Here is a 57671-nt window from a genome sequence, read left to right as displayed (position 1 = left end):
ATCATAGATGGCATCTCTTGCAGAATCCGGGGTGTAATACATCTGCACCTGCTCCGCATCTTTGATGGTAGCTTCTGCAGGAACAAGACTTTTGCCCCATTCTTCCCCTCCTGCCGCGCGGAGATAGATCTCACGGATCTCTCCCTTCGTGCTGTTGGTAAGATAAACAAATTTTGCAGTACTGGTCTTTACACCGATCAGCTTCGGTGCAGGTGTAGATGTGGGAAGCGGTGTGGATGTAGCCGGTGCAGCCGTAGGTGCGGCTGTAGGAACCGGTGTTGGTGTCACCTCTGCTGTTTCCTTTGATGATTTTCCACAGCCGGCAATACCAAGCGCCGTCACTGCTGTCAGTACGATCAAAAGCTTCTTATATTTCATAATGATTACCTCCAGATTGCAGTTTTATGCTAAAAATGTTTTTCCAACGAAGTATCCGAGCACCAGGATACCAAGAATGATCCTGTACCAGCCGAATACTTTAAAATCGTGTTTCTTGATATATCCCATCAGGAATTTGATGGCAAGAATAGATACCACAAAAGATACCACAACACCTACGATCAGGATGATCAGCTCTGTGGAGCTGAAGGCAAAACCGAATTTCACCAGTTTCAGAAGACTTGCTCCGAACATAACCGGAATTGCCAGGAAAAAGGTAAATTCCGCTGCAACTGTACGGGATGTTCCTGCAAGGATTCCTCCGATAATGGTAGATCCGGAACGGGATGTTCCCGGAATCACGGAAAGCACCTGGAAGCAGCCGATGATCAGCGCTGTCTTAAAGGAAAGCTCATCCAGTCTGGTGCAGGTTGGTCTGCGGCGTTTGTTGTAGTTCTCGATAACGATAAAAAGCACACCATAAACGATCAGCATGATGGCAACGACCACATAGTTATAAAATTTCTTTTCAATAATGTCATTAAAAGGAAGAGCGATGATGATCGTCGGCAGACATGCTACCAGGATCTTAAACCAGAGGATCCACTTATCCTTATCACAGTATTTTTCTACAAAAGTAAGGACAGTTCTGGGTACTGCCGGCTGTTTACGCAGTGCCATCTGTGTTTTCTTCGGGATTTTTCTTATGTAAAAAGGCCACAACTTGTTCCAGTACAGTACAACAACTGCCAGGATCGCGCCAAGCTGGATCACCACCAGGAAAAATTCCATAAATGCCTCGGATACATTCAGCTTGATAAACTCATCCACAAGGATCATATGTCCGGTACTGCTGATCGGAAGCCACTCGGTGATTCCCTCCACAATACCGAGAAGGATAACCTTCAGTAATTCTATAAAAATCATGTTAACTCCTTTCTAAAAGCAAGATAAGGACAGGGCCGGTATGTGAACGACGGCCCCGTCCTTATCAGTATATTACATATTTGACAATTCGTAAACTTTTAATTTTTTATTTCACAAAATTTACAATTTTTTATCGATTGTCGATGGTGGCGATATCTACCAGAGTCAGGTGGTTCAGGTCTGTATTCTCAAGACTTGTGACCAGAGCCTCTGCAGTATCAAGGCTTGTAAGTACGTTAACACCTGTCTCAATTGCATTACGACGGATCACGAAACCATCTTTCTGATGCTCAACACCCTGTGGCGGTGTATCGATGACAACATCGATCTTGTGGCCAAGGATCAGGTCCATCAGGTTCGGAGACGGCTGCTCCAGTTTATTGGTGCGTGTTACCTTGATTCCGTTCTCAGTCAGGACATTTGCTGTACCTCTTGTTGCGAAGATACGGTATCCCTGAGCCTCGAAGCGTTTTGCGATCGGGATGATATCCTCTTTATCCTCATCCTTAACAGTGATGATCATCTGTTTGTGTTTCGGAAGACGGATTCCGGCTCCGATGAAGGCTTTGTAAAGAGCCTCGTTGAAGGTCTTAGCAATACCAAGGCACTCACCTGTGGATTTCATCTCCGGTCCAAGGCTGATATCTGCGCCTCTGATCTTCTCGAAGGAGAATACCGGCATCTTGATTGCGAAGTACTCTGCTTCTTTCTGAAGTCCCGGTGTGTAACCAAGCTCTTTGATCTTATGTCCAAGGATAACTCTTGTTGCAAGCGGAACGATCGGGATTCCTGTTACCTTGCTGATGTACGGTACTGTACGGCTGGAACGCGGGTTAACCTCGATGACATATACATCCTCGCCTACAACGATGAACTGAATATTGATCATACCGATAACATGAAGTGCCTGTGCAAGACGACGTGTGTATTCGGCGATGGTATCTTTTGCTTTCTGGCTGATGGTCTGTGCCGGATATACAGAAATACTGTCTCCGGAGTGGATACCTGCACGCTCGATGTGCTCCATGATTCCAGGGATCAGGATGTCCTCACCGTCGCATACTGCATCGACCTCGATTTCTTTACCCATCAGGTACTTATCAACAAGGATCGGATGCTCCTGTGCGATCTGGTTGATGATTCCGATGTACTCTTCCACGTCCTCATCGCTGACAGCGATACGCATTCCCTGTCCTCCAAGTACATAGGACGGGCGGACAAGTACCGGATATCCCAGCTCGTTGGCAGCTTTTTTCGCCTCTTCTGCTGTGAATACAGTGTGTCCCTTCGGTCTCGGGATCTGGCATTTCTCAAGAATGGCATCAAAGAGCTCTCTGTCCTCTGCGGCATCTACGTTCTCAGCAGATGTTCCAAGGATCTTAACACCCATCTTGATCAGTGCCTCTGTAAGCTTGATGGCTGTCTGTCCACCGAACTGAACCACAGCTCCGTCCGGTTTCTCGATATTTACAACATTCTCAACATCTTCCGGTGTCAGCGGCTCAAAATACAGCTTATCTGCAATATCGAAGTCTGTACTTACTGTCTCCGGGTTATTGTTGATGATGATCGTCTCATATCCTTCTTTCGCAAATGCCCATGTACAGTGTACAGAGCAGAAGTCGAACTCGATACCCTGACCGATACGGATCGGGCCGGAACCAAGTACCAGGATCTTTTTCTTATCTTTTGTTTCTACAGCTTCATTCGCTGTCTGCTCATCGCCGTATACAGAATAGTAATATGGTGTCGCTGCCGCAAACTCTGCTGCACAGGTATCAACCATCTTGTATGCTGCACGGATGCCGTACTCTTTACGCAGGTCTTTGATCTCAGCTTCTGTCTTTCCTGTCAGGTCTGCGATGATGTAGTCCGGGAACTCCAGACGTTTTGCTTCCAGAAGAAGGTCTTTGTCCAGCTTCTGAGTTTTCAGAACCTGCTCCATCTCAACAAGGATAGCCAGCTTATCGATGAACCAGATGTCGATCTTTGTGATATCATGAAGCTTCTCCTGGGAAACATTTCGTCTCAGGGCTTCTGCGATCTTCCAGATACGGCGGTCATCCACAATGTCCAGCTCGTCCATCAGTTCTTCATCAGAAAGATGTGAGAAATCATAGGACATCAGACTGTCTACATGCTGCTCCAGGGAACGGATAGCCTTCATTAAAGCACCCTCAAAGTTATGGCAGATACTCATAACCTCACCGGTAGCCTTCATCTGTGTAGTCAGTGTACGTTTTGCTGTGATGAATTTGTCAAATGGCAGACGCGGGATCTTAACAACACAGTAATCCAGCATCGGCTCGAAGCTTGCGTATGTTTTGCCTGTGATGGCGTTCGGGATCTCATCCAGTGTGTAACCCAGTGCGATCTTGGCTGCAACCTTGGCGATCGGATAACCGGTAGCCTTACTTGCAAGTGCGGAGGAACGGCTTACACGAGGGTTAACCTCGATAACGCAGTACTCAAAGCTCTCCGGATGAAGAGCGTACTGTACGTTACATCCACCTGTAATACCAAGCTCTGTGATGATGTTAAGAGCAGATGTACGAAGCATCTGATACTCTTTATCACCAAGGGTCTGGGAAGGAGCAACTACGATGGAGTCACCGGTATGGACACCAACCGGGTCAATGTTCTCCATGTTGCAGACTGTGATGCAGTTTCCTGCGCTGTCTCGCATTACCTCATACTCGATCTCTTTCCATCCGGCGATACATCTCTCTACAAGAACCTCACCTACACGGGAAAGACGAAGACCGTTCTCAAGGATCTCACGAAGCTCCGGCTCATTATGCGCAATACCGCCGCCGCTTCCGCCAAGTGTATATGCAGGACGGAGAACAACCGGATAACCGATAGTCTGAGTAAACGCAACACCGTCCTCTACAGTTGTTACGACCTTGGATGCTGCAACCGGCTCGCCGATCTTTTCCATTGTATCCTTAAATTCCTGACGGTCCTCAGCTTTACGGATCGTTGCTGCTGTAGTACCGATGAGACGTACATTGTGCTCTTTCAGGAATCCTTTCTCCTCAAGCTCCATGGCAAGGTTCAGTCCTGCCTGGCCGCCCAGTGTAGGAAGTACACTGTCCGGTTTCTCTTTGAGGATCAGCTGCTCTACGACCTCAACAGTCAGAGGCTCGATGTAAACTCTGTCTGCGATGTCTTTATCTGTCATGATGGTAGCAGGATTGGAGTTTAAAAGTACAACCTCCATGCCCTCTTCCTTCAGGGAGCGGCATGCCTGGGTTCCTGCATAGTCAAACTCTGCTGCCTGGCCGATTATGATCGGGCCTGAGCCGATTACAAGTACTTTTTTTATGTCCTTATTCCTTGGCATTATTTCTCTCCTCCCATCATCTTCATGAATCTGTCAAAAAGGTAACTGGAATCCTGGGGTCCCGGGCATGCTTCCGGATGGAACTGTACAGTAAAGATGTTCTTTCCGTTATATGCCATACCCTCGTTTGTTCCGTCGTTGACGTTTACAAATGCAGGATGTGCGATATTTTTCTCCTCAAGTCCCTCTGCGTCTACAACGTAGCCATGGTTCTGGGAGGAAATATATACTCTTCCTGTCTCAAGGTCTTTAACCGGATGATTTCCGCCTCTGTGACCGTATTTCATCTTATGGGTGTCTCCGCCTGTTGCAAGAGCCATAAGCTGATGTCCAAGACAGATGGCAAAGATCGGTACATCAGAGTCGTAAAGTTTTTTGATCTCTTTAATAATAGAAGTACATTCCTTCGGATCTCCAGGTCCGTTGCTGAGCATGATGCCGTCCGGATTGTCTCCAAGGATCTCTTCTGCAGATGTCAGAGCCGGGTAAATAGTAACCTGGCATCCTCTCTCATTCAGTGAGCGTGCAATGTTTTTCTTGGCGCCCAGATCAAGAAGGGCAACCTTCGGTCCGTTCCCCTTAAGCACTTCCTTTTCGCGGCAGGAAACCTTCTCTACCACTTTTCCTGTTGTATATGCTTTTAATCTGGGGATGATTGTATCCAGGTCATAGTTCTCGTCAACTGTGATCATTCCGTTCATGGTTCCCTTCTCACGAAGGATCTTAGTCAGTGCTCTGGTATCAATTCCTGCGATTCCCGGAATGTCGTTTTTGCTCAGAAAATGCTGAATGGTGTCTACGCTTCTGAAGTTGCTGGGAACTCGTGATAATTCGCGTACAATAAATCCGTCAATCCACGGCTTCCTTGATTCCTGGTCATCATAACAGATTCCGTAGTTTCCGATCAGCGGATATGTCATACACACCGCCTGTCCTGCGTAAGAAGGATCTGTCATTACTTCCAGATAACCGGTCATGGAAGTGTTAAAGACAATTTCACTGATGACTTCCCTTGCAGAACCAATGCTGGTTCCTGTAAATACATGGCCATCTTCCAATATCAGAAATGCTTTCATACAATCTCCCTTTCTTTGTTCTCTTATTTTATCCTAAATCTTCAAGATTGTATCACAGGAATCGTCATTTTTCAACACCATATGCAAAAAAAATGTATAAAACTAACTCAAAATATTTTTTTTGAATTTTTTTAATTTTTTTGAATTTTTCTATTGACATTATCCAATTCCTGAGTTATTATAAGTGAGCAGTCGACGAGCGGAGCAAACAAAGCAAAGCAAGCCGGTTGAAAAAATGCAGGAATGGCGGAATTGGCAGACGCGCAGGCTTCAGGTGCCTGTGGTCGCAAGATCGTGTGGGTTCAAGTCCCATTTCCTGCATTCTTTTTTATTTTATCCAAAATCAAAAAAACAGAAGCGCCCAACACCGGCACTTCTGTTTTTTTATTTATTTTTCTTTTTCAGAAAAGATCTCGCTCCCGCCCCAGAGAAGCGCACCTGTAAATATGAAAAGATCCGAAATATTAAATACGACCTTCTTAAGCTTCGGATTTTCCACATTCAGGCTCACATAATCCGTGACGTATCCCTTTCTGCGACGTTCCGTATAATTATTCAGACCGCCGCCCAGGATCATGGAAAGCCCAAGCTTGGATATGCGTGTGCCTTTTTCTCCGGAAGTACGTATATACTCCCAGATCGCACCGCCCAGCACCATAGATGCAAGATCTCTCAGGAATTCTTTATCTTTGTTTTTTAATATTCCAAGCATCATCCCGTGATTATGGCAGTTTCTTACGATCAGCCTGCCTCCCAGGCACTTTTCCTTCAGATCTTTCTTTTCCGATGTGTTGATTTTCTTCTTTATATAATAGTCCGTACCAAAGATCCCCGCCGTCAGTAAATTCCACAACATTATTCCCTCTCCTTATTTCTGTGGTCTACATAATACTCAGGCAGGCTCCCACTGGGGAAAGCCTGCCTTATATGCTTATGGTTATTCTGTTTTTTCTTCTGTTGTTTCTGTATTTTCCGGATCAGCCGCAGGCTCCTCTGTTTCTGCAGATCCCACTTCCGTTCTTTTCTCTTCCAATTCCGGATCTGATCCTGATGTTTCTGTTTCTGACGCTTCTGCGGTTTCTGCTGTTTCTACTACTTCTGACGCTTCTACTGTCTCTTCCGGATCTGCTGCCACTTCTGTAGCTTCTGCGTTTTCTTCCGCTTCTGTCTCCGGTACTTCTGTCACCTCTGCCTCAGCAGCCTCTTCAAGCTCCTCATCTGCCTGCTCGATCACATCAGCAGCTTTCTCTTCCAGCTCCGCTGTAGGACACGCCGCTCCGCAATACGGACAGAAGCTGGCCTCCCGCATCACCGCCTTATGGCAGGCCGGGCAAAACTTCTCCCCTTTACTGGCAGCGATCGCATCTCTGTAGTGATCCGCCTCCAGCATGTGCTGGCTGATTTCCTCGCAGATAGCTCCCGTCTCACCGTCAACGGCTTCTCCCTGCTCATAACGTGTATAGATCATCTTTCCGATATCCATCATCAGCTTTTCGGTCATACGCTCCTGTGCAGAGAGCTTGTTACGGATCTTCTGGATCTCATAGAGATTCTCTGCTCTGGAACTTAAGCCCTTTGCCTTTCTTGTCAGTGTGTTTCCCAGATCATCCCAAAAACTGCTTTTTGCCATATCTGTCACGCTCCTTTATATATTAAAGAATCTTCTTGTTTCTTATCCTTCCAGTGCCGGGATCTCCTGTCCACGCATAAGGATCTTCGGACCTCCGTTGCCCTGAATGTATCCCTCTGTGATCACGACCTCACCGATATTGTCATCCTTCGGGATCTCATACATGATATCCAGCATATATTCCTCCAGGATAGCCCGGAGAGCTCTGGCTCCTGTATGGCGTTCCAATGCCTTACGGGCAATGGCATGTAAGGCACCGTCCTCAAACTCCAGTTTTACTTCATCCAGTGCCAGAAGCTTCTTGTACTGTTTCAGAATAGCATTCTTCGGCTCCTTGAGGATCTTCACAAGCATATCTTCCGTCAGCCCGTTCAGGGTAAAGATGATCGGAAGACGACCGATAAATTCCGGGATCATTCCAAATGCACGGAGATCATCTACCGTTACTTTCTCCAGCACATGCGGATCATCATCATATTTGTCCTTCAGATCTGCATAAAATCCGATAGACGCCTGTTTATTCAGTCTCTCTTTGATGATATTCTCAAGATCCGGGAACGCACCACCACAGATAAACAGAATGTTCCTTGTATTTACAGTCACCATAGGTACCATGGCATTCTTGCTGGTAGCACCTACCGGAACTTCCACTTCACTTCCCTCCAGAAGTTTCAGAAGTCCCTGCTGGACAGCCTCTCCGCTGACATCTCTCTGGTTGGTATTCTTCTTCTTTGCGATCTTATCGATCTCATCGATGAAAATGATCCCGTGCTCTGCCTTCTCCACATCATTATCTGCAGCTGCAAGCAGCTTGGATACTACGCTCTCGATATCATCACCGATATAACCGGCCTCTGTAAGAGATGTGGCATCTGCAATGGCAAGCGGTACCTGAAGAAGTCTGGCAAGCATCTTCACCAGATAAGTCTTACCGCAGCCTGTAGGTCCGATCATCAGCATATTGGATTTCTCGATCTCAATATCATCCATGGTATCTGTGGCAACTCTCTTATAATGGTTGTATACACCTACAGACATTACCTTCTTGGCATATTCCTGTCCGATCACATATTCATCCAGAGTTGCTTTGATCTTATGTGGTGCAGGAATATCTTTAAGATCGATCACCGGCTTCGGAGTCTCTGATTTTTTCTTGATCTTCTTCGCCTGGTTTCCGGGATTCTGGAAACTGCTGAGATCGATCATGCTCACATTCGGCATGTTAAAAAGATCGGAATAATTTCCATTGTTCATCTGGGTGTTCATAGTATCAAAGCTTTTCTGCATGCAATCCGCACAGATATGTATATGATTAGGAAGGTCGATCATCTTCCCTGCCTGACTCTCCGGTCTGCGACATAAAAAACAGAATTTCTCGTATTTCTGCTCCTGGTCATTGTCTTTATTATTATCAAACTGATCTGCCATAACATTTCCTTTCTGGTTTTTATTATGCATATTATAGCACATAATCCGGCTGTATCAAATTAAGTTTTTATAAACCGGGGAGCTGCATGTTCTTATGCAGCTCCCCGGTTTATAAATGGTTATCCTGTATTTTCTTTTATTTGTCAGAAGAGGGTTTGCTTCCGAGGGTCACTTCAACCGTCTGTTCCTTGTACTCTCCGCTGTTCGCTCTGGAGATCACCACTTCGATGGTTTCTCCTGCCTCATAATACTGTAGCTTATCAACAAGGTCATCCTTGCCGCTTACCTTCTGTCCATCCAGCTTCACAATGATATCGCCTTTTTTGATCCCTGCATTATCTGCTGCGCCACCTTCCGTTACCTCAGTAATAAAAGCACCTGCCGGCATATTATACATCTGGATGGCTTCTGTTGTAAGATCAGCAGCCTTGACTCCCATATATCCTACCTTGGAAGAATCTTCCACCTTATCTCTGGTTTCGCGGTTCATCAGTTCTTCCAGGATCGGCTCTGCCTTGGAGATCGGAATGGCATATCCCATGCCTTCCACCTGACTGTCTGCATACTTGGCCGCATTGATACCGATCACTTCACCGTTCATGTTCAGAAGTGCACCGCCACTGTTTCCGGGATTGATCGCTGCATCAGTCTGGATCAGTCCGCTGGCTTCTCCGTCCTCTGTACCGATGCTTCTATTAAGGGCACTTATCCATCCGGAGGTAACTGACTGTCCATAGCCCAGTGCATTGCCAATGGCAACCACCTGCTCACCGACTACAAGATCGTCCGAGCTTCCCATCTGTGCGATCTTGATCTCATCCATGGTCTCATCCGGAATATCGGATTTCTCCACTGCCACCACTGCCAGATCATTCTCTTCATCGGTACCTTTGATCTTGGCAGAAACTGCGTTATCCACATCCGCATCTCCATCGGAGCTGCTTGCCATAGCCTGGGTTTCTTCTTCCGCTCCTACCACATCACTGCCTGCAAAGCACACAGTAAGTGTAGTCGCTCCGGATACCACATGGTTGTTAGTCGCAATGAGAAGCTCGCTGTCATTTTCTCCTACAATAATACCGGAACCACTTCCTGCACTCTGATACTGCCTCGTTCCATATCCGAAAAAGCTTGGGATCTCCTGCACACTGACAGATGTAATGGCAACGATAGACGACATGGTTGCCTGGGCTACACCGGCCACTGTACCACTCTCTGCCACAATATCCTTCACAGCAGAATCCGCAGAGCTACTGTCAGTACTGTCCTCTGTTCCGGTAACTGTTTCTGTCTTTCCGATCGTTGTACTGCTGTCATTTCCTCTGTATTTATCTGCTGCAATATTCACGCCCTGAAAAACTACTCCGGCTACCAGCCCAAAGATCACAGCCAGTGCCACCGCAGTGGCTGCTTTCTTTCCAAAGCTGTTGTTGCCTGAAAAATCTCTCTTTTTCCGCGGCTTTTTGGGCGGTATATTTCCACCGGCATAATTACCGGCCTGAGGCTGATGCACCTCATAATGTCCGTATTTGGGTTTCTCCTGCGAAGCGCCTTCACTCTGTCCGGCACCTGCATAATTGTCCTGTCCGCTCTCCTGCATCCTGCGTCCCTCAGAATAAGGATGCGTCAGCGGTTTCTGTTCTGCCGAAGCATTCTTATCCTCATCCGGCAAGTCTGTCCCCCATTTATTCTCTTCACTCATGCCTCTGGTGCTCCCTTCTATGTTATCTGATGCATGTATCTGTTACTGCTCACTCCGTTCTCAGTAACATTTATTTTTCTTATAAAAGACAGTTTAACAGGGAATTGTGTTTAAACTGTGATATCTCTTTTAAAAAACCGTGACCTGCTCTTATTTGTTCTTTTTCCAGTATTCCGGATTCATGGTGCAGGATCGGATCATTTTTTCAGGGAGCTTTTTGTATCGTTTTCCGAGAAAATATCCGGCGTATTTGGAAGCGCTCTGCAAAAACAGTCCGGGGATCAGCCATATGTGGCCTGTTTTCAGAAGATATGCCATGCTTTTTTTTACCAACCGGATGCCCTCACCTTCGGAAGGCACTCCTTCAAAAACCTCCGGATGCTCCGCCTGGGAAACTCCCAGATCAAAATTCCTGTGGAATTGCTGCATACAGGTGTAATTGTGAGAATGATATACACGCGCTTCTGATACATAGGCAACTCCATAGCCTTTTTTTACCATCCAGCCTGCATAGATCATATCTTCATTAAAAATAGCATGCTCCGGAAATCCACCAATCTCATCATAGATCCTGTGATCATAAGCAGCACAGACGTTGGAGCAGAAATATGTTTTGATCCCGTAGGTCTGTACATCTTTTTCCGTTTTCAGACAGGACTGTTCCGGATAATTAAAGGAACGGGTATATTTTTCCAGAAATCTGCAGTCCTTTTTTGGAAGCTGACGCGCATAAGCGGCTCCTGCCTGTGGATTCTCTGCAAGAACTCCTACCAGTGCTCCGATCAGTTCCCTGTCTGCCGGCATTGCATCCTGTGTCATAAATACAAGGATCTCCGCATCCGAAAGCTCTGCCGCCTGCCTTCTGGTACCGCCATGGTCAAATTCTTCTTTTGTAAGATGCCGGACTTCCACAAGCGGATATTCCTGTTCCCAGGTCTCTTTCCAGAATTTCTTTTCTGTATTCATGACAAGGATCTTATTGATAGGATATTTCTGTGCGCTGAGTCTTTCCAGCAGTTTTTCAAATTCTTCTCCCGGACGGTATGCCGGGATGATCACGTCTGTTTTTAATATTTTCATATTTGTCTCCTGTCCAGAAAGGACCACCCGTTACTGGATGGTCCCTTCTGCTGGTTGCTTATTTTGATGTTTTATTCATTCTCCGAATAATCTTCTCCGTCGGTATAATCGCTATAATCCGTATCGGAATCGCCTCCGGAATAGTCCGTATCTGTGCTGTAATCGTCCCCGGAATAATCCGTATCTGTGCTGTAATCGTCTCCGGAGTAATCCGTATCATAATCTGTGTCTGTGCTGTAATCAGCATCATCACTTGTGTCCGTACTGCTGTAATCTGTGGATGTATCTCCCTGCCACGTGTACGAATCATCCGTTGCGTCATTCGGTGTATCTGTCACCGCAGGTGCAGTGTCCTGCACGTCGCCTCCGCCTGCGATATTTGTGATCTGGGCACTTCTGTTGAGTACATCCTGCGTCGGAGTGTAACTGGTGTCTCCATACAGAAACTGATGCATCTTCAGAACATTGGATTCCAGTGTGGTAGGTACGATAACGCTGCCCTTTACCTGGGCAAATTTATAATCGTTGGGGAAGCCTGTAGTTTCATCAATACTGTAGCCGATCATAGCCGGGATCATCTTCAGGATCTCTGTTTTGGAAACAGAAGTTTTGACCATCGGGAATACCTGATCCATAATATCAAAGATAGTGGAAAGTCCTGCCTTTTTCGCCTTATCTACGATCATCTGGATCACTCGTCTCTGTCTCTCGGTACGTCCCATATCAAGACTTGCAGTATAACGGATACGGCAGTAGGAGGTAGCCTGTACACCATTAAGATGATAGGTATCTACGATTGCTTCCTCATCCTCCGGCTTCGGATCCGGCAGTTCGATCGGTGTGTAGCTCTTTCCGGTTTCCTCTGATGTCTCCACACAGTAATTGTTCATATGAACGATCTCCGCATAGGAAAGAGGGATGTCCAATCCTCCGAGGCAGTCTACCACAGTTACCAGCGCATTAAAATCAATGGCAACATAATCTGTGATATTCAGATCCAGATTCGTATTCAGCATGGAAACCGCGTTGGTCGGTCCGCCAAATGCATATGCCGAATTGGCTTTGGAATAGGTATCATCCTTTACATTGAGAAGGGTATCTCTATAGACAGACACAAGTTTGACTGCCTTCGTATCATTGTTGATACTCGCAATGATGATGGTATCACTGTTCTCTGTATTCAGCTTCTCATTCTTGCTTCTGTGGTCCAGTCCGAACAGTGCATAGGTGGTATATCCCGTCATCTGCGGTGCCTGATCATTAGTTACAATATCCTGGTCTGCAAGATCTGTTTCCTGGATGTCGATCTTATCCAGTTTGGCTGAGATCTGACCATAAACGAACAGACCTCCGATAAACAGGAGCAGTACGACGATCTCCAGGATAAATAAAATCTTCTTGCTTTTTTTCCGAGGTTTTGACATCTTTTCCTTTTCCCCTTTTTAGTATGCGTTCTTATTAATAAATCCTTTGAATATGGTAAGAAACATGATCTTTATATCAAATCCCACAGACCAGTTTTCGATATAATACAGATCACACTCTATCCTTTTTCTGATAGAAGTATCTCCACGATAGCCATTTACCTGTGCCCACCCGGTAAGACCCGGCCGCACCTGATGCTTGACCATATAACGTGGTATCTCCTCCCTAAACTTTTCTACAAAAAACGGCCGCTCCGGTCTTGGTCCCACAAGACTCATCTCACCCTTCAGAATGTTAAAAAGCTGTGGAAGCTCATCCAGACTGGTATGACGCATAAATTTACCGATTCCGGTAACTCTTGGATCGTTCTTTACTGTCCACGCCTTTTTTTCTTCTGATTCTTTCTGGATCTCCATGGAACGGAATTTATACATCCGGAAAGTCTGATTGTGAAGCCCGACACGTTCCTGCTTATAGATCAGCGGGCCCGGCGAAGTCAGCTTGATCAGCATACACAACACCAGCATCACCGGTGAGGACACAATGATCGCAACGATCGCGCCTGCAATATCCATAGATCTCTTGATCAGTGCATTAAACGTGTTGCTCAGGGGCACATACCGGATATTGATCACCGGAAGCCCGAGAATATCTTCTGTATATGGTTTGGTCGGAATAATATTATTATAATCCGGAATAAATTTTGTGTGCACGCCGGATTTTTCACAGAGTGCAACGATCTCTTCCAGACGATAATACTCACTTAAGCCCAGGGTAATGGCTATCTCATCCAGACGACTGGATGGAAGGATGATCATCAGATTGGCGATTCGACCGATCACCTTAACGCCCTTATAAGTAGTGCCTGCCGGCACATTGTCATCCAGTATGCCCCTGATCACGTATCCCCATTGCGGATTCTGCAGGATCCTGTCTACATATTCCTCGGCAGCACGGCTGTATCCTACCAGCAGCACCTGTTTCTGGTTCATTCCTTTTTTGCGCATATCCCGGAGAATGTAAAATATAACCATACGCACAAACCATTCCAGGACGATATTGATCACACAGAAAGAAACCAGAGTAAGACGGGAATAGTCCAGCTCTTTAAAATTGTAAAGTGCAAACATGATGATAAGGAGCCCTAACGCATTTGCCTTCACAATTCCGGCAAGTACGAGACGACGCCCCTGCATTCGCATCGGTGTATAAAGATCAAAGGCCTGATAAAGAAGTAAATATCCCGGAATAATGAATATCAGCATAAACATATATTCCTGGACGGTCTTGGACTGGACCGCCGAATGCTCAAAAATTCCCTGAAAACGGATCAACCAGGCCAGGGCATAGGAGGCCGCGATCACAAATACATCGATCAGCATATGGAGACGACTGAAATTTTTCTGGTTGTCTTTAATCAATTTCCGCCACCTCATTTAAGTTCATTGCTTTTATCTTATAATAGATGAAAACCAAAAGCAATAAAATCTTCCCTCCGAAATATAAAAATTCTGTGAAAATATGGTGTCTTAACCGGCAAAACGCCTAAAAATGTTGATCCAGAGTTCAAACTGGAGCTGTATATAACGCGGAAGATTCCTCATGGAAAATCTGACTTTTTTGTTTTTGCGGCTGATCTGAAAGCCGTTTTTGATGCCTGCAAGGTACTCACGTCCGAATCCCTTGGACGCAAAAAACAGGATCTTCGCACCGAATCCCACCAGAAAAAACGGAAGGTTCAGCACGATCTGGAGAAACGGCATATTCTTATAGATAAGATAAATATTGTTTCTGGAAGAATACCGGATCTTGAACTGATTATATCTGGATCCGCTGGTGCCGCTTCCTACATGATAAACTTTCGCTTTTGGAGCATACCAGTTCTGATAACCGCAGATCCTGGCACGATAACCGATATCCAGATCCTCCAGATAAGCAAAATGCTCCTCATCAAAATCTCCGATCCTGTCAATAAATTTCTTCCGGTAGATCGCAGCTCCCGCACAGGTGGAAAAAATCTTCTGCTCTCGGTCATAATGGCGGATATCCTTGCCTTTTCCCCTGGCAAAAGCCCAGCCAAGGGCACAGTAATAATTTCCAGCATCATCCATCTTGTCCCTGTCATGAAGCTGAATCATCTTTGCCTGACAGGAAAATGCCTTCTTATGTCTGCGCAGGGCAGCAACCATCTCCTCCAGGAAATCCGGTTCCGCTTCCGTATCATTGTTCAGAAGCAGCACATATGGGGAACGTGCCGCATGGATCCCTTCATTGACGGCTCTGCTGAAGCCGTAATTCTCCGGAAGCTGTATCATGTGTACCCATGGATATTCCGCTGAAACAAATGCACAGCTGCCATCAGTGGAACCATTATCCACTAGTATAACCTCAAAATTACGGATAGTCTGTCTTTCAAGACTGGAAAGAACACCATCCAGATATGCCATTCCGTTAAAGTTTGGTATGACTACTGATACTTCCTGCATTGCTTTATCCCTTCTTCTTTCCCATTCCCGGAAGGGGCTTCAGGGAATAATTCCATTTGGTTAAAGAAAGATTTTTGTTATAGTATGGATCTCCTTTTTTCAGGATATCCAGCCAGTGACAGCGCATGTATTCGATCTCCGTCTGAAAACGGCGGACCTTTTCCTCGCTGTCCTCAGTGCCTCTTGACTTGGATTCGTAATGATAGAGCTTCACATACGGATCATAGACGATCAGATGGCCGTGGCTGCGCACCTTCAGACAGAGATCCACATCATTAAACGCAACTGCAAGCTCTTCCGTAAAGCCTCCTGCCTCCAGAAAAACTTCCTTCTTCATCATCATACATGCTGCAGTCACACAGCTCATATCCTGCAGAAGAGAAGCCTTATGGAGATATCCGGTACGCTCTGCCGGCATATTCACAAACATGTTCCCGGCAATTCCGCCCATTCCCACCACGCAGCCTGCATGCTGAATGGTGTTATCCGGATAGATCAGCTTGACGCCAACTGCACCTGTTTCCTTACGCTGACACACGCTCAGCATCTCTGACATCCAGTCCGGATCGATGACCTTTACGTCATTATTCAGAAAAAGCAGATAATCTCCCTTGGCATGGCGCACCCCGAAATTGTTGATGGCAGAATAGTTGAAGCCTTTTTTCCAGCGGATCAGATGGACCCTGGGATCCTCCGAAAGCTTTCTGTAATACCGGAAGATCTCTTCGGAGCTGCTGTTATTCTCCACAATGATGATCTCGTAATTTTTGTAGGCAGTTTTTTCAAAAATGGATTCCACGCAGGCCTGAAGCGTTTCTTTCTCCTCACGGTTCGGAATGATAACAGAAACCAGAGGTTCTCCCTGCACCGGATACTTCACACGGTAAAATCCAAAATCCGGAGTATGCTCCACGGTTCCCGGAGTTCCGGTCCGTTTGAGATTCCCCTCAATGGCACGTCTGCCGGCTTCAAAAGCATACATCTTGCTTGCCGGATTATCTGCTGTGGAGGATTTATGGGTCCTCCAGTGATAAAGGATCTCCGGTACATGGACCACTTCCCTGGCCTGCTCCACACAGCGGAAAATGAAATCATAATCCTGGGCGCCGTCAAATTCCCGGCGAAATCCGCCCACTGTCTGCACTACGGAACGTCTTACCACCAGAAAATGGCAGATATAATTATTGGATCTTAAAAGATCCAGGTTAAAGTCCGGTTTCAGATGGGGCTGAAAATGTTCAGAAAGATCTGTCGTGACCTTATCCTCATCTGTATAGATCACATCCGCCTCCGGATGCTCCTCCAGTGCCGCCGCGATCTCATACAATGCATTAGGTGCCAGCAGATCATCATGATCCAGAAGTGCGATAAAATCACCCTCTGCCATGGCAAAAGCTGCGTTTGTATTTTCTGCAATGCCAAGATTCTCTTTCAGATCCTGATAGCGGATCCTCCTGTCCATCTCTGCATAGGATCTCAGCACAGTCTGCATGTCCGGATCCTCCGGGCTTCCGTTTGCCAGACACAGCTCCCAGTTCTCATATGTCTGTGCAAGGAGAGAGTCCAGCATCTGTCTTAAAAAACGCTCCGGTGTCAGATATGCAGGTACCACAATGCTGATCAACGGCCCATCCGGAAATTTGCGTTTCCGCTGCTTCTCCAGTGTTTCCTCGTCAGGTCTGTATGCCTCATACCATGGTCCGTAAGGAACCTCTTCCGGTTCAAAACGTTCATGAAGCCGGATCCAGAACTCTTTCAGACCATAATGCTTCAGGTATCTTAGGCCCTTCTGTACTGTATAGGGGGAAAGCTTCTTTATAAGTCTGTCCCATTGGATCTTTCCTGTAGAATCATCTTTACTCATATATTATCTCCGTATTACTCAGTTTGATGTTACTGTTCACTCTGTTCTCAGTAACAGTTTGATGAACATATTTTACCATTCCATCATTTTTTTTGCAAGGAAGAGAGGAAATGTGTTATACTGAGCTTACGTATGTATTGCTTACATAAGAATTATTTTTTATACAGGAGTACCATTTATCATGAAAAAATCAAGAATAACCACAGCGCTTCTGGCTATTGGGATCTCCGCTTCCATAGTGTTCCAGACTCCAGTTTTCGCCACAGAAGAAACCGCTGTTGCTGTATCCTCCGGTATTACCACCAATGGGATCAGCGGATGGCCTCAGGGGCCTGAGATCACTTCCGCATCTGCCGTGATCATGGAAGATACTTCCGATACGATCCTCTATGCCAAGGATATGGACACCACGCTTTCTCCGGCCGGCGCAGTTAAGATCATGACCTGTCTTCTGGCACTGGAGAACAGCCAGCTTGACGATCAGGTTACCATGACAGAAACCGGTGTATCCGGTGTTACAGACGGAGGCGCTCATATTTCCTCACAGCTCGGAGAGGTATTTACCATGGAGCAGTGCCTTTACGCTCTGATGCTGGCCTCTGCCAATGACATTGCTCTCCAGGTCGCAGAACAGATCGGCGGATCTGTGGATGCCTTTGTCCAGAAAATGAACGACCGTGCCAAGGAGCTAGGATGTACCAATACGGTATTCACCAATCCTACCGGTCTCCCGGATGACAACCAGCATACCACAGCACATGATCTGGCTCTGATCATGCAGGCGGCTATCCGTAATGACAGCTTCCGCACCATCTCCGGAGCCACCTCCTATACGATTCCGGCTACCAATGTTTCCGGCGGTACCCGTAACCTGACAAGCTCTTTTACCATGACAGATCCTGCATCCGCTTCCTATTATGAAGGATGTATCGGCGGTCGTGAAAGTACCACCACTGCTTCCGGAAGCGTTCTTGTCACAGCTGCACAGCGAAACGGTACTACTCTGATCGCAGTAGTCATGAACGGAGCGACCGGTCAGACAGCCAACGAAGCGATCTCACTTCTGGATTACGGTTTTTCCAATTTCCAGCTTCTGGATCTCAGCGAGGATGATTTTCACATCCTGTCCGGCGGCACTGTAATGGTTCCATCCGGTGCGACCGCAGACGACCTGACTACGGAAGATACGGAATCTGATGGTCAGATCTTACGTACCTATTCCTTTGGCGGAACTCAGGTGGGAACTGCAGTTGTCGAGGATCCCTCCCAGGAAAGCTCCTCCGATGTACTGGAAAATGATGAAAACATGGATTCTGCAAAAGCTTATTCCGAATCCAGATCCCAGATCCCGTATTTTGCCATTGGCGGTGTGGGCATCCTGCTCCTTATCCTTCTGCTGTGGCGCATGATCCGGATCATCCGTTCCTGATCTTGGTTCCCAGGCGGATATACTTCAGAATTAAAAAATCCCTCCTATGTACCGGTCATATCCGGATACATAGAAGGGATTTTTTTCTGCCATCTCACCATCTGGGTGTCAGCCATAAAACGGAACTACCAGGAAGATATAGCATAAAAACGGAGAAGCAGCCAGAAGTGCTGTCAGGACCCGGTATATCCACATCCTGATATTTTCTTTTTTTACAAAACGCTCAAGCAGACGATTCCAGCCGGCTGTCACAAAATACATGGCCGGATACAGTGCCGGCATGATATAACGTCCCTGTGCCTGGTTGTCACTATAATATACATAATACATAAACAGCCCCACAGGGATCAGGATCAGAAGGATCAGCAGCAGATGAAAGATCCCTTTTCTGTCCCATTTATCGTACACGGTTATTGTTTTTATCTTCAGCTTTTCACTTCCTGCTGCTTTTCGTTCTTTTACCACAGTACGTTTCTTCGGATAAAACATTCCCAGCATAGTCAAAATACCGATCCCACCCATTCCAAAGAACAGGAAATATGCCTTGCTCACACTATAAGGCATATAGATCTGCATCAGGCCAAAGGTTCCGATAAAGCTTACCAGAACTGTCAGCAGCCAGTTATGCTGCCAGCCCGGGTCCTGATACAAAAGGATATCCTTCCATGACCAGTTCAGCTTCTCCGGTGTGGGATATCTGGACGGCCTGTAATCAACAGCCGCATATTTTTCCGCACACTGTGCACAGGCTTTTCTTCCGATAAGATCTCCGTCATAGAGAACGGCATTTCGTATAAACCACCAGCCGCATAAAGCAAGGGTTACTGCCGCGATCACGATTCCTCTCCGGAACAGAAATGCAACTCTCTGTTTTACCGGCTCTTCCCTGCACAGAAGGACTGTCAGGCAGAAAAACAGGAAGCTGCATAAGATCCATCCGTAGGTATTATAGTAGGACAGTGCACAGACTGCCATTCCAACAGCCAGAAGGATCGAATTTCTGAAGCTCCAGTCTCCCGCTTCCAGATAACAGGACCAGGAATACAGGATCATCGCCATGGATAAAAGCGCCAGGGAATCCGTGTTTACATAAGTTCCCAGAAACAATGCCTGCGGCATAAAGCCTGCCAGTGCGGCAAACAGCCATCTTCCCTCTTTCGGAAAAAGCTTTCCGGATGCTTTCACCACAAAATATACCGCTCCAGTCACAAAGAGCACATCTGCCATCCTCGCCGCATGGAGTAATCCGTCTGCAGATGCATGGAACAGACCTGCGATCCCCATAAATACAGCAGATACCATATAGGAAAGGATCGGATAATAGGCATAGGAAATCCCCCATGTCGCATCACGGATGGTTGGCTCATCTCCAAGAGGCAGCTTTCCCGGATGCTCATGAAGATACTGTGCCACCATGTAGCGCATTTTTTCATCTGGGCCTGCCCCCAGGGGCTGCATGAACGCCCATGCAGTCAGGAGCAAAAATGCTGCCAGGACAAGAACCCCTGCCTGAACTCTCTCATCCTTCCAGATTTTTTTCTTTTCCAAAATATAACCTCCTATATCCGCTTCAGAGAAAAATCCTGGCTCTCCAGTGTAAGGTTCGGATTATAGTAAGGATCTCCGTCACGGAGGATCTCCGGCCAGTGCTTCTCAAAGGAAGCGATCTCGCGGTTAAATCTTGCCACCTTCTCCGGTGTATCCTCAAGACCTCTGGATTTGGATTCATAGTGATAAAGCTCCGCATAAGGATTGTATACAACCAGATATCCGGCTTTTCCCAGACGAAGGCAGAAATCTATGTCATTAAAGGCAACCTGGAATTCCTCACTTAATCCGTGAACCTTATCAAAGGCCTCACGCTTCACCATCATGCAGGCTGCGGTTACAGCGCTGTAATCCTGGGCACAGATGATCCTGTGGCAGTATCCGGTAGCGTCTCTTTTCTGCTGCACAAAGCAGTGTCCCGCAATGCCGCCGAAGCCAACGACTACTCCTGCATGCTGCACGGTATCATCCTCATAATAGAGCCGCGCTCCTACAGCTCCCACATCCGGTCTCATACAGTATCCCAGAAGCTGCTCCAGACAGTCCGGGCTGATGATCTCCGTATCATTGTTGAGAAGAAGCAGATAGTCACCCTTAGCATGAGCAGCTCCGAAATTATTGATGGCAGAATAGTTGAAAATACCATCCCAGTACACCACATGGGCTTTCGGATTGGATGCTTCCAGCTCTTTATAGTAAGCAAAGGTCTCATCCTCTGTACTGTTGTTCTCCACGATCACATACTCATAATTGCGGTAAGTTGCCTTTTCTTCGATGGAATCAATACATCTCTTCAGATCATCGATGTGATCCTTGTTTGGGATGATGATGGAGATCAGCGGTTTTTCCTCCCAGAGGAATTTTGTACGGTAAAGTCCAAGATATTCACCTTTTTCGATTTCCACCGGAACTCCGAGCCTGTCATAATGAGCCTTGATGGCACGTGCTCCTGCATCAAAGGCATACATTTTGCTTTCCGGATTCTCTGCTGTGGAATCCTCATGGCATCTCCAGTGATAAAGGATCCTGGGGATATGATGGATCTGCTCTCTTCCCGCAGCTTCCACACAGCGGAACACAAAATCATAATCCTGTGCACCGTCAAATTCCTTTTTCAGCATTCCGATCTGATCCACGATCTCTTTTTTTACGACAAAAAGATGACAGATGTAGTTTACTGTACACAAAAGATCAATATTGAAGTCCGGTTTGAAATGCGGCTGAAAGAATTTGTGCCCGTCCATGGACATCTTATCTTCATCGGAATACAGAACCTTAAGCTCCGGATCCTCATTCAGCGCTTTCACACACCGGAACAAGGCGTCCGGCGTCAGCTCATCATCATGATCTGCAAACACGATAAAATCTCCTGTTGCCGCTTTCATAGCCGCATTGGTATTCTCTGCGATCTGAAGTGCCTGGTCGTTGCGGATCACACGGATCCTGTCATCACTTTTTTCCAGCCTGTTCAGATAATCGGTAAGAGGAGAATCTGCTCCGCTTCCGTCGGAAAGACAGAGTTCCCAGTTCCCGTAGGTCTGGGCTTCTATGGAATCTACCAGCTGCTGGAGATATTTTTCCGGTGTTTTGTAAAGCGGGATCACAATACTGAATTTTGGATTCCTGGAAAATTTCGTTTTTCTTTCTTCTGCAAGCTCTGCCTTGTCCGGCAGATGCTTCACGATCCATTTAGAATAATCCACCGGACGGTTTTTACGGTCCAGCACCTTTCCAAATACCTTTCCGGTAAGGGCTGCTGCCCCGTGAAGCTTCATGTAACGGCTTCCCTTACGGAAATATACCGCAGCTTTCTCCGCAAGGCGCTTCTGTGGCTGCAGATGTACCAGACGAAGCGTCCGCACATTGCCTGCCTCAAATACAATGTAGAATTCCTTCACACTGTCATAATGGAATTCAAAGAAAAAACCGCTCTTCTCATCGATCTCTGTTTCCTGGTACTGATTCTGCACATCCACACGTTTCAGTCTGGTGATCTCGCAGGGGATTTCCTTCCGGCTGCGATCCTCCAGGCGTATGGTCAGGGGGCTGTTAAAGGCTGCCCAGCCACGGACACGGCAGATCTTTTCCCCGGCTTCCACCTCGATGCTCTCGATAAAGTACTGCGGTTTTCCCTGTTTCCTGTAAAGCTGTGCTGCCGAAACAGAAAACCACCGGACACGTTTTTCACCCTTTACCGCATAAACAACAAGCTTCTTTTTGCCCTCCAGATCCGGCAGGCAGATTTCCATCTGCACACGTTCTCCGTTTACCAGATCCAGATCCTTAAAGCGCTCCAGGGCGCTGACACGCTCCTGGGCACTGATGGCTGCCGGAAGCTTTTCCCCGTCAAGAACGGCTTCCGGCTTATGATCCTTCGGCCAGGTTCCCTGAAGGTGATACAGAGAACTGTCCTTCAGGTCAAACCTGTCCTTTTCTACTTCGTATAGCTCTCGCTGCATAACAATTCCTCCATTGCATCCTTTCCGGTATTTACTGTAAGGTAATGCTCCATAACCTTCTGATGTGCGGCCTCACCCATGGCTTTTCTGGCCTTCTCATCAGTAACCAGAGCTTCCAGGGCATTGACCCACTCTTCTTTTGTGGTGCACATCCAGCCATCTTTTCCGTTTTCGACCACGTATTCCATCTCACAGTTACGGCTCATGACACTCGGAACCTTTACAAGGGCAGCCTCTGTCCACTTATTCTCGGATTTGCACCAGTGGAACAGGCTGTTCTCCAGCGGCATCAGATTGATATCAAGTCCTGCGATCACGGCAGGCAGCTGTCTCCAGTCCATAAACGGAAGCTTCTCGATGCGGTTCTGCACCGGCTCCATTCCGGATTCATCCAGCACACCCACCAGCTTCAGGTAAACCTCCGGGTGGCGCTCCATCACCTCCAGAAGTGCTGCCTCCACCTGGGCAAAATCCTGATCATGCGTTTTGGAACCACTTAAATATCCGATATAGATCCGGTCTTTAGCCTTGTCTGTCTGCTCCACAGCCTCGTGAGACAGGATCTCCATCTCCATACTCATACAGTTGCGGTTGATCACCACCGGTTTTCCCGGAAATTCTTCCCGGATTTCTCCTGCTAGTGTCTCCGTGGATGTAAAATATCCGTCGCAGAATCCCATACATCCGCGGATACGGTCTGTAGTTGTGCGGAAGTCACTGTACTCGCTTCCCTTCAGGAAATGCAGCCCGGAAATTTTTTCGTAATTAAATACCAGGTCATCCACATCATAGTAAACAGGGATTCCGGCTGCTTTCGCCCGGTTGGCAAGCATTTCTGCTTCCATCAGCTTGCTGCAGCGGTACATCACGATCGCTGTATATTCCTCGATCTTTTCCTGCTCTGCCTGATCTATCTGTATAAACTTCGATGCATAGCCTTTAAGAATCAGCTGCTCCCGGAAATGCTCCACACGATATCTGGAGGCAAAGGAAATCTCCTCTCCTACGAAAAGAAGCCTGCGTTTTTCCACAGGGAGCTCGCTTTCGCCGAGAGTTTTCCACAGAGAAATCATCTCTTCCACAATATTCTCCGGCTTCTCATCTTTCAGGACAAGGCCCTTGGCATAGCGTTTCACACGTTCTACAGGTGCACCTACCGGAAGTACAGCTACCGGAAATCCCATGGAAATGATCTCCGAGGTTGTGTAGGAGAAGGTTTCCGGCCATACGGACGGGATCAGGAACATATCAATATCCTGCTCCAGGGTAAGTCTTGGGATCTCCTCTCTTGTATATCTTCCTGTCTGGGAAAATACCGGACTTTCGATCTCTTCGTCGGAAGTACCGATCAGTCTCAGACGGATATTCAGTTCATTCTCTTCGATATATCCTGCAAGCGCCTTCACAACCTCCAGGCCTTTTTTGTAGCAGAGTACGCCGATAAGACCAATGTTAAAGGTCTCTGTGGTTTTTTTATTTTTTTTCACTGCCGGAAGGTAATGGGGTGCATGCGGAATCACATGGAGATTGTATACATCCGGATAAGCACGCTTGAACAGCCTTGCCGTATCATCGGAAAATGCACGGATCTCATCACAGTTTGACAGAAATTCCCGGAATTTTGTACGCCAGAGCGTTCCGGTTCCGTATTCTGTGCAGGCGTTGCTGCGGTTATCCGGAATACATTTATCGCAGACCTCACAGGATGGAACGCCACAGTATTTTCCTTCTGCATCGATCAGATTCACTGCCGGACAAAGGGCAAAGAAATCATGAAGAAGCATAAGGAGCTTCGCACCCTGCTCTCTCTTAAGACGCAGGATACGTTCCAAGGTTCCGTAAAGATTCTGATAGGTCACAAGCTCGTTGATCCAGATCTCATCCACACGCATCAGCTCACCAAGGGCAGTTTCCAGATCATTTGCAAAAAATTCCATCTCATACTGCTTATACTGATACGTAAAGTAAAAACGATTGCTTACGATATTATAGCGGATGGTCACAAAACGGTATCCTTCCCGCAGAGCCAGACGTCTTTTCTCCACAAGATAAGCCGTTGCACCGCCGCCAAGATCATGGTCAAAGGCCACAATGGTAGGCACATCCAGCTTCCTGTTGAGAAGCTTCATTTCCACGTAGAGTCTTACCGGACGAAGCGGGTCTCTTCTGCAGTAATCCGCAGTATCCTTGTTGTAATCCGGATGCTTGCGGAGCAGCGCCTCACTGTGCTCTTTCAGAAGTCTCTGCTTTTCCTCAGACGGGAAGCTTCCACCATGCTTGTGATATACAAACAGGTTATCCACATGCACGTTCTCATAGCCTGCAGCTATGGCACGCTGGCACCAGTCATTCTCCTCACCGTAGCCTTTTCCGAAATTCTCCTCATCCAGAAGGCCAACCTCCTGGATCGCTTTCAGGTTCATACCCATGCAGAAGCCCACACCGGTAGGCATAGCCGGATACTGCGGACGGATCATGCGGAATTCATCATCGATCTCCCACAGCGGCATTCCCTCAAACAGTTTGTTATCCCGGCAGAAATCCGGGAAGCTGCAGATGGTTCCGCAGGTGGTAAACGGTGTAGTAGTTGCAATATTTTCCTTTGCAAAGATCGGAAGCATCAGGCGCTCCAGCCACTCTTCCGGAACCTCCACATCTGTATTTACAAGAGCCACATGATTTTCCGCCATCTTTAATCCACGGTTTACAGACGGAAGAAAGCCCATATTGGTCTCATTATTCAGAAGTACCACATTGTCATGCTCTGCGGCATATTTTTCCAGATAGTTTCCTACCTCAGGATCCGGACTCTTGTCATTTACGATGATCAGACGATAAGGAACCTTCGTTTTTTCAATTCCGGAAAACAGGGCATCAAAATACTCCAGTCCGTTGTAAACCGGCACGATCACATCCACCTTCTGCTGATAGACTGCCTGTGGATATGCCTTTCTTGTGCTGCGTACATGACGCTGTTTGAAATGGCGGAGATTTCCGATACTCTTCGGATCTTCGATCGCGTATACCAGAAGCTCTTTCTGATCCCTGGTTCCCGGGATCTTTCCGATAAGGAATCTTCCGGTATCCGCTGCGGTTCCGTATTCCAGGAAAACAGAAGTCTCTGCCGGCGCAAGAACCGTTGCCAGGAAAGAAAATCCGGCACTTTCCGCATCCGGATTTCCAATGGCATTAGCCACATCCGTACGGTAGATCGTAGTACAGGAAGCCTCCTGAAGCTTCTGTGTTCCCTGATAAAATGCGATCCTTGGCTGTCCCATAGACGCAAACGTCGGATCAAAGGCCCAGCCAATGGCATTTAAGGTGCCATTCTCATAATGGAAGAAATCAACACTGCCCATACAGGTAGGAGTTGTCTCCACTCCCATCACTGCTGCCGGCTCTGTATGATAGCGAAGAACCTTTTTGACCAGTTTCTTTACCTGCGCTTTTTTGCCTGGATGACGAAGGGCCTCTTCCTGCGCACGGGCTGCTTCCTCTGCAGCCTGCTTTGCGGCACGTTCAGCCTCTTTTCTGACACGCTCCTGTTCTCTTCGTACTTCACGCTCTTTTTCAAAGACCAGAAGCTTTTCCACATCCGGAAGCTCAAGGCAGTCAAGTTTTCCCTCTATTACGATCCTGTCCACATTTTCCGGGTGCGTAACATCGATAAGATAAAAACCATCGGTGGTAAAAAACGCAGTGGTACTGTTATCCACCTTCATATGGACACCCTGAGGCACAAGCTCCGCACTGCATCCGCAATCCAGACGCTCTATCCTCACTTTCAGGAAATGACCGTTTGCAGGATTCCAGCGGAGATTTCGTATTCCTTTGATACCGGAAAGCGCAAACTCTACCCGGAAACGGTTTCCGGAAAGTTTTCCCTCTGCATAAAGTGTATGCTCTTCACAGAATCCCTCACCAAGATCATAGTACAGCTTGCTGTGCATCTGGTGCTTTTCTCTTTCTCTGTTCACCAGCTCTGTTACGGAAACCGGCACTTTTTTCTGTTCAAACGGGATCAGAGAACCACAGCCCACATACTCATAGACGAAATGCATGGTCCAATCCATAAATATCTCATAGTCTGTATAGCTGATATCAAACTCCGCCATCATCTCATCCTCATGACATAACCGCGGCAGCTCAGAAACATGTGTATACAGTTCATGGATCAGGCGCCACATGATAAAATTCACAGGCACAGGGAAATCAAACATCCACTCATAATCTATGATCTGATTTTCCTTTTCTCCCATAAAGATGTTGCTGCAGATCAGGTCCACATTGGCCGGGCAGACACATTCGTAATCCTCTCTTCCCGGATGATCACCAAATACCTCGCGGAACTCTCCGGTCCTGTAATCCACAATCTGACGAGCCCCGAAAAATTCCTGATAGAATTTTTTAAGAAGGGCCTTGATCTCTTCAAGATCTTCTTTCTGGGCAAGCTCTGCGATTTCCTGGTGAAGAGTTTTTCCAGTAAGGAGCGGATAAGAGATCTTTCCGTTTTCTGCCCTGCAGGGAAGATTCTTGTATTTATCGGATCCGGTACCCTCTGTTCCGGTTTTTTCCAGTTTTTCCACAAATTCCTCAGCCTGGGACACCATAGCCTCTTTTTCCGCACGGACCTCTCCGTTCTCCCGGACGATCCTGGTCAGAAGACGGAACTTTTCTTTTCGCTCCTGGTTCAGCTTCACATAAAGGATTTCCTCCGGGTCCCGGTTTTCGGTACGTCCTGCCTCCACAAGAAAAGAATTCACAAAGCTGTCCAGGATCTTCTCTTTTTCGAAGGCCTTTACGCCTTCACTTTCTGCAAAAAGATCTGCTGTCTTATCTGTGTATACAGGATAGCTTCTTCCGTAGGAATTGGTATAAAGGCTCTCATCTGTAAAAATCTCTGTCGGAAATTTATAATCCGGATACGGGTAGTAAAAGCGCAGAAAAGGAAAGCCGCTGTTTTCCAGCAGCTCTCCCAGTTCATTCTTGGAAAAGGTGCGCACAGACTGATTTCCCGGATATCCATTGATCCCGAAAAAATGAAGATCTGTGTGATCCTCCGGTGCTCCGGCAAAGTACTTCAATCCCAGTCTGTTCTCAATGGCGATCAGAAGTCTTCCCTCCGGCTTCAGATAAGCGCCCATACGCTGAAGAAATGTCTCGTAAGGAGTTTTTCCCTCGGTAAAGCTCATGGCATACTCCAGCACACCGTTTACTACCACATAGTCGAATTTTTCCGGAAAAGTCATGTCATTCAGGTTTCCAACCATGATCGTCAGATTTTCCTTATCCCTGTTTCTCGCATAATTGATATCTGCCCGACGTTTGGAAAGCTCCACGGAAGTCACATGACCGGCCTTGCGGCAAAGCATTCCGGTAATGGCTCCGCATCCGGCTCCGATCTCCAGAACGGAATCCGCCTTTTTCAGAGGATACCAGCTTAAGATATTCTCCCGCAGCCCTGAAAAATGGTAGACCATTGGAAAACTCACCTCTTCCTCCGGCAGGTCTTCAAAAGATTTGCCTTCCTGTGCCATTTTCAGAAGTGTTTCCTCGATATCCCCATCGGAATAATGATCCTTCGCCGTATAATAATCTAAATTCAACTCCGCCATAGTCGTTCCTCCACTTATTTCACAGATACTTTGGAAAACAGATCAAAATATCCCACTGCTTTCTTATCTGTGATCACGGTCAGGTTACACACATCGTAAAGACGATGAAATACGGTAAAATCGCCGTCTTTATATCCGGTGCAACCCAGACACAGCATATATTCCCCTGCCTCCAGAGGCATCACCTGTTTGAAGGTGATCTCACGGACATCGCCTGCCTTCTGCGGTTTCAGAGGCGTATGTTCATACATGGTATTGGTTCCTGTGATCTCGGTGCCTTTCAGATCTTTCAGGGTAAATGCAAAGATCGGATCGCTGACATCTGCCTGGAACTTCACTTTCATCTGAACGGAAAATTCCTTGCCTTTTTCGATCACATTGGTGATCATACCTGTATCATCCCGGATGGCAAAATCCACGATCTCGCCAAGCTTACTGCCGTATTCCAGGACCTTGGGATTCAGGTTCAGGCTGTCCTTCATAGCTTTACCGCTTCCGGTATGTGCTTTCAGTGAAACGTCTGCTCCGGCTGCCTGGTTCTCCGTCGTCTGTCCCTCTTCTGCATCGTCTGTGTTTTCTTCCAGATCTGCATCGTCGTACTGATTGACCAGCACACGACGGTAAAGATTGACCATCTCCTTGGCACCACCCTCTGCAAGCTTCTCACCTTTGTTTAGAAGCACAACACGGTCACAGTATTTTCCGATACTGCTCAGGTCATGGCTTACAAACAGAATGGTCTTCCCCATTTCCTTAAACTCTTCGAACTTCCGGTAACATTTTGCCTGGAAAAATACATCTCCCACGGAAAGAGCCTCATCAACGATCAGGATCTCCGGATCGATATTGATAGCTACCGCAAAAGCCAGACGCACGAACATACCACTGGAGTATGTTTTTACCGGCTGATAGATAAAATCACCGATATCTGCAAAATCCAGAATAGACTGCAGCTTGGCATCGATCTCTTCCCTGGAAAAACCGATCATACTTCCGTTGAGATATACATTTTCAAGTCCGGAATATTCTCCGTTAAATCCGGCTCCCAGCTCCAGAAGAGCTGAGATCCTTCCGTTTACGGCTATTTCCCCGGCTGTGGGCGAAAGTACGCCGGTGATGATCTTCAGGATCGTGGATTTGCCGGAACCATTTGTTCCGATAATTCCCACTGTTTCTCCCTTATGCACCTGAAAGGATACATGGTTGAGCGCATAATGCTCTTTATATTTCTTTTTTCTGGATAATCCCAGGGACTCCTTAAGACGGTCCATAGGATTATCGTAAAGCTTGTACATCTTACTGACATCATTTACTGAAATCGCAATATCTTCTGCCATTTTCAACCTCACTTTTGTGTAAATCGTTCACTCTCACAATCTGCCGCCGTTCTGCTTTTTATCCGTACAGAGCAAATCCTCCATGGGAACTGTCCGGTCCGGATCAGACGGATATCCGCCATCCGCATTCAATTAAAGCACATCTGCAAAATGCGGCTTCAGACGTTTGAATATCACAGATCCCAGTCCGAAAAGCAGGATCGTAACTACCCAGAAATAGATCGTCCATGAAGCATGGTTCCAGATCCCGACATGACCAAGCATGGAATCACGGTAGCCCGTAACTACATAGTACATCGGATTCAGCTTAAACAGCTTGATCAGCCATGGATGTGAAGAAAGCATATTGATATCCCACATGATCGGTGTAAGCCATACACCCACCTGAAGAAAAATACTGATGATCTGGGTCAGATCACGGAAAAAAATGACGATCGCGCTTGTAGCATACACTAGTCCCAGCACAAAAAGGAAGGTGCAGACAGAGTAATAAATGATCTGCAGTGTATAAAGGCTTGGTGTATATCCGTAGCATGCACATAAGAGCAGTGCAAAGGCCACAAAGAAAACATGCACGAAAAGTGCGGAGATGATTTTTACGATGGGAAGGATGCTGATCTTGAATACAACCTTCTTCACAAGATAATTGTATTCGATCAGGGCATTGGTTCCACCGTTTAATGCATCCTGGAAGAAAAACCACGGCACGATACCGGATACCAGATAGAGTACAAAAGGGTAATCCGATACCGTTCCGGCCTTCAGTCCTACGGAAAATACAAACCAGTAGACCAGGATCGTTACGATAGGCTGGATAAATGCCCAGACAATACCAAGATAGGATCCTGCATATTTTGTTTTGAAATCATTTTTTGCAAGGCTTAAAACCAGCTTTCGATTCTGGTACAGCTCCGCCGGCAAAGCTAATATTTTCTTCATTCTGCAATTCCTTATCGATTCTTATATTCCTCGAAGCTACCCCACTTCTGGTCCTTGTCGGAGAAAATAAGCTCCATGCCTTCCGGGATCGGCCACTCAACGTTAATGTCCTTGTCATTCCAGATCAGTCCGCCCTCATCGTTTGGATGATAGAAATCAGAGCACTTGTAAGTGAACTCTGCATTCTCGGAAAGTACCAGGAAGCCATGAGCAAATCCCTTAGGAATAAAGAACTGTTTCTTGTTTTCTGCGGAAAGGACTACACCATACCATTTTCCAAAGGTCTTGGAGCCTTCACGAAGGTCAACCGCAACATCAAACACTTCTCCGTTTACCACACGTACCAGTTTATCCTGGGGATAGCTGATCTGGAAATGAAGTCCGCGGAGAACACCGTAACGGGAGCTGGACTGATTATCCTGAACGAATTCCACATCAATGCCTGCTTCCTTGAAATCGTTATAATTGTATGTTTCCATGAAATATCCTCTGGAATCACCAAATACAGTTGGCTCGATCACTTTCAGTCCTTCAATATCTCCGCACTGTGTTACTTTTATTTTTCCCATTTTTTCTTTCTCCTTTTCTGTTTTGATTTATTTGTGATGTTTCTTTTCTTTTATTCTGAGAGCCGCAAGAAGGGCGATCAGGATCAGGATCATTGCTGCCATGATCATAAGAAGGATCTTACGCAGGGCAGGAATGCTCTTTTTTTCGCTGGTACTCTCTCCGGCTGTACTCTTCTCTGTTGTTTTGCTGTCATCTTTCTCTGCTGCTTCTGTGGAAGCTTCCGATCCGGAAATGTCCGCTTCCTGGCTGTCTTCTGCTGCAGCGGTCGGTTCCGGTACAGGTGTATCGGTTGCCTGTGCAACACTTGCAGTACCGATCAGATAATCTCCGAAATAGTAACCGGTTTCTGTTTTCCCGTTGGTATTCTCTGACTTCTCGGTAAGGGAATTCAGCTCCACCCCTTTTGGAAGGAATACATAGCCACCATTTACTTCTGTTTTTGTGAAATTCTCAAATGCGTAATTGAACATAGCCGTACTGTCCATACAGGAATTGGAAAGCTCTGTTCCACGCATGGTCACTGCAATATATGTGGTATTATCTCTGGTCACTCCTGTGACAAGTGTATGCCCTGCCGCAACGGTAGTTCCGGTTTTTCCACCAATGCAGCCTTCATAGTAAAATCCGCTTTCCGGTGCAAACATAGGATGATGGGTATGCAGGATCCTCTGCTGGCTGTTCATATTTGTAGGCTGGATGATATAGTCCGGTGTGCCCACGACCGTACGGAATGTTTCATTTTTCAGGCCTTCGCGGAAGATCAGCGCCATATCCCGTGCTGAAGAATAATGATTATCATCCGGAAGTCCGCTGGAATTTGCAAAATGTGTATTGGTACATCCGATCTCACTGGCGCGCTGGTTCATCATATCGATAAATGCCTGCTCTGTCCCGCCGATATGCTCTGCGATCTGTGCCGCAACGTCATTGGCAGACTGGATGATCAGAGCATGAAGACAATCCTCCATAGTCAGGACTTCGCCCACCTTTGTGCCGATATTACTGGAATCTGCCGTAACATTACGCACCCCGGTCTCTGTAAAGGTCACCTTCTCATCCATGGTGGAGTTCTCCACTGCCACCAGCAAGGTCATGATCTTGGTAATGCTGGCCGGATATCTCTGTTCATCTCCGCCCTTGTTATAAAGAACAACTCCTGTGTCTGCATCCATCAGGATACCGGTATCTGAGGTAATATCCGGTCCTGCCGGCCATCCCTGGATCTGGTTGGTGCTGATATCATATTTCGCATTCAGATCCACTGCAGCCATGGTCTGTAACGGCAGCATCAGCGCCACACTGACTGCTGCGAAAACTGCCAGTAATTTTTTTATTTTTTTCATAGTTCTCCCCTTCTTCTGTCAAAACCCGTCAAAGGAAGCAATCGCATCCACAACTCTCTTCGCATCCTCCATATCCAGATTATAGAACATGGGCAGTCGCATAAGACGCTCGCTTTCTTTTGTAGTATAAACATCTTCTCCGGAAAATCTTCCGAATTTTTTTCCTGCCGGTGCGGAATGAAGGGGTACATAATGGAACACACTGCAGATATCCTTTTCGCGGAGATATTTCAGAAGCCTTGTGCGTACCTGGATATCATGTACCTTAATGTAGTACATATGTGCATTATGTGTGCATTCTTCCGGTACATAAGGCTGCTGGATCTTTCCTTCCTCCGCCAGAAATCTAAGGTTCTCATTGTAAAAATCATAGATCTGCATCCGCTTATCGCTGATCTTCTTATGCTGTTCCAGCTGGGCATAAAGATATGCCGCATTCAATTCGCTCGGAAGATAGGATGATCCATAATCCATCCAGCGGTATTTATCTACCTGACCACGGAAAAACTTACTGCGGTCCGTTCCTTTTTCTCTCAGGATCTCTGCCTTCTCCAGGTACTGCTCCCCGTTGAACAGGATCGCACCGCCCTCTCCCATGGTATAGTTCTTAGTTTCATGGAAGCTGTAGCAGCCAAAATCTCCAATGGTACCAAGGGCTTTTCCCTTATAGTAGGCATCCACACCCTGGGCCGCGTCTTCCACTACCTTCAGATCATGTCTTCCGGCAATCTCCATGATCGTGTCCATCTCGCAGGCTACTCCTGCATAATGGACCGGAACGATCGCGCGGGTCTTATCTGTGATCGCCTGTTCGATCAGCTTCTCGTCAATATTCATGGTATCCGGCCGGATATCCACAAATACGATCCTTGCACCGCGAAGCACAAATGCATCTGCCGTTGATACAAAAGTATAAGACGGCATGATCACCTCATCGCCAGGCTGGATATCTGCCAGAAAAGCAGCCATCTCCAGTGCATGGGTACAGGATGTTGTCAGCATCACATGACCCACATGAAAGCGCTCTTCCATCCATGCAGAACATTTCTTCGTGTAGATCCCGTCGCCGCAGAGCATTCCCCGTTCTACTGCGTCACGGATGTACTCAAATTCCTTACCTGTAAACGCAGGTCTGTTAAAATCAATCATGTATTTCCTCTTTATTTCTTATTCTTCATGGTTTTTCTACATTAACTGTACATTCCATTTTCTCACACTCATGTTGTAAATTCAATGCCTATTTTTCTGCCGGTGCATAATCCGGGATCTGATTATGGTATGCCACCTCCTGGCCGTTGGGATCCAGAATATGCATTTCCTCATAAAACTCTTCTGTGAGAAGATCCATTTCCTTACGATTCTCTGTTTTTACATAATATAATGCCAGATACGGATTAGGACCATGCTCAATGACCTTCTCTCCTTCCTGATAAAAGATCCAGGGCTTTTCCACCTGTTCTTTCTCTCCCAGCCGGACTGCCGCAGACTGATCTTCGATGGTAAGAAGCCTTCCCTGAAAATAAATGACAGCTCCACAGCACTGTGGTTTATGAACATCGTGTTCTGCCAGCATTTTTTCCAGCTTATCCGGATCATAGAGAGATGCAAGAAGAAGCTCTTCCATATTAAATCCATAGACCATATCGGTCAATTCATGCTCATATCCGAAAAATCGTGCGGCGATCTCGCAGACCTGGATACCTTCTCCCGGCTTCCAGAAAAACTGCATGGAAAGGGCTCCGTCTTTCTGACCGGTTCTGTCCGCATATGCCTGAAGAAGTTCTGTGGCAGGCTTTTCAACTTTTGACAATAATCTGGAAGGATACACATTTCTTGTGCTGATGGGGATCTCACCTTTGGCAACAAATGTCTTTTCACGGTCTGCAATACTGATCACATGGACTTTTCCATGCCGCACCCAGGTCATCATATTGAATTCATAGCCATCGTTATATTCTTCCACCAAAATCTCCGGCATATCAGAAAATCCTGCGGTTTTTTCTGCCCCGTTTATCAGCTCCTCCAGATCTTCGGATATATAGATCCCGCGGGAGCCATATTTATCCAGTGGCTTGCTGACCACCGGATAACGAAGTCCCTCAAGCAGCTCTTGCAGCTGAGTTCTTTTGGACCTGTCTTTAAAATATGCGATCGGGATTTTTCGAAAGCCCGGAGTGGGAAGTCCCAGTTCAGTAAGCAGTGCTCTGGTCGCTGATTTATCACGATACCAGGGAAGCTGCTCCGGTTTCAGATAACAGGGGATTCCTGCCCGGTCCGCGATCTTTACCATACATTCCAGAAGAAGGTCGGAAAAGGATGTGAGGATCCCATCGATCTCTTTTTCTCGGCAGAGACAGGCGATCCGTTCCGTATCTGTTACCGGGATCTGAAATGCCTCATCTGCAAATTTTCTTGCCGGACCATCCGGATATCCGTCGCAGACAATGGTGTAGTATCCTTTTTCGCGGGCCTTCTGCACCAGCTGCTCAAATTCTCCCAACGTTCCCAGTATCAGCAATCTGTGTTTCATGATTCCGTTTCCTCCCATTCTCTTATGGACTCCGCGATATACTGCATTTCTTCTGCCCCGTATCTCTGGTCACAGGGAAGCGGCAGCACATTGGCAGCCCAGTCATATTCCATGGTATCCCTGTCAAATTCTTCCAGGATATTGCGCCAGTTTGTCGGTACAAAAATCTTCCGGCCTGCCAGCCAGCGTCGAAGCTCCAATCCGTTCTTATGATAATACGGATAGGCAAACGGTCCCTCCGGCACCTCCCCTGTAAAAGCATTCCTTGAAGGAAGAAGCTGCGACAGCAGACGGTAGTTCTGTTCTCTTCTTGCTTTGATACCGGAATAATCCATAGTCCTGAGGAGGTTTCCGGTCAGACGGGACATTCGGCGGATCTCCATCTCATGATAATTTGCTGCATTATCCAGCATTTTCTGATAGAAGGTTCCAGCATCATATTCATAACGTCCCAGAATATGCTCCATTCTTCCCATGGAATGATCCAGGGGCTTCTTTTCCGGTTCCAGTTCCGCATCGGTAGACAGATATGCTCCGTCACTGACTCCGAGAAATTTTCTGCAGGAGTACAGAGTGTCCACACCCGGCAGCGGCTTCTGAAAAAACGCATGCGTATGATCCACAATGATATTTCCATAGATTTTTTTATATTTCCGGATCTTATCATCGGTAAGCTGGCCATAATAATTTACCAGATACAGATATTCTCCTTCCGGAAGAGTTCTCTCCTCAAGGACCGGATGCAGACCTTCATCCATATGATAAAATTCTATATCTGCCCCGAATCTCTCACAGGCACCGGTTACGGAATCGCAGAGAAAAAATGGCAGGTAGATCTTTTTGCACCTGCGTGCTTCCATCAGCCACAAAAGCGCTGTTCTTCCGAGATTCACGCCGCAGAGATCCGGATAGTATTCCTGTCCCGCCGGTTCTTCCAGTTCCAGATAGCCGCCGATCTCTTTTTTCATCAGTCTGTCTCCTCCTGACGGATCACATAGTGCGGCATCTTTTTGGCCTCATTGAGAATATTCATGAGATAAATACCGATGATCCCGATCGAAAGCAATGTCAGTCCGAAAAATGCCAGTATCACAAGCATCAGAGATGTCCAGCCTTCCACTGAGATCCCGCACAGAAAATATCTCACCAGATAATAGATCCCCAGTAAAAAGCTTACCAGAAAACTGGCAATGCCGATGTTTCGCACCATAAGCAACGGAAATGCCGTATGGGCAGTAATATCATAGATGAGATCCTTCACAAGGCGGCGAAAAGAATATCCGCTCTTTCCATATGCACGTGCTGCATGCTGCACCGGAACATTGATGATACGGTTGGAGCTTAAAACCAGAAGATTTCCAATCTGCGGAAGATATGTATTGGTCTTCAGCATGGCTTCCACCAGAAAACGGCGGATCAGTCGATAACTGGTGATCTGAAGGTTCGGATCCTTGCCGAGCATTTTGGAAGTTGCCCATACAGACAGCTTTGTGCCCAGCTTCCGAATCAGATTATGCTTACGTCCTTCATAGCTTGCAATGATCACATCCACATCGTCACGTTCCTTCATTACATTGATCATTTTGGGGAGCTCCTCAGGCTGATGCTGAAGGTCATCATCCATAGTTACGATGAACTCTCCCTTTGCGTGGGCAAATCCGCACAGAAGCGCAGGATGCTGTCCAAAATTCCTTGCCATCTGGATGATCTTGACACGGGGATCTTTTTCCCGGAGTTCTTGCATAACCGCAAAAGACCGGTCCCTGGACCCGTCATCTACAAGGATCAGTTCAAATTCTTCTTTTATCGTTTCCCGGAATACTTTTTCCAGACGGGTGTACAGTTCCTGCAGCGTATGTTCTGAATTGTATACAGGAACAACCACTGAATATAAACACATATCGTTTTTCCTCTCTTTTGTATCAATTGACACTTATCGTTTAATCTTATCATTTTCATTTCCTGTTGTAAACCGTTACATTGTTCAAACATTTTCTTGCATAAACCTGCCGGATGATATATATTGATTATCAGTCTATGATAATCGCATTTATGATATGGAGGAAACATGACAAAAATCAAAGATTATATTCAGCTTCATCTGAATATCCTGCTGTTTTCTCTTACCAGCGTTTTTTCCAAGCTTGCATCGGTTTATTACAATAAAGAAGGGCTTCACAGTCCTCTTCTCTATGTATTTCTTTTTCTTATGATCGCAAACTGTGGGATCTACGCCATTGCATGGCAGCAGGTGATCAAAAAATTTTCCCTTTCCACGGCCTACGCCAACAAAAGCGTCTATCTTCTATGGTCCCAGGTATGGGCTGTGATCATTTTTCACGAAAATCTTTCGCTTCAGAACATCATCGGCATCCTGATCGTTCTGATCGGAGTCTGGATGGTGCAGAGATATGAATAGAACATTTATGCTGATCATGCTGGCCGGAACCTTTTTTTCGGCAATTTCCCAGGTACTTCTAAAGCAGAGTGCCAATATGGAATACAAAAATCCCCTCCGGGAATATCTGAACTGGCGAGTGATCCTGGCCTATGGCATCTTTTTTGGAGTGTTGCTCCTGAATACCTGGTGCTACACCAAAGTGGATATGAAATTCGGACCGGTGATCGATACTGCCGCCTATGTTTTTGTCCTGCTGTTTTCCTGGCGGATCCTGAAAGAAAAGATTTCCCGCGGAAAGATCATCGGAAATCTGATCATCATCCTGGGAATCCTTGTTTATACCTTATGATCATAAAAATGCCGGCAGCTTTATGTTCGCTGCCGGCATTTTTTTTATTTTTTCTTATTTGCTGCGGATACAGTTGTGTATACACCATCTTCATCGAATGTATAGCTCTTTCCGTTTTTCTCAATAGTACAGTTTTTGTACATGATTCCTGTTTCCGGATCAAAATAATATCTCTTTCCGTCCAGTTTGAGCCAGCCTCTCTGCATCTTTCCATTGGAGCCAAAATAATAGGTATGGCTTTCATTGTTTCCGCTCCATGTATAGAATACCTTTTTGACCATAACGCCGTCACCGCCAAAATAATATACATCATCCCTGCTGTTCATGTACCGCACATGTCTCATCATGTATCCGTATTTGGCCTGAAAATAATAATAGTTCTTTCCAACCCTTTTCATGCCCTTTAATGCATGTCCGTTTTTGTCAAAATAATATTTTTTCTCCTTATAGGTGATCCAGGTATTTTTCACAAGGACTCCATTTTTGTCTACATATCTGGAAATATTCTTGGAATCCCTGATCAGCTTTGAACGGCACATTCCTGCGGTCTTATGGATATAATATTTCTTATTTTTCACCTGAACCCAGCCGTATTTTTTGACACCATTGACATAATAAAATTTCTTTCCGTTCTCTGTTGCCCAGCCGGTTTTTCCTTTATAGTTACTGGTATCCGGTCTGGTGGACGCTTTGTATCCGGTCTGTGCATGCCATCTGGGTGTGATGATCTTGGTATAATCAACATAACCGAAGTCAATATCTACAGTAGAATAAGACGGGATTCCCGCAACCAGACCCTTGGTGGTATTCAGATATCCGCCACCGTCACCATCGGTGGACTGCCAGATGGTATATTTGTACTTTGTCTTGTCAGGAGCCGGGATCGTATCACCATAACGTGCAAGCCATACATCATAACCTGTCATCTTGCTCCAGTCAAGCTTGTTGTCATACCAGTCTGTATTGCAGTAGATCATTGGATGATATCCGGCTTTTTTTACCTCATTGCAGAAGGTCTTTGCCAGATCTGCGATCTGTGATGCGGAAAGATTGCGCATCTGATCATATTCAATGTCATAAACCACCGGATAGGATACTTTATATCCATCCATTTTACGGATGGCAAGCTGTGCTTCCTTCAGTGCCTGCTGTGTGTTCAGCGCAAGGCTGTACACATAGGTTCCTGTCGGAACTCCTGCCTTCTCTGCCTGTTTCATGTTGTAATCATATGTCTTATCCAGATGATTCAGACCATAGGAGATCCTGACAAAGGCAAAATCTACATTAGATTTTTTGACCTGGCTCCAGTTGATGGTATCCTGCCACTCAGAAACATCGATTCCACGTGTGACAGCACCTTCCAGCTTCTGGCCGCTTCCGTTATAGCAGACACCGTTGATCTTCTTCCAGGCCTTTGAACTTACCCTGGAATTCTGTGTTGCCTTCCCGCTGGGGACCTTTTCTTCCTCAGCAACTGCCTCGCTTCGGTCTACGCCTCCGCCGCCCATGGCCATCGCTGTAGTTCCCATTGTTCCTATTCCCAGCAGTGCTGCCATACAGCCTGCCACCAGCCATTTCTTCCAGTTTTTCATTTTAGTTTCCTTCCATAAATTATGTTGTTTATTTGTGCATGACTTTTATTATACATATGAAAAAATGGAAAGTAAAGCCATATATGGAAAAAGACCGATGTCAGCTTCATACAGCTGAACATCGGTCTTCAGTTATTCTATATATTTCTTTCTGGTACTGTTCGGTAAAGATCACGGAACTTCCGGGTCTGTAGGATCAAAGTTTCCGGCTCCACGGAAGGTTGCCAGCGGTCTGCGGCCTAACGGTCCCTTGAAGGATTCATTGTTAACGTAATTTCCGCTGCTGTAAATGTGGATCGTAGAACCGTTACAGTTCTCAAATACCCACTTCGCATCAGCCACACAGGTACGGATACATCCGTGAGATGCAGGCTGACCAAGCTTCAGGTACTCGCCTGCCGGAAGATTATAAACACTCCTGGTCGATCCGGCTACGGAATGGATAAAGATTCCTCCCTGTCCGCATCCGTCAACATGTGTTCCATACTGTCCCCAGGACGGTCCCATCAGTGGCTGCCATCTCAGACTGCGGGTCAGTCTGTATGTACCATCCCATGTAGGTGTTCCGGAGAGACCTACAGAAACACGGATTGTCTTAACAGGAATCGTCTTGCTACTATTTGTGTATACAGTCATAACACCGTTGGTCTTATCAACCTCCAGGTAATATGGTCCTCCGTAAATATTTGAAACATCATTGCGGCGGTAACCGTTCTTATCAAAGTAATACAGTTTTCCATCGATCCATCTGCTTGTATTGGTCAGATACTTGGAACCGCTGTCCGGATCGATATATTTGACCTGATCATAGTAATCGCTGACGATCACCCAGCCGGTGGAAAAACGTCCCTGGCTGTCCAGATAACCATTTACGGAACCACGCTTCATGGATTTATTTGTCACAACGGTATAGTTCTGCAGATAGTACCAGTATTTACCTACCTTCTGCCAGCCTGACTTTTTCAGAACACCGTTGCCGCCTGCATAATACCACTTATTCTGGTAACGGATCAATGTACTCTTGTACATCCAGCCTCTGTGCGCATTGGCATCTGATGTTGCAAAGAAATAGTATTTTTTGCCGATCTTTGTTTTTCCTGTTGCAAGCTGTCCTGTGCTATTAAAGTAATAGCTCTTTTTTGAGGACTTGTTTGTTATCATCTGGCTCTTATAGTGGTTTCCGTTTTTGTCAAAGTAAAACCATCCGAAGAACTGGCCTTTTGCGTCGGTCACCTTCTGCCAGCCATATTTTTCAACAACTTTTCCTGCTGTGCTTCCGAAATAATAAATCTTGTTGGATGCACCCGGGCAGCCATGCCAGCAGTTCTTCCAGGAAACTCTCTGGCCATTGCCTCCGAAATAATATCTGCTGCCTTTATACTTCACAAGTTTTTTTGTAATGATGCGGCCCTTGCTGTCTGAAACATAATATGCGTTATTCTGCGCCTTCGCCATTGTATTCGTCATAACATAGCCGCTGGCATTCAGCATATATCGATATTTCTTGGACATTACAGGTGATACATAAACTCCATGTTTCATGATCTGTCCACGTGTGGCAGCCTTCGGACTACAATAGATAAAACGTTTCTGATTTTTGCTGTTTAAAACATATGTCCATCCGCCATAAAAAAGCTTTCCTGGAATCTCTCCTGCCTTTGATGCCGGCTGGAAGTAATACTGATATGTTGTGGAACCGGTTGTCAGCTTCAGGATTCCTGTTCGCGGTTTTCCGTTACGCATCAGTGTATAATAAGCATTTCCGATCTTCTTGATCTTGCCTACAAGGTTCTGAGCCTCTATGGATTTGTAATCACCCTGGGAATTATAATAGCGGAAAACAGTTCCTGTCCATAACCAGTAATTTCTCTTCTGCTGGCCAAGATTGGATGTCCACGGTGTGATTGCTTTTCCGGTGGAATCCGAATACAGGGAAGCTTTGGAGTTTTCGAGGAAATACCATTCTGTCTTCTGTGTTCCGGTATAACCTGCTGCACCTGGCTCACGGGTCATACGGCCGGTTACCAGATATCCGTCTTCATTAAAAAGATAATATCCCACATGTCCGTTGGTATTGATCTTAAGAAGACCATCTTGCGCAGTAAAATAATTATCTTCGATGGAACCTGTTTCTGATACCTGAGAAGCGTTCCCTTCATCCTGGGCAAGAGTCTCTGCGTTATCTACGCTCTCTGATGTTTCGACTGCCGTCTCTGTTTCTGCGGGTGCTGTCTCTTCGGATGTCTCCTCTGCAGACACTACATCTGCGGATGCTGTCTCTGCAGAAGCTTCTGCTGCGGATACTTCCTCTGTAGAAACTTCTTCTGCTGCAGTCTCCTGCTCTCCTTCTGCTGACTCATTCTGGAGTACCTGAGCCTGCTCACTCTCTGCTGCACCTTCCGGAAGCTCTTCAGTCTGCTGTACCTCCTGTGCTGCTGCAGCTGTTTCATCAACTGTTGTTTTCTGCTCTTCTTCGCTGCTTTCTGCAGGATACTCAGAAGCTTTTCCCTCCGGAGCTGCAGATGCAGCAACCTTCTTTTTGCGGAGTCTGTAAAAACCGTTTGCAGAAACCCAGTCACTTGTCTTGGCAACGACTACACCGTTTACCAGTGATGCTCCGGTAGCAGAAGTTTCCTCTGCCTTGTTATTCTCTACTTTGTTCTGTACTGCGGTATCTGCTGACGGTGCATCCAGTTCCTGTGCATCACCTGCACTGAAATCATCGCCCGGATCTGTACTGTCTTCTGTTGTCGCATCCGGTGCTTCTGTAGCCTCCGGTGCTTCTGTAGTTTCCGGTGTCTCTGTAATCTCCGGTGTTTCTATAACATCCGGTGTCTCTGCGGGGTTCTCCGGTGTAACAGGTGTTTCTTCTGAACTGTCTGTACTGTCAGTACTACCTGTCTGATCCGCTTCTGTCTCCGGCTGCTGTACAGTCGTTTCCGCTTCATCACTGAATACATCCTCAGCCGGATCGCCGGCTGTCTCTGCTGCCATCTGCACGTCTGTACTTTCCAAAGCCGCAGCGCCGGCTTCCAAAGTTCCGCCCATGCATAATGTCAGACTGAGAAAAATTGCCACAACTCTTCTCTTCACAATAATCCCTCCTGATCATGCTGCTGTAAATAATTATTGTATCTGTTACGTATCATTCGCCCAATCCGCCTTCGATAAGAGCCACAAGCGCATCTATCGCAGCCTGTTCATCCTCACCCTCGCAGACCAGTGTGATCTCATCCCCGCTTTTAACACAGGCACCCAGAACACTCAGAACACTTTTGGCATTCGCTGTACCTCCGGCATACTGAAATGTTATGGACGATTTGTATTTTATTGCCTCGCCGCACAAAAGCCCTGCGGGACGAAGATGAAGCCCTGACGGGTTCCTGACCGTTACCTTATAACTTAACATTGCTGCTGTCTCCCTTTATATTACTTATCCTTCAAGCCTTGTCCAAAGCTGTGATTACTTACTGACTGCTGCTGTCTACATTGGAAACCTTGGAGATTTTGATCTCGGCGGTTACATCCTCCAGCAGCTTGTAGCCTTCCGGAAGGCTGATTTTGATCGGTACTTCGTAGCTGCCCTCCTCCCAGTCATCCATGGAAAGTGCTGCTCCTACCGACTTCAGATCAAATTGGGAAAGATCTCCTTCTTCCGCCTGCACCTTCAGTTCAATATCTGCAACTTCAAATGCCAGCTGCAGATCATCAGGCAGACCCTTTACTTTGATATCCTCTGTCGGGAAGCTGTATATCTTACTGCCCTCCGGCAGGATATTGACTGTGATCCAGAGGTCCGTACTGGATCCGGATGTCAGCTTGAGGCCATCCGGAAGAAGCTCTGACAGGTTTACTTTCTTTTCCACGTCATTGCTCTTTCCTGAAATATCCACATTCTCATTGTCTAGATAAATGGTATTTCCCTGAAGTTTCAGATTGTTCAGTGCTTCCTCACTTCCGGCTACGCTGAAAGTCTCCGGTACTGTTGTGACACTATCCACAACATAGCCTTCTGCTGGTTCCCCTGTATATCCCGCACTGATCCGTATATCAGAACGCACCTTCCAGAGCTTTGCCGTAACATTGACTTTTCCATTGTTATCAAATTTCAGATAGCTCATGGAATTTGATGAAAGAGTGTCCTGATTCTTATCTGTGATAGTCAGTTCTGCGTCCGTGATCATCGTATCCTGATCGATCCCGTCAAGTTTTGAACTTACATCCACACTCACACTATCTATTTTACCAACCAGAGATTCCGGTCCTGTAATACGGACTTTTTCCGGATTCGCGGTGAGCGAAGCAATCTCCAGCCCCTGTGCCGGCTTGCTGTCATCACTGGTAACATTGATCGCAAATTCTTTGGTCACCTTTTTTTCCAGATGGACACTCAGATTCTGCGGTGATACACTAATATTTTCCGGCAGTATCCCGGAGCAGGTCGCTGTAATGGGAATCATTACAGGATCTGTATCGGTAGACTGGGCCTGCTGCAGATCCGCAACTGCCTTAATATCACTTGAGGTGAGACGGTTGACTGTCTTCCGATCACCTGTAATATAAACACGTACTGAATTTTCACGGTCATCCTGCATGACCATCTCACCCAGCTGATCCACATAAGCTTCGTTGATGATCTGCACATCTGAGATCACAAAGCCTTTCGTAATGATAGGGTCATCAACATTTACTACGATCAGCCACACCAGGATTCCCACAATAATCGACATGATCTTCAAAGGGATGTTCTTAGTCAGATTTTTCTTCATGTTTCACTCTCCCTTTCAGCAGATTTCTCAGCTTACCGTTGTCAACAACCTTTTTATTCTGAGCAGAAACAAGTACTTCACGAAGCTGCTTGCTGTTAAGCCCTCTGGATAGTTCTCCGCCTCTGGCCACTGAAACCTGTCCTGTCTCTTCCGAAACAATGATCGTAAGAGAATCCGTAGCTTCGCTGATACCCACACCTGCTCTGTGTCTTGTTCCCAGCTGTTTGCTCAGTTCCATATTATCTGAAAGAGGCAGATAGCAGGTTGCTGCTACCACACGGTTCCCACGCACGATCACCGCTCCGTCATGAAGAGGTGTATTATGCTCAAAAATATTGATCAGCAGCTGACTGGTAAGGATACCGTCAATATTGATACCGGTTCTCACATATTCGTCAAGCCGGATCTCTTCCTCGATCACGATCAGTGCTCCGGTCTTAACTTCACCCATATCAAAACAGGCCTTTACCAGTTCGTTGATAGTCTTGTCATTGAAACGCTCCTGCACTTCCCTGCCGGAATCAAAGGGAATAATGTTGGAAACAAACTTCTTCTGTCCCAGCTGCTCCAGCGCCTTCCTCAGCTCCGGCTGAAAGATTACGATCACACCGATCACCAGCACATTAGCCAGGTTCCGGAAGATCCAGAGGATCGTATTCATTTTGAAGATATATGCGACCAGGATAAATCCAAGGACGATCAAAATGCCCTTCAGAAGGGTATATGCACGTGTAAATTTGATCCATGCCATAAACTGATATACAAAAAAGGAAATCAGTCCGATCTCAATGATATCTATCACGCCAAATCCCGGAAGGGAAATCTTCCCCAGATATCCGGCCACAACTGTCAGCACATTCTGCATAAGTCTCCTCCTTTCTTCCTGAGCTATTCCAATCGTTCCTGTTTAAAGATCCTTCAGCGATTCCTCCAGCTGTTTTTCGAAATCGATCTTGTCCAATCCCTGCGGTTTCTCACTTACTGTATTTTCGGAAACCATATCCGGCATCTTTACTGTATGCATTTCGTTCTTCTCAGGAAATACATCATCACTGAAAGACACAACATTGTCTTCTTTTTTTTCTTCTTTTACCGGCTCCGCATTGATCTTTTTGATGCTTCTCTCAGAAGTGGCGACCGTTGCCTTCGGAACGGCTTTTACGTAGTAATAGTACTCATCATCCTCATATTCCAGACGTTCTGTTCTGCTGTAATCTCCGCCAAAAACAAAGAACTCCAGAACAAATCCTGCCAGTACGGAGATCACTGTGGACAGGATCATCGGCACCATGGCTACCGTAATACTAATGCAGAAATCTCCGGCAAGGATAACCAGGATATAGATCACGCCGCCGGCAATGACAGCAATCCTCCATGCATAATCAAACGCCCGTGTTCTCAGAAGGTTCACAAACAGGATCACTACCACAAACGCGATCACCGTGATCCACATTGCCCAGTTGTGGACAAGTCCGTCAGAGATCAGCTTCAGTTTTTCTGTGATCTCTGCGGCAGGATCACTGAGTGCCGCCGACTGTGCATGTACAAACCGTATAAAATAATAGATCACAACACCGCATCCGGCCGGAAGCGCTGACAATGCACTACCCAGCAGGCCTGCTCCGATCGGCATAAGTGCAGGAACACCAAATCCGAAGGAAAGTGGTGTAAGGATCATTGCAAGATTCTGTGACCTGCTGAATCTTAGGAACAGGATCAGCATAAACAGAATAAGAAGCAGCATAAATCCTGCCGTTTCGATCCCGACTGCATAACAGTGCCCGATCATCAACGCAAATCCCATAAACATCATCACGGAAACCGGAAGGATCGAACATACAAGCGCCAGGATCAGGACAACAAAAATATTATCCAGCTGTTTCATGTAGCCCATATTGCTGTTGATCCAGAGAAAATAGGCAAATGCCAGAACAAACTTCAGGACCGGCAGTATATATACTTCATATTGTCCGTAAAATCTTTTGATATTCTGTTTGATCTCAAGTAAAGCTGTCATTTTCTATGTCCTCCTGCATTTCTCCGGACCGGATTTCTTTTTTCCTCCCGCCCGTAGATTTTTTCCAGTCTTGTAAGATCCTGATAATATTCCCTGACACTTTTTTTTGCCCGGAAATATTTCACAGAATACTGGATGTAGGTCAGTATCGAATATACAACAAGCACGATCAGATAACCGACGATGATATAGATCCCAACCTCGACCAGATTAATCTTATTCACATTATCCATAAGATATTCGCTGAAATATGCGGCAACGCCTGCAAGTCCCAATATATATCCGATCGTTACCAGAAAAAAGTTTCTGATCAGTGCAAGTCCAATATAATCACTTCGATAATATCTGCTCACCGGAAGATACTTCCTGCCTTCTCCATGCTCATACATGGCCAGACGGTTCATGATCTTCACTTTTTCTTCATTTACCATAAAAATAACTCCTCATAAGCTTTCTTTATCAGGAAAATCCCCGATATATGATCTGCATTACGCTTTCCATACAGTTATACTGTTTAACTGCAATCAAATTTATTGTAGCATAGTTCCATACCTATGAAAAGTGTTTTTTCGGCTGTTTCATGCCCTTCCTGCGCATATTGTCAGAAAATAAACTTTCTCTGCACCGGCCTCAAGAAGACACATTGCCATGGCATCTGCCGTACTTCCTGTTGTGTATACATCATCCACCACAAGTACAGAAAAACCTGGGATCTTTTCGGTTACCTGATATGCATTTTTCAGGTTCTGACGCCTCTGTATGGCATTAAGTTTTTTCTGAGATCTTGTGCTTCGTATCTTCTTTACCAGATGCTCATTCCATGGGATCCCTGTAAGAACACTGAGCCTTTCTGCCAGATATGCTGCCTGGTTAAAACCTCTCATCCTTTTTTTTCTGGGATGCAGAGGAACGGGAACGATCAGATCAGGCTTCCACCGTTCCAGATATTTTTTTCCGAAGATGCTCATTGCCTTTGCATAAAAATCCCCATATTCCCGACATCCGTAATACTTAAATCGTACCAAAGACTGTCTCCAGACCTCTCCGTACCAGAAAATACTTCTGCCCTCCGTAAAATAATGGGCACCCTTGCGGCAGTCTTCACAGTATTCCTCTTCCATTTTTACCGGTCTTCCGCATTTCATACACCTGGGACCGGATATAGGCCTGACCTTTCCGGAACACTCCGGACAGATCAGCCGGTCTTTTTCTTTCAGTATCTGATGACACAGCGGGCATTTTTTCGGGTAAAGCATGTCCAGTAAAAAATCTGCTGTTTTTTTCAAGAAAGTCCTTTCTCCCCGATGGCGCTCTCCTTCTGTTCAGATTCATCCAGCTCCCGGATCCGTCTGTCCAGAGAGCTGTATCTCTGCTGCTGTTTTTCATTACGGATCATCTCCGCAAAAGTGGTCTCGCTGCCTACTACGGTAACACATTTTCTGGCTCTGGTCACTGCTGTATACAGAAGATTCCGATTCATCAGCATCCTTGGTCCGGAAAGGATCGGAAGGATCACTGCCGGATATTCTGAGCCCTGGGACTTATGTATGGTCACTGCATAGGCAAGTTCCAGTTCCTCAAGCTGTTTGAAGGAATATTCTGCCTGTCTGCCATCCTCAAATTCCACGGTGGCCGTTTCCGCAAATTCATTGATCTCCGTCATAATACCGGTATCTCCGTTAAACACGCCCACACCTTTATCCACAGGAATCTTGTATCGTCCAAGGATTTCCCACTCCAGCTGGTAATTGTTCTTCACCTGCATCACCTTATCCCCTTCACGGAAAAGACGCTGTCCGATCTCTTTCTCCTTTTTCTTTTCATCCGGCGGGTTCAGATATCTCTGAAGGATCTGGTTCAGCCGCTCCACACCTAAAAGTCCCTTGCGCATAGGAGTGAGCACCTGGATCTCATAGGGCTTTGCATCTACATAACGCGGAAGCTTCTCCTGGATCAGTGCGATCACCACACGGATAATGATATCCGCGTCATATCTTTTCAGAAAAAAGAAATCCCGGCTCTTGTTATTGATGGTCACCTGCTCGCCCCGGTTGATCTTATGGGCATTCACCACAATATCACTTTCAGATGCCTGGCGGAAAATCTTTTTCAACTCTACTACCGGAAAACAGCCGCTGCGGATAATATCCCTCAGAACATTTCCCGGGCCTACACTGGGAAGCTGATTTTCATCACCTACCAGGATCAATCTGGTCCCTGCTGTCACTGCAAGAAGCAATGAATGCATCAGTGCGATATCTACCATGGACATCTCATCAATGATGATCACATCCGCTTCCAGCGGATTCTCCGAATTCCTGTCAAAATGAACTGCACGGCCTTCCTGCTCTTCCTCCGGCATTCCATTCAGCTCCAGAAGTCTGTGGATCGTCTGAGCCTCGTATCCGGTAGCCTCTGTCATTCGCTTGGCTGCACGGCCGGTGGGAGCTGCAAGCCGCAGCTCAGCGCCTTCCTCTTCAAAATAACGGATAATCGCATTGATCGTTGTAGTCTTTCCGGTTCCCGGCCCGCCGGTCAGAATGAACAGACCATGACTGGCAGCTGCCGCCACTGCCTGTTTCTGCATTTCATCTAACCGGGTTCCTGTCTCCTTTTCGATCCTGTTGATCCGTTTCGCCATCATCTCCTCATCTTCCGGGCAGAGGATGTTCAGCTCACAGAGCATTCTGGCTGAATTCAGCTCAAGATAATAATATCGTGTGGGATAGACAACTGCACCGTCTTCTGTTTCTTTCAGGATCAGTTTCCGGTCTACTACCATATCCATGAGATGTTTTTCCATATAGGAGGAATCTACTCCCAAAAGTCCGGATGCCCTGGAAAAAAGTTCCTCCTTCGGGAGATAGATATGGCCTTCTCCTGAAGCCTGTAGGAGAGTATACAACATTCCGCTTCTTATCCTGTAATCTGAATCTGTATGGATCCCGATCCGGGAAGCGATCTCATCTGCGATACGGAATCCCACACCACTGATATCCTCTGCAAGGCGATACGGATTCTCCTGCAGGACTCCATATACAGTCTGCCCGTATTTCTGATAGATCTTTGCGCCGAGATTCAGCGATATCCCGTATTTCTGGAGAAAGATCATAGCGCGGCGCATATCTGCTTTCTCCGTCATCTGTTCTGCGATCTCCATGGCCTTTTTTTCGCTGATTCCCTTGATCTCAGCCAGCCGCTCCGGCTCTTCCTCTACAATACGCATAGTATCATCACCGAAACGACGTACGATCCTGGCTGCCAGTGCCGCTCCGATCCCCTTGATCGCACCAGAACCCAGATAACGCTCCATGGCCAGTGCATCCTCCGGCATTTTTTCTACGTAGGAGGCTATCTGAAACTGCTTGCCATACACCGGATGTGTTGTATAATTTCCGGAAGCTTCAATGGCAGCCCCCTGGGTAATCGCAGGAAATGTCCCCACACAGGTCAGTTCCCGTTCCTCTTCCATCCCTTTCAGTACCATGACCGTATATCCATTATCTTCATTTCGGAAGATCACATGATCTATATATCCTGTAACTGTCTCACTCATTTTTTTCTCCATCTGTAAACCTCTGATAACAGCAAAAGGCACTGCAGCTGCAGCGCCTTATCTGTATGAGTTTCCTGCGGCAGTCTCTTCTCTGACCCTGTGCCGTCCGGACGCCTCATAACGGTTTACATCCTTGACATGATTTCCGCATATTTTCCTGTTCCGGCAGCCACTACAAGCATTGCATCCTGCACAGTCAATGTGCTGACTCCTGTTTTCTGCTCGATCAATGCATCCATTCCATGCAGCATGGCACCTCCGCCTGTAAGAACGATTCCTCGGTCCATGATATCTGCCGCCAGCTCCGGCGGTGTTTTCTCAAGAACGCCATGGACTGTCTCTACGATCTGTCCGGTCGTTTCCCGCAAAGCGGTCCGGATCTCCTCAGAAGTCAGTGTTGCCACCTTCGGAAGTCCTGTGATGATATTTCTGCCCTTGACCTCCATCGTGCGAAGATCCGCTTCTTCACTGGCTGTTCCGATCTTGATCTTGATATTCTCCGCTGCATCCTCCCCGATAAAGAGGCTGTGCTTCTCACGTACATAATTCATGATCGCATGATCAAAATTATCTCCTGCAACCTTCACAGATGCGGAAACAACCACACCTCCTACGGATACGACCGCAACATCCGTGGTCCCTGCACCGATATCCACGATCAGATTACCAAATGGCTTGGTGATATCTACACCTGCACCAATAGCAGCAGCGATGGGCTCGTCCACAAGAAAAACTTCCCTGGCTCCTGACTGATAGGCAGCTTCCTCAATTGCTTTACGCTCAATCTCCGTGATCCCGCTCGGAACACTGATGCTGACTCTCGGTTTCCGGAACGCTCTCCGTCCCATAGCCTGTGAAATAAAATATTTCAGCATCTTTTCCATTACATTATAATCTACGATCACACCTCTTCGGATTGGCCAGATCACTTCCATATTGGAAGTCAGATGGCTTGCCATCTGTCTGGCTTCCTCACCGATCGCTCTGATCTTCTCTGTATCTTTATCATAAACAACCACAGAGGGCTCTCTTAAAACAATCCCCTTGCCTGTGGAAAACACCAGACTGTTTCTGGTTCCCAGATCGATTCCAATATCCTTTGCCGGCATAAATCCTCCCGCCTGCGTCATACACATTCGTATGCTGACGCATTTCTGACTTATTCTGTTCCGGTCTGTGCCGGAACGTTCCCGCACTTCATTATATACAAAACCACAGAAATTGAAAAGAACTTTTACCGGTTATTTCTGTTCCAGATATTTTTTCACATATTTACCGGTGTAGGAAACCGGATTCTCTGCTACTTCCTCCGGAGTTCCTCTGGCAATTACCGTTCCGCCTCTGTCACCGCCTTCCGGTCCGATATCAATAATATGATCCGCCGTCTTGATCACATCCAGATTGTGCTCAATGACCACAACGGTGTTTCCTCCTTCAGACAGACGGCGCAGGATTTCGATCAGCTTGTGGACATCCGCAAAGTGCAGTCCTGTGGTAGGCTCATCCAGGATATAGATCGTCTTTCCGGTACTGCGCTTGCTGAGTTCTGTGGCAAGCTTGATACGCTGTGCTTCTCCTCCAGAAAGAGTGGTGGAGGGCTGACCCAGGCGGATATAGGAAAGCCCTACATCATACAGGGTCTCGATCTTTCTCCGGATCGACGGTACATTCTCAAAAAATGTCAGTGCTTCTTCCACAGTCATATTCAATACATCATAAATGCTCTTGCCCTTATACTTCACTTCCAAAGTCTCACGATTGTAGCGTTTGCCCTTGCAGACTTCGCAAGGCACATATACATCCGGAAGAAAATGCATCTCGATCTTGATGATTCCGTCACCGCTGCAGGCCTCGCACCGTCCGCCCTTGACATTAAAACTGAAACGGCCTTTCTTGTAGCCCTTTGCCTTGGCATCTGCGGTGGCTGCAAAAAGATCACGGATCTGGTCAAAAACTCCGGTATATGTGGCAGGATTGGAACGGGGAGTTCTTCCGATCGGGGACTGGTCGATATTGATCACCTTATCCAGCTGATCGATACCCAGGATGTCATCATGTTTCCCGGGGATCACTCTGGCACGGTTCAGGTCTCTGGCAAGTCTCTTGTACAAGATTTCATTGATCAGAGAGCTCTTACCGGAGCCGGAAACACCTGTGATACAGGTCATCACTCCCAGAGGAATATCTACGTCGATATGCTTCAGGTTGTTCTCTGCCGCACCCTTTATATGAAGAAATCCGGTTGGTTCCTTCCTCACTTCCGGTACCGGGATCTTCAGCCTTCCGCTTAAATAAGCTCCTGTCACAGACTGCTCATTTTTCATCAGATCCTCAGCTGTCCCCATTGCGACCAGTTGTCCGCCATGTTCTCCGGCTCCGGGGCCGATATCGATGACACAGTCTGCAGCACGCATGGTATCTTCATCATGCTCCACCACGATCAGACTGTTGCCAAGATCACGGAGACGCATCAGTGCCCCCAGAAGCTTGTCATTATCTCTCTGGTGAAGCCCGATACTCGGCTCATCCAGGATATATGCAACCCCCACAAGCCCGGATCCGATCTGTGTGGCAAGACGGATCCTCTGAGCCTCTCCGCCGGAAAGGGTTCCGGTAGCTCTTCCAAGTGAAAGATACTCCAGGCCAACCTCTGCCAGAAATCCAACCCTGGCACGGATTTCCTTCAGAATCTGCCTTCCAATAAGCTCCTGCTGCTTTGAAAGCTTCAGATCGCGGAGAAAGCCCTGCAGCTTCTGTACCGGCATATTGGTCACTTCATAAATATTCTTATCCGCCACGGTCACTGCCAGGGACTCTTTCTTCAGCCTCTGTCCCTTACATGTGGTACAAGGAGTAATCCGCATAAAACTCTCGTATTCCTGCTTCATAGCCTCGGAACCGGTTTCACGGTATCTCTGCTCCACATTGCGGATCAGTCCCGGGAACGCCACATCGTAAACGCCCTCTCCCCGCTGTCCTTTATAATAAACCTTCACAGAATGACCGCCGGTACCATGGATGAGGATATCCTGGACCTTCTTCGGATACTCGCAGAAAGGTGTATCCAGAGAAAATTCATATTCCCTTGCCAGGGCATCCAGGATTGCTCTGGAAAAACTTCCCTGCGTAGTACAGGACTGCCATCCGAGAACAGCGATAGCCCCTTCATTGATACTCCGTTTCTTATCCGGGATCATCAGATCGATATCAAATTCCATCTTATATCCAAGACCCAGACACTGCGGGCAGGCACCAAATGGATTATTAAAGGAAAAGCTCCTGGGTTCGATCTCATCAATGCTGATGCCGCAATCCGGACAGGAAAAACTCTGACTGAAATTCAGAAGCTTCCCGTCCATAGTGTCTACTACCAGCAGACCATCCGCCAGATCCAGCACGGTTTCAATGGAATCGGAAAGACGCTTCTCTATTCCCGGTTTCACAATAAGTCGATCCACAACGATCTCAATGTTATGTTTGATATTCTTATCCAGCTTGATCTCCTCAGAAAGCTCATAGAGATTTCCGTCGATCTGCACTCTCACATATCCGCTTCTTCTGGCCTGATCCAGAAGTTTGACATGGGTTCCCTTGCGGCCCCGCACTACCGGTGCAAGAAGCTGGATCTTCTGGCGTTCCGGAAGCGTCATGATCTGATCCACCATCTGATCTACCGTCTGTTTGCGGATTTCTCTTCCACATTTGGGACAGTGCGGGATTCCCACACGGGCATACAGAAGTCGGAAATAATCGTAGATCTCCGTTACCGTACCCACTGTAGAACGGGGATTCCGGTTCGTTGACTTCTGATCAATGGAGATTGCCGGCGGAAGGCCCTCGATACTCTCCACATCCGGTTTCTCCATCTGTCCCAGGAACTGCCTCGCATAGGAAGAAAGTGACTCCATATAACGTCTCTGTCCCTCTGCATAAATGGTATCAAATGCAAGAGATGACTTACCGGAGCCGCTGAGTCCGGTAAGTACCACAAACTGGTCTCTGGGAATATCGACGCTAAGATTCTTAAGATTATTCTCATTGGCTCCGCGTATCCTAATAAAACGCTTCTTATCGTTTGCTTCTGCTGACATGAAAGCCTCCTACTCTGTCCGGTCATAAAAAATACTCCGGTATTCTTCTCAACAGCAGAATCTACCTCTCTTATTCCGCTGTAAAACTTCTGATTTTTTATCAGTATACCGTCAGAACATCCGTTCGTCAAGGTGAAAAAATCGACAAATTTTTCTACAGCAGAAAATCCGCCATCACTCCATTGCTCACATGGATTCCCTTTCTCGAAAGATATATCCTGTCTCCTTTTTGTTCCAGCATTCCGATCTCCAGATGTTTTTTCAGGACCTCTCCGTAAACGTTTTCCATATTTTTTCCGAAATATTCCGCAAACACTTCCATTGAAACGCCCTCTGTCATCCGAAGCCCCAGAAACATAAACTCAGCCATCTCATCTGCCTCTGTAAGGCTTTCCATATTCTGGCGGATCTTATCCGGAAACGCACTGTTTCCAATATATTCCTTCATATCCGCAGTATTGGAAAAACGCATATGATCCAGAAGTGAAGACGCCCCAAGTCCCAGTCCCAGATAATCGATCCTCTGCCAGTATCCCTTATTATGGCGGCATTCCCGCCCGCCTTTCGCATAATTGGAGATCTCGTACTGATGAAACCCATATTCCTCCAGGATCCCTGCCGTATTCTCATACATACGGTACTCCGTATCCTCATCCGGCAATTTCAGCTTTCTCTCCCCGAAAGGAGTGCCTTCCTCAATGATCAGACTGTAGGCGGAAATATGTTCCGGCGAAAGCCCTGCCACCGTGCGGAGATTTTTTTCCCAGTCTGCATAGGTCTGTTCCGGAATGGCACTCATCAGATCGATATTGATGTTGGAAAAGCCTGCATCCCTTGCCATAAAAAAGCTCTCCTGAAACTCTTCCCACGTATGGATCCTTCCAAGGATCTTTAATTCCCGATTCTGCGGGGACTGAAGTCCCAGACTCAGCCGGTTGATCCCGTGTTCCAGATATATCTGAAGTTTTTCTTTATATAAAGTCCCCGGATTTGCTTCGATGGTGATCTCAGCATCCGGGGCCATAAAAAACTTATTTCTGATCTGATCCAGTATCTCTCCCACAAGAGACGGATCCGGCACGGAAGGTGTTCCTCCGCCGATAAAAACTGTGGTGATCTCCCTGTCCGAAAAATCCGGAACAGCAGCGATCTCCCTTTCCAGAGCCTGGAAATATTCACGCTGCCTCTCTTTTCCTGCAGGTCCGGAAAGGAAATCACAGTAATCGCATTTTTTTACACAAAACGGAATATGGATATAGAGCTCCAGCGGTTTTTTCGCCTTATTCTCCATCCATGGCTCCTTCCTCTCCACCACTACCTGATGTATCATTATCCTCATCGGAGCTTGTATCTTCACCGGCACTATCCGCATTATCCGTACTTCCGTCTGAAGCAGCCGGTGTCGGTGTCACGCCATCGATCCCCAGTGCCTCGCTGCCGTTTTCTGCCAGGTACTCATTGACCATTGTCAGATTTCCATTGCTCGTCACTGCATCCGGATCTACGGTTTTCGGATCAGGAGTGGCAGTCGGTTCCGGCGCTGTACTGATTTTGATCACACTTTCCTCTTCTGCATTTTTCTTCTTTGAACCACATCCGGTAAGCAGAGCTCCTGTTATAGCCAGAAGTCCTGCTGCCAGAAACAGTTTTTTTATATTTTTTTTCAAAAAGTCATCTCCTATTTATCATCCAGCTTCAGGACACTCATAAATGCCTTCTGCGGAATCTCCACGTTACCTACCTGACGCATACGTTTCTTACCTTCCTTCTGTTTTTCCAGAAGCTTCTTCTTACGGGAGATATCTCCACCGTAACACTTGGCAAGTACGTCTTTACGCATGGCTCTTACCGTCTCTCTGGCAATGACCTTGCTTCCGATAGCTGCCTGGATCGGAATCTCAAAGAGCTGTCTCGGGATCTCGTCTTTCAGCTTCTCACACATCTTTCTTCCACGCTCGTAAGCAGTATCTGCATGCACGATAAAGGAAAGAGCATCCACTTCTTCTTTATTCACAAGGATATCCAGCTTTACAAGCTCACTTCTCTCATATCCGTCCAGTTCGTAATCCAGGGATGCATAACCTCTGGAACGTGATTTCAGTGCATCAAAGAAATCATAAATGATCTCGTTCAGCGGCAGTCTGTATTTCAGGAGTGCACGGGTTTCTTCCATATATTCCATGCCTTCATACTGACCACGTCTCTCCTGGCAGAGATCCATGATCGCACCAATGAACTCTGTGGTTACCATGATCTCCGCCTTCACCATAGGCTCTTCCATGTATTCGATCTCTGAAGGATCCGGAAGGTTGGTGGGATTGGTCAGCTCGATGATCTCACCATTGGTTTTATAGACCTTATAGATAACACTCGGTGCTGTAGTTACAAGATCCAGGTTATACTCTCTCTCCAGACGCTCCTGGATGATCTCCAGATGAAGAAGTCCCAAGAAGCCGCAGCGGAAACCAAATCCAAGGGCGACCGATGTCTCCGGTTCATAATAAAGGGAAGCATCGTTGAGCTGAAGCTTCTCCAGCGCGTCACGGAGATCGCCGTACTTGGCACCATCTGCCGGATAAAGGCCACAATAAACCATAGGGTTTACCTTCTTATATCCCGGAAGTGCCTCTGCACAGGGGTTGTCCGCATCCGTTACCGTATCACCCACGCGGGTATCACGGACATTCTTGATGCTGGCTGTGATATATCCGACCATACCTGCTGTCAGCTCGTCACACGGGATAAACTGACCCGCTCCAAAATATCCAACCTCCACAACCTCCGTGGTGAATCCGGTCGCCATCATATGGATCCTCGTGCCCTTTTTCACACGTCCGTCCTTCACTCTGCAAAATACGATAACACCCTTATAAGGGTCATAAACAGAGTCGAAGATCAGAGCCTTCAGAGGTGCATCCACATCCCCCGCCGGCGCCGGGACCTTATTGACGATCTGCTCCAGGACCTGGTCTACATTCAGTCCTGTTTTTGCGGAGATCTGCGGTGCATCCTGCGCTTCAATTCCGATCACATCTTCGATCTCATTGATAACACGCTCCGGATCCGCACTTGGAAGGTCGATCTTGTTGATCACCGGAACCACATCCAGATCATGGTCCAGTGCCATATATACATTGGCAAGTGTCTGAGCTTCGATTCCCTGTGCTGCATCCACAACAAGGATCGCTCCGTCACAGGCAGCAAGGCTTCGGGAAACTTCATAGTTAAAGTCCACATGTCCCGGGGTATCGATCAGGTTAAAAATATACTCATTTCCGTCTTTGGCTTTGTATACAATACGAACCGCCTGGGATTTGATGGTGATTCCTCGTTCTCTCTCAAGGTCCATGTTATCCAGAACCTGGGCCTGCATTTCCCTCTCGGTAAGAAGTCCCGTCATCTCGATGATACGGTCCGCAAGTGTTGACTTGCCATGGTCGATATGTGCAATGATACAAAAATTCCGAATTTTACTCTGGTCTATCATTCAGGAAGTCCTCCTTAAATTTCTCTCGTATAAAGCGTTCAGAACGCATATTTTTCCATACTGCTCTTTATCATATCATATTTCAGCCTTCTTTGTCACTGCCTTTCAGAACTCTGTTTAAGATATCTGCAAATGGTTCCATGGCATTTCGGACTTCCTCCACGGTATTTGTCTGTGCTCCGGCCTCCAGAAGCAGGGCCCGTGGCTTAAGATGCAGATTATAGCGAAGACCTGCCAGATAGATCCCCCGGTAAAGATCGGGGTAATACTGTGCCGCCTGATATTCCAGCTGAAAGG

General features: G+C 46.8%; 42 protein-coding genes and 1 tRNA gene (2 of these 43 running past the window's edge). 4 read left to right on the top strand and 39 right to left on the bottom strand.

The annotated features are described in order from the left end of the window. The 4 genes from CCC70_RS02570 to CCC70_RS02555 all read right to left on the bottom strand — a co-directional run. Window positions 1-378 carry the start of a hypothetical protein gene (locus CCC70_RS02570; RefSeq protein WP_118752900.1) on the bottom strand. The gene continues 546 nt to the left of window position 1, outside the view, so only the first 378 of its 924 coding nucleotides appear in the window; the start codon lies at window positions 376-378; the stop codon falls past the left edge of the window. 24 nt (window positions 379-402) lie between these two features. Then, window positions 403-1305, bottom strand: coding sequence for an undecaprenyl-diphosphate phosphatase (locus CCC70_RS02565; protein WP_015527398.1), 903 nt, complete (start codon window positions 1303-1305; stop codon window positions 403-405). A gap of 130 nt (window positions 1306-1435) precedes the next feature. Continuing rightward, window positions 1436-4651 (bottom strand): carbamoyl-phosphate synthase large subunit, encoded by a 3216-nt coding sequence (gene carB, locus CCC70_RS02560; protein ID WP_287084185.1) that lies wholly within the window; start codon window positions 4649-4651, stop codon window positions 1436-1438. Further along, window positions 4651-5727, bottom strand: a complete 1077-nt coding sequence (locus CCC70_RS02555) for a carbamoyl phosphate synthase small subunit (RefSeq protein ID WP_015527400.1) — start codon at window positions 5725-5727, stop codon at window positions 4651-4653. The genes carB and CCC70_RS02555 overlap by 1 nt, the downstream gene beginning before the upstream one ends. A gap of 237 nt (window positions 5728-5964) precedes the next feature. On the opposite strand from CCC70_RS02555, the gene CCC70_RS02550 reads away from it, so the two are divergent. After that, window positions 5965-6048 (top strand) — tRNA-Leu (locus CCC70_RS02550). Window positions 6049-6115: 67 nt separating this feature from the next. On the opposite strand, the gene CCC70_RS02545 is transcribed toward CCC70_RS02550, so the two are convergent. From CCC70_RS02545 to CCC70_RS02505, 9 genes are all read right to left on the bottom strand, one after another. Beyond that, the gene (locus tag CCC70_RS02545; protein ID WP_144094782.1) at window positions 6116-6583 is read right to left on the bottom strand and encodes a signal peptidase II; all 468 of its coding nucleotides are present in this window, start codon (window positions 6581-6583) and stop codon (window positions 6116-6118) included. Window positions 6584-6664: 81 nt separating this feature from the next. Continuing rightward, window positions 6665-7357 (bottom strand): zinc ribbon domain-containing protein, encoded by a 693-nt coding sequence (locus tag CCC70_RS02540; protein WP_270389523.1) that lies wholly within the window; start codon window positions 7355-7357, stop codon window positions 6665-6667. Window positions 7358-7399: 42 nt separating this feature from the next. After that, window positions 7400-8785, bottom strand: a complete 1386-nt coding sequence (gene clpX / locus CCC70_RS02535) for an ATP-dependent Clp protease ATP-binding subunit ClpX (RefSeq protein WP_022426973.1) — start codon at window positions 8783-8785, stop codon at window positions 7400-7402. A 136-nt stretch (window positions 8786-8921) separates the two neighbouring features. After that, window positions 8922-10487, bottom strand: coding sequence for a S1C family serine protease (locus tag CCC70_RS02530; RefSeq protein WP_270389526.1), 1566 nt, complete (start codon window positions 10485-10487; stop codon window positions 8922-8924). Between the two features lie 150 nt (window positions 10488-10637). Next, a complete protein-coding gene (locus tag CCC70_RS02525) occupies window positions 10638-11567 on the bottom strand; it encodes a glycosyltransferase family 2 protein (RefSeq protein ID WP_270389528.1) in 930 nt (309 codons plus the stop codon). A gap of 71 nt (window positions 11568-11638) precedes the next feature. After that, entirely contained in the window at window positions 11639-12991 is a 1353-nt protein-coding gene (locus CCC70_RS02520) for an LCP family protein (protein ID WP_270389529.1), read from the bottom strand. A gap of 18 nt (window positions 12992-13009) precedes the next feature. Then, window positions 13010-14413 (bottom strand): undecaprenyl-phosphate glucose phosphotransferase, encoded by a 1404-nt coding sequence (locus tag CCC70_RS02515; protein ID WP_022426969.1) that lies wholly within the window; start codon window positions 14411-14413, stop codon window positions 13010-13012. A 108-nt stretch (window positions 14414-14521) separates the two neighbouring features. Continuing rightward, window positions 14522-15478: a glycosyltransferase family 2 protein gene (locus CCC70_RS02510; protein WP_021651911.1), complete on the bottom strand. Its 957-nt coding sequence runs from the start codon at window positions 15476-15478 to the stop codon at window positions 14522-14524. Window positions 15479-15482: 4 nt separating this feature from the next. Further along, window positions 15483-17342, bottom strand: a complete 1860-nt coding sequence (locus CCC70_RS02505; protein WP_021651910.1) for a glycosyltransferase family 2 protein — start codon at window positions 17340-17342, stop codon at window positions 15483-15485. A 181-nt stretch (window positions 17343-17523) separates the two neighbouring features. On the opposite strand from CCC70_RS02505, the gene CCC70_RS02500 reads away from it, so the two are divergent. After that, the gene (locus tag CCC70_RS02500; RefSeq protein WP_287084184.1) at window positions 17524-18771 is read left to right on the top strand and encodes a D-alanyl-D-alanine carboxypeptidase family protein; all 1248 of its coding nucleotides are present in this window, start codon (window positions 17524-17526) and stop codon (window positions 18769-18771) included. 108 nt (window positions 18772-18879) lie between these two features. Here the strand turns inward: CCC70_RS02500 and CCC70_RS02495 are convergent, their stop codons facing one another. From CCC70_RS02495 to CCC70_RS02445, 11 genes are all read right to left on the bottom strand, one after another. Beyond that, window positions 18880-20319: an ArnT family glycosyltransferase gene (locus CCC70_RS02495; protein WP_244093142.1), complete on the bottom strand. Its 1440-nt coding sequence runs from the start codon at window positions 20317-20319 to the stop codon at window positions 18880-18882. A gap of 11 nt (window positions 20320-20330) precedes the next feature. Then, the gene (locus tag CCC70_RS02490; protein ID WP_118752906.1) at window positions 20331-22778 is read right to left on the bottom strand and encodes a glycosyltransferase family 2 protein; all 2448 of its coding nucleotides are present in this window, start codon (window positions 22776-22778) and stop codon (window positions 20331-20333) included. Next, window positions 22754-28393 carry a glycosyltransferase gene (locus CCC70_RS02485; protein ID WP_287084183.1) on the bottom strand — a complete coding sequence of 1880 codons (5640 nt, stop codon included), beginning with the start codon at window positions 28391-28393 and terminating at the stop codon, window positions 22754-22756. Before CCC70_RS02485 ends, CCC70_RS02490 begins: the two co-directional genes overlap by 25 nt. Before the next feature lie 14 nt (window positions 28394-28407). Further along, on the bottom strand, window positions 28408-29730 hold the full coding sequence (locus CCC70_RS02480) for an ABC transporter ATP-binding protein (RefSeq protein ID WP_021651905.1): 1323 nt from the start codon (window positions 29728-29730) through the stop codon (window positions 28408-28410). A gap of 132 nt (window positions 29731-29862) precedes the next feature. Then, on the bottom strand, window positions 29863-30669 hold the full coding sequence (locus CCC70_RS02475; RefSeq protein ID WP_173753935.1) for an ABC transporter permease: 807 nt from the start codon (window positions 30667-30669) through the stop codon (window positions 29863-29865). Window positions 30670-30680: 11 nt separating this feature from the next. Next, window positions 30681-31238 carry a dTDP-4-dehydrorhamnose 3,5-epimerase gene (rfbC, locus tag CCC70_RS02470; protein WP_015527414.1) on the bottom strand — a complete coding sequence of 186 codons (558 nt, stop codon included), beginning with the start codon at window positions 31236-31238 and terminating at the stop codon, window positions 30681-30683. Window positions 31239-31265: 27 nt separating this feature from the next. Next, window positions 31266-32582 carry a D-alanyl-D-alanine carboxypeptidase family protein gene (locus tag CCC70_RS02465; RefSeq protein ID WP_287084182.1) on the bottom strand — a complete coding sequence of 439 codons (1317 nt, stop codon included), beginning with the start codon at window positions 32580-32582 and terminating at the stop codon, window positions 31266-31268. Window positions 32583-32600: 18 nt separating this feature from the next. Next, window positions 32601-33731, bottom strand: coding sequence for a dTDP-4-amino-4,6-dideoxygalactose transaminase (gene rffA, locus CCC70_RS02460; RefSeq protein ID WP_021651902.1), 1131 nt, complete (start codon window positions 33729-33731; stop codon window positions 32601-32603). Window positions 33732-33819: 88 nt separating this feature from the next. Further along, window positions 33820-35112, bottom strand: a complete 1293-nt coding sequence (locus CCC70_RS02455; protein ID WP_287084181.1) for an ATP-grasp domain-containing protein — start codon at window positions 35110-35112, stop codon at window positions 33820-33822. Then, a complete protein-coding gene (locus tag CCC70_RS02450) occupies window positions 35109-36080 on the bottom strand; it encodes a hypothetical protein (RefSeq protein WP_287084180.1) in 972 nt (323 codons plus the stop codon). The genes CCC70_RS02455 and CCC70_RS02450 overlap by 4 nt, the downstream gene beginning before the upstream one ends. Beyond that, complete coding sequence (locus tag CCC70_RS02445; RefSeq protein ID WP_129975792.1) at window positions 36080-37012, bottom strand: glycosyltransferase family 2 protein; 933 nt, start codon at window positions 37010-37012, stop codon at window positions 36080-36082. Before CCC70_RS02445 ends, CCC70_RS02450 begins: the two co-directional genes overlap by 1 nt. 168 nt (window positions 37013-37180) lie before the next feature. Here CCC70_RS02445 and CCC70_RS02440 point away from each other — a divergent pair, with 168 nt between their 5' ends. Then, window positions 37181-37531, top strand: a complete 351-nt coding sequence (locus CCC70_RS02440) for an EamA family transporter (protein WP_015527420.1) — start codon at window positions 37181-37183, stop codon at window positions 37529-37531. Beyond that, complete coding sequence (locus CCC70_RS02435; protein ID WP_015527421.1) at window positions 37524-37862, top strand: EamA family transporter; 339 nt, start codon at window positions 37524-37526, stop codon at window positions 37860-37862. The genes CCC70_RS02440 and CCC70_RS02435 overlap by 8 nt, the downstream gene beginning before the upstream one ends. 44 nt (window positions 37863-37906) lie before the next feature. Here the strand turns inward: CCC70_RS02435 and CCC70_RS02430 are convergent, their stop codons facing one another. The 15 genes from CCC70_RS02430 to CCC70_RS02360 form a co-directional block, all read right to left on the bottom strand. Further along, window positions 37907-39454: a GH25 family lysozyme gene (locus tag CCC70_RS02430; RefSeq protein ID WP_287084179.1), complete on the bottom strand. Its 1548-nt coding sequence runs from the start codon at window positions 39452-39454 to the stop codon at window positions 37907-37909. A 171-nt stretch (window positions 39455-39625) separates the two neighbouring features. Next, window positions 39626-42547 carry a L,D-transpeptidase family protein gene (locus CCC70_RS02425; protein ID WP_287084178.1) on the bottom strand — a complete coding sequence of 974 codons (2922 nt, stop codon included), beginning with the start codon at window positions 42545-42547 and terminating at the stop codon, window positions 39626-39628. 52 nt (window positions 42548-42599) lie between these two features. Next, window positions 42600-42863, bottom strand: a complete 264-nt coding sequence (locus CCC70_RS02420; RefSeq protein ID WP_015527424.1) for an HPr family phosphocarrier protein — start codon at window positions 42861-42863, stop codon at window positions 42600-42602. 58 nt (window positions 42864-42921) lie between these two features. Next, window positions 42922-44223, bottom strand: a complete 1302-nt coding sequence (locus tag CCC70_RS02415) for a CdaR family protein (protein WP_287084177.1) — start codon at window positions 44221-44223, stop codon at window positions 42922-42924. Next, the gene (cdaA, locus tag CCC70_RS02410; protein WP_015527426.1) at window positions 44204-45088 is read right to left on the bottom strand and encodes a diadenylate cyclase CdaA; all 885 of its coding nucleotides are present in this window, start codon (window positions 45086-45088) and stop codon (window positions 44204-44206) included. Before cdaA ends, CCC70_RS02415 begins: the two co-directional genes overlap by 20 nt. 42 nt (window positions 45089-45130) lie before the next feature. Next, window positions 45131-46240, bottom strand: a complete 1110-nt coding sequence (locus CCC70_RS02405; RefSeq protein WP_022426958.1) for a hypothetical protein — start codon at window positions 46238-46240, stop codon at window positions 45131-45133. Beyond that, window positions 46237-46671 carry a hypothetical protein gene (locus tag CCC70_RS02400; RefSeq protein WP_015527429.1) on the bottom strand — a complete coding sequence of 145 codons (435 nt, stop codon included), beginning with the start codon at window positions 46669-46671 and terminating at the stop codon, window positions 46237-46239. Before CCC70_RS02400 ends, CCC70_RS02405 begins: the two co-directional genes overlap by 4 nt. Window positions 46672-46818: 147 nt before the next feature. Then, window positions 46819-47526, bottom strand: coding sequence for a ComF family protein (locus tag CCC70_RS02395; protein ID WP_287082979.1), 708 nt, complete (start codon window positions 47524-47526; stop codon window positions 46819-46821). Beyond that, window positions 47523-49796, bottom strand: a complete 2274-nt coding sequence (recD2, locus tag CCC70_RS02390) for an SF1B family DNA helicase RecD2 (protein ID WP_287084176.1) — start codon at window positions 49794-49796, stop codon at window positions 47523-47525. Before recD2 ends, CCC70_RS02395 begins: the two co-directional genes overlap by 4 nt. Window positions 49797-49921: 125 nt before the next feature. Beyond that, entirely contained in the window at window positions 49922-50905 is a 984-nt protein-coding gene (locus tag CCC70_RS02385; protein ID WP_022426956.1) for a rod shape-determining protein, read from the bottom strand. Between the two features lie 132 nt (window positions 50906-51037). Next, on the bottom strand, window positions 51038-53887 hold the full coding sequence (uvrA, locus tag CCC70_RS02380) for an excinuclease ABC subunit UvrA (RefSeq protein ID WP_059086148.1): 2850 nt from the start codon (window positions 53885-53887) through the stop codon (window positions 51038-51040). A gap of 154 nt (window positions 53888-54041) precedes the next feature. After that, window positions 54042-55178: a radical SAM family heme chaperone HemW gene (gene hemW / locus CCC70_RS02375; protein WP_287084175.1), complete on the bottom strand. Its 1137-nt coding sequence runs from the start codon at window positions 55176-55178 to the stop codon at window positions 54042-54044. Further along, entirely contained in the window at window positions 55168-55554 is a 387-nt protein-coding gene (locus CCC70_RS02370; protein WP_021651885.1) for a hypothetical protein, read from the bottom strand. The genes hemW and CCC70_RS02370 overlap by 11 nt, the downstream gene beginning before the upstream one ends. 11 nt (window positions 55555-55565) lie before the next feature. Further along, window positions 55566-57374 (bottom strand): translation elongation factor 4, encoded by a 1809-nt coding sequence (lepA, locus tag CCC70_RS02365; protein ID WP_021651884.1) that lies wholly within the window; start codon window positions 57372-57374, stop codon window positions 55566-55568. Between the two features lie 82 nt (window positions 57375-57456). Beyond that, on the bottom strand, window positions 57457-57671 hold the final stretch of the coding sequence (locus tag CCC70_RS02360; protein ID WP_270389563.1) for a stage II sporulation protein P. 1165 nt of this gene lie beyond the right edge of the window; only the last 215 of its 1380 coding nucleotides appear in the window; its start codon lies off the right edge, out of view — the gene reads right to left on this strand; the stop codon is at window positions 57457-57459.

The organism is Blautia sp. LMAG:89, assembly GCF_008679485.1.
Classification (GTDB): domain Bacteria; phylum Bacillota; class Clostridia; order Lachnospirales; family Lachnospiraceae; genus Blautia_A; species Blautia_A fusiformis.
This window is presented reverse-complemented; position numbering and strand designations above follow the sequence as displayed.

What these genes read in the sequence shown, in the direction of transcription:
- hemW (WP_287084175.1), bottom strand. Translation starts at nt 55,178, where the DNA reads ATGGAGAATAAGGCGAAAAAACCGCTGGAGCTCTATATCCATATTCCG.
- CCC70_RS02490 (WP_118752906.1), bottom strand. Translation starts at nt 22,778, where the DNA reads ATGCAGCGAGAGCTATACGAAGTAGAAAAGGACAGGTTTGACCTGAAG.
- CCC70_RS02455 (WP_287084181.1), bottom strand. Translation starts at nt 35,112, where the DNA reads ATGAAACACAGATTGCTGATACTGGGAACGTTGGGAGAATTTGAGCAG.
- CCC70_RS02555 (WP_015527400.1), bottom strand. Translation starts at nt 5,727, where the DNA reads ATGAAAGCATTTCTGATATTGGAAGATGGCCATGTATTTACAGGAACC.
- CCC70_RS02420 (WP_015527424.1), bottom strand. Translation starts at nt 42,863, where the DNA reads ATGTTAAGTTATAAGGTAACGGTCAGGAACCCGTCAGGGCTTCATCTT.
- CCC70_RS02500 (WP_287084184.1), top strand. Translation starts at nt 17,524, where the DNA reads ATGAAAAAATCAAGAATAACCACAGCGCTTCTGGCTATTGGGATCTCC.
- CCC70_RS02440 (WP_015527420.1), top strand. Translation starts at nt 37,181, where the DNA reads ATGACAAAAATCAAAGATTATATTCAGCTTCATCTGAATATCCTGCTG.
- rfbC (WP_015527414.1), bottom strand. Translation starts at nt 31,238, where the DNA reads ATGGGAAAAATAAAAGTAACACAGTGCGGAGATATTGAAGGACTGAAA.
- CCC70_RS02385 (WP_022426956.1), bottom strand. Translation starts at nt 50,905, where the DNA reads ATGCCGGCAAAGGATATTGGAATCGATCTGGGAACCAGAAACAGTCTG.
- CCC70_RS02480 (WP_021651905.1), bottom strand. Translation starts at nt 29,730, where the DNA reads ATGGCAGAAGATATTGCGATTTCAGTAAATGATGTCAGTAAGATGTAC.
- CCC70_RS02450 (WP_287084180.1), bottom strand. Translation starts at nt 36,080, where the DNA reads ATGAAAAAAGAGATCGGCGGCTATCTGGAACTGGAAGAACCGGCGGGA.
- CCC70_RS02445 (WP_129975792.1), bottom strand. Translation starts at nt 37,012, where the DNA reads ATGTGTTTATATTCAGTGGTTGTTCCTGTATACAATTCAGAACATACG.
- CCC70_RS02545 (WP_144094782.1), bottom strand. Translation starts at nt 6,583, where the DNA reads ATGTTGTGGAATTTACTGACGGCGGGGATCTTTGGTACGGACTATTAT.
- CCC70_RS02525 (WP_270389528.1), bottom strand. Translation starts at nt 11,567, where the DNA reads ATGAAAATATTAAAAACAGACGTGATCATCCCGGCATACCGTCCGGGA.
- CCC70_RS02530 (WP_270389526.1), bottom strand. Translation starts at nt 10,487, where the DNA reads ATGAGTGAAGAGAATAAATGGGGGACAGACTTGCCGGATGAGGATAAG.
- CCC70_RS02520 (WP_270389529.1), bottom strand. Translation starts at nt 12,991, where the DNA reads ATGTCAAAACCTCGGAAAAAAAGCAAGAAGATTTTATTTATCCTGGAG.
- CCC70_RS02505 (WP_021651910.1), bottom strand. Translation starts at nt 17,342, where the DNA reads ATGAGTAAAGATGATTCTACAGGAAAGATCCAATGGGACAGACTTATA.
- CCC70_RS02405 (WP_022426958.1), bottom strand. Translation starts at nt 46,240, where the DNA reads ATGACAGCTTTACTTGAGATCAAACAGAATATCAAAAGATTTTACGGA.
- recD2 (WP_287084176.1), bottom strand. Translation starts at nt 49,796, where the DNA reads ATGAGTGAGACAGTTACAGGATATATAGATCATGTGATCTTCCGAAAT.
- clpX (WP_022426973.1), bottom strand. Translation starts at nt 8,785, where the DNA reads ATGGCAGATCAGTTTGATAATAATAAAGACAATGACCAGGAGCAGAAA.
- rffA (WP_021651902.1), bottom strand. Translation starts at nt 33,731, where the DNA reads ATGATTGATTTTAACAGACCTGCGTTTACAGGTAAGGAATTTGAGTAC.
- CCC70_RS02465 (WP_287084182.1), bottom strand. Translation starts at nt 32,582, where the DNA reads ATGAAAAAAATAAAAAAATTACTGGCAGTTTTCGCAGCAGTCAGTGTG.
- CCC70_RS02400 (WP_015527429.1), bottom strand. Translation starts at nt 46,671, where the DNA reads ATGGTAAATGAAGAAAAAGTGAAGATCATGAACCGTCTGGCCATGTAT.
- CCC70_RS02415 (WP_287084177.1), bottom strand. Translation starts at nt 44,223, where the DNA reads ATGAAGAAAAATCTGACTAAGAACATCCCTTTGAAGATCATGTCGATT.
- CCC70_RS02435 (WP_015527421.1), top strand. Translation starts at nt 37,524, where the DNA reads ATGAATAGAACATTTATGCTGATCATGCTGGCCGGAACCTTTTTTTCG.
- CCC70_RS02485 (WP_287084183.1), bottom strand. Translation starts at nt 28,393, where the DNA reads ATGGCGGAGTTGAATTTAGATTATTATACGGCGAAGGATCATTATTCC.
- CCC70_RS02475 (WP_173753935.1), bottom strand. Translation starts at nt 30,669, where the DNA reads ATGAAGAAAATATTAGCTTTGCCGGCGGAGCTGTACCAGAATCGAAAG.
- CCC70_RS02565 (WP_015527398.1), bottom strand. Translation starts at nt 1,305, where the DNA reads ATGATTTTTATAGAATTACTGAAGGTTATCCTTCTCGGTATTGTGGAG.
- uvrA (WP_059086148.1), bottom strand. Translation starts at nt 53,887, where the DNA reads ATGTCAGCAGAAGCAAACGATAAGAAGCGTTTTATTAGGATACGCGGA.
- CCC70_RS02510 (WP_021651911.1), bottom strand. Translation starts at nt 15,478, where the DNA reads ATGCAGGAAGTATCAGTAGTCATACCAAACTTTAACGGAATGGCATAT.
- CCC70_RS02430 (WP_287084179.1), bottom strand. Translation starts at nt 39,454, where the DNA reads ATGAAAAACTGGAAGAAATGGCTGGTGGCAGGCTGTATGGCAGCACTG.
- cdaA (WP_015527426.1), bottom strand. Translation starts at nt 45,088, where the DNA reads ATGCAGAATGTGCTGACAGTTGTGGCCGGATATCTGGGGAAGATTTCC.
- lepA (WP_021651884.1), bottom strand. Translation starts at nt 57,374, where the DNA reads ATGATAGACCAGAGTAAAATTCGGAATTTTTGTATCATTGCACATATC.
- CCC70_RS02540 (WP_270389523.1), bottom strand. Translation starts at nt 7,357, where the DNA reads ATGGCAAAAAGCAGTTTTTGGGATGATCTGGGAAACACACTGACAAGA.
- carB (WP_287084185.1), bottom strand. Translation starts at nt 4,651, where the DNA reads ATGCCAAGGAATAAGGACATAAAAAAAGTACTTGTAATCGGCTCAGGC.